Origin of the sequence: Streptomyces sp. SolWspMP-5a-2 (assembly GCF_900091845.1) — a bacterium.
In the GTDB taxonomy this organism is placed as follows: domain Bacteria; phylum Actinomycetota; class Actinomycetes; order Streptomycetales; family Streptomycetaceae; genus Streptomyces; species Streptomyces doudnae.
This window is the reverse complement of the sequence record NZ_FMCI01000233.1, coordinates 1-48,696: the sequence shown is the minus strand read 5'-3', so window position 1 is coordinate 48,696 and position 48,696 is coordinate 1. Positions and strand designations below refer to the sequence as shown.

Annotated in this window: 38 protein-coding genes and 2 pseudogenes; 16 read left to right on the top strand and 24 right to left on the bottom strand. The window is 75.0% G+C overall.

The features are described 5' to 3' along the window. The 8 genes and pseudogenes from GA0115242_RS23090 to GA0115242_RS23055 all read right to left on the bottom strand — a co-directional run. Positions 1 to 6,400 (bottom strand): annotated as a pseudogene (locus GA0115242_RS23090) (amino acid adenylation domain-containing protein); the annotation flags it as partial. Beyond that, positions 6,400 to 10,458, bottom strand: coding sequence for a non-ribosomal peptide synthetase (locus tag GA0115242_RS23085; protein ID WP_176729891.1), 4,059 nt, complete (start codon positions 10,456 to 10,458; stop codon positions 6,400 to 6,402). The gene GA0115242_RS23085 and the pseudogene GA0115242_RS23090, both read right to left, overlap by 1 nt. 437 nt (positions 10,459 to 10,895) lie before the next feature. Next, positions 10,896 to 11,771 carry a phosphogluconate dehydrogenase C-terminal domain-containing protein gene (locus GA0115242_RS23080; RefSeq protein WP_093831486.1) on the bottom strand — a complete coding sequence of 292 codons (876 nt, stop codon included), beginning with the start codon at positions 11,769 to 11,771 and terminating at the stop codon, positions 10,896 to 10,898. Further along, positions 11,771 to 12,577: a sugar phosphate isomerase/epimerase family protein gene (locus GA0115242_RS23075; RefSeq protein ID WP_093831484.1), complete on the bottom strand. Its 807-nt coding sequence runs from the start codon at positions 12,575 to 12,577 to the stop codon at positions 11,771 to 11,773. Before GA0115242_RS23075 ends, GA0115242_RS23080 begins: the two co-directional genes overlap by 1 nt. Continuing rightward, a complete protein-coding gene (locus GA0115242_RS23070) occupies positions 12,577 to 13,353 on the bottom strand; it encodes a triose-phosphate isomerase family protein (protein WP_093831482.1) in 777 nt (258 codons plus the stop codon). The genes GA0115242_RS23075 and GA0115242_RS23070 overlap by 1 nt, the downstream gene beginning before the upstream one ends. Then, positions 13,353 to 13,838 carry a ribose-5-phosphate isomerase gene (locus GA0115242_RS23065; RefSeq protein ID WP_093831480.1) on the bottom strand — a complete coding sequence of 162 codons (486 nt, stop codon included), beginning with the start codon at positions 13,836 to 13,838 and terminating at the stop codon, positions 13,353 to 13,355. Before GA0115242_RS23065 ends, GA0115242_RS23070 begins: the two co-directional genes overlap by 1 nt. Before the next feature lie 11 nt (positions 13,839 to 13,849). After that, entirely contained in the window at positions 13,850 to 15,583 is a 1,734-nt protein-coding gene (locus GA0115242_RS23060; RefSeq protein ID WP_093831478.1) for a dihydroxyacetone kinase family protein, read from the bottom strand. Continuing rightward, on the bottom strand, positions 15,580 to 16,947 hold the full coding sequence (locus GA0115242_RS23055; RefSeq protein WP_093831476.1) for an MFS transporter: 1,368 nt from the start codon (positions 16,945 to 16,947) through the stop codon (positions 15,580 to 15,582). The genes GA0115242_RS23060 and GA0115242_RS23055 overlap by 4 nt, the downstream gene beginning before the upstream one ends. A 238-nt stretch (positions 16,948 to 17,185) precedes the next feature. On the opposite strand from GA0115242_RS23055, the gene GA0115242_RS23050 reads away from it, so the two are divergent. Then, positions 17,186 to 17,947 (top strand): FadR/GntR family transcriptional regulator, encoded by a 762-nt coding sequence (locus tag GA0115242_RS23050; RefSeq protein WP_093831474.1) that lies wholly within the window; start codon positions 17,186 to 17,188, stop codon positions 17,945 to 17,947. Between the two features lie 434 nt (positions 17,948 to 18,381). After that, positions 18,382 to 19,212 carry an MHYT domain-containing protein gene (locus tag GA0115242_RS23045; RefSeq protein ID WP_093831472.1) on the top strand — a complete coding sequence of 277 codons (831 nt, stop codon included), beginning with the start codon at positions 18,382 to 18,384 and terminating at the stop codon, positions 19,210 to 19,212. Here GA0115242_RS23045 and GA0115242_RS23040 read toward each other — a convergent pair. From GA0115242_RS23040 to GA0115242_RS23020, 5 genes are read right to left on the bottom strand one after another with little or no spacing between them, the layout of a single operon-like run. Further along, positions 19,197 to 20,141, bottom strand: a complete 945-nt coding sequence (locus tag GA0115242_RS23040; RefSeq protein WP_093831470.1) for a YihY/virulence factor BrkB family protein — start codon at positions 20,139 to 20,141, stop codon at positions 19,197 to 19,199. The genes GA0115242_RS23045 and GA0115242_RS23040 overlap by 16 nt on opposite strands. Next, positions 20,131 to 20,712: a hypothetical protein gene (locus tag GA0115242_RS23035; RefSeq protein WP_093831468.1), complete on the bottom strand. Its 582-nt coding sequence runs from the start codon at positions 20,710 to 20,712 to the stop codon at positions 20,131 to 20,133. Before GA0115242_RS23035 ends, GA0115242_RS23040 begins: the two co-directional genes overlap by 11 nt. Next, a complete protein-coding gene (locus tag GA0115242_RS23030) occupies positions 20,712 to 21,986 on the bottom strand; it encodes a DUF6286 domain-containing Asp23/Gls24 family envelope stress response protein (RefSeq protein ID WP_093831466.1) in 1,275 nt (424 codons plus the stop codon). Before GA0115242_RS23030 ends, GA0115242_RS23035 begins: the two co-directional genes overlap by 1 nt. Continuing rightward, positions 21,983 to 22,168, bottom strand: coding sequence for a hypothetical protein (locus tag GA0115242_RS23025; RefSeq protein WP_093831464.1), 186 nt, complete (start codon positions 22,166 to 22,168; stop codon positions 21,983 to 21,985). Before GA0115242_RS23025 ends, GA0115242_RS23030 begins: the two co-directional genes overlap by 4 nt. Before the next feature lie 44 nt (positions 22,169 to 22,212). Further along, a complete protein-coding gene (locus GA0115242_RS23020) occupies positions 22,213 to 22,719 on the bottom strand; it encodes an Asp23/Gls24 family envelope stress response protein (protein WP_093831462.1) in 507 nt (168 codons plus the stop codon). A gap of 309 nt (positions 22,720 to 23,028) precedes the next feature. Here GA0115242_RS23020 and GA0115242_RS23015 point away from each other — a divergent pair, with 309 nt between their 5' ends. The 3 genes from GA0115242_RS23015 to GA0115242_RS23005 are packed head-to-tail and all read left to right on the top strand — an operon-like array spanning position 23,029 to position 24,583. Further along, positions 23,029 to 23,622, top strand: a complete 594-nt coding sequence (locus GA0115242_RS23015; protein WP_093831460.1) for an RNA polymerase sigma factor — start codon at positions 23,029 to 23,031, stop codon at positions 23,620 to 23,622. Continuing rightward, positions 23,619 to 24,239 (top strand): hypothetical protein, encoded by a 621-nt coding sequence (locus tag GA0115242_RS23010; RefSeq protein ID WP_093831458.1) that lies wholly within the window; start codon positions 23,619 to 23,621, stop codon positions 24,237 to 24,239. Before GA0115242_RS23015 ends, GA0115242_RS23010 begins: the two co-directional genes overlap by 4 nt. Next, positions 24,236 to 24,583: a hypothetical protein gene (locus tag GA0115242_RS23005; protein ID WP_093831456.1), complete on the top strand. Its 348-nt coding sequence runs from the start codon at positions 24,236 to 24,238 to the stop codon at positions 24,581 to 24,583. Before GA0115242_RS23010 ends, GA0115242_RS23005 begins: the two co-directional genes overlap by 4 nt. Before the next feature lie 17 nt (positions 24,584 to 24,600). Here GA0115242_RS23005 and GA0115242_RS42530 read toward each other — a convergent pair whose 3' ends face one another. Further along, complete coding sequence (locus GA0115242_RS42530; protein ID WP_176729890.1) at positions 24,601 to 25,251, bottom strand: helix-turn-helix domain-containing protein; 651 nt, start codon at positions 25,249 to 25,251, stop codon at positions 24,601 to 24,603. A gap of 214 nt (positions 25,252 to 25,465) precedes the next feature. Here GA0115242_RS42530 and GA0115242_RS22995 point away from each other — a divergent pair, with 214 nt between their 5' ends. The 5 genes from GA0115242_RS22995 to GA0115242_RS22975 are packed head-to-tail and all read left to right on the top strand — an operon-like array spanning position 25,466 to position 30,891. Continuing rightward, positions 25,466 to 26,752 (top strand): NAD(P)/FAD-dependent oxidoreductase, encoded by a 1,287-nt coding sequence (locus tag GA0115242_RS22995; RefSeq protein WP_093831454.1) that lies wholly within the window; start codon positions 25,466 to 25,468, stop codon positions 26,750 to 26,752. After that, positions 26,746 to 27,477, top strand: coding sequence for a DUF1365 domain-containing protein (locus tag GA0115242_RS22990; protein ID WP_093831496.1), 732 nt, complete (start codon positions 26,746 to 26,748; stop codon positions 27,475 to 27,477). The genes GA0115242_RS22995 and GA0115242_RS22990 overlap by 7 nt, the downstream gene beginning before the upstream one ends. Beyond that, the gene (locus tag GA0115242_RS22985; RefSeq protein WP_093831452.1) at positions 27,474 to 28,769 is read left to right on the top strand and encodes an SAM-dependent methyltransferase; all 1,296 of its coding nucleotides are present in this window, start codon (positions 27,474 to 27,476) and stop codon (positions 28,767 to 28,769) included. Before GA0115242_RS22990 ends, GA0115242_RS22985 begins: the two co-directional genes overlap by 4 nt. Further along, a complete protein-coding gene (locus tag GA0115242_RS22980) occupies positions 28,766 to 30,076 on the top strand; it encodes an SAM-dependent methyltransferase (protein ID WP_093831450.1) in 1,311 nt (436 codons plus the stop codon). The genes GA0115242_RS22985 and GA0115242_RS22980 overlap by 4 nt, the downstream gene beginning before the upstream one ends. Next, positions 30,073 to 30,891, top strand: a complete 819-nt coding sequence (locus GA0115242_RS22975) for a DUF1295 domain-containing protein (protein ID WP_093831448.1) — start codon at positions 30,073 to 30,075, stop codon at positions 30,889 to 30,891. The genes GA0115242_RS22980 and GA0115242_RS22975 overlap by 4 nt, the downstream gene beginning before the upstream one ends. 74 nt (positions 30,892 to 30,965) lie before the next feature. Here GA0115242_RS22975 and GA0115242_RS22970 read toward each other — a convergent pair whose 3' ends face one another. Next, the gene (locus GA0115242_RS22970) at positions 30,966 to 31,718 is read right to left on the bottom strand and encodes an anti-sigma factor (protein ID WP_093831446.1); all 753 of its coding nucleotides are present in this window, start codon (positions 31,716 to 31,718) and stop codon (positions 30,966 to 30,968) included. Beyond that, complete coding sequence (locus tag GA0115242_RS22965; RefSeq protein ID WP_093831444.1) at positions 31,715 to 32,299, bottom strand: sigma-70 family RNA polymerase sigma factor; 585 nt, start codon at positions 32,297 to 32,299, stop codon at positions 31,715 to 31,717. The genes GA0115242_RS22970 and GA0115242_RS22965 overlap by 4 nt, the downstream gene beginning before the upstream one ends. Before the next feature lie 134 nt (positions 32,300 to 32,433). Here GA0115242_RS22965 and GA0115242_RS22960 point away from each other — a divergent pair, with 134 nt between their 5' ends. After that, positions 32,434 to 33,069: an alpha/beta hydrolase gene (locus GA0115242_RS22960; protein ID WP_093831442.1), complete on the top strand. Its 636-nt coding sequence runs from the start codon at positions 32,434 to 32,436 to the stop codon at positions 33,067 to 33,069. Here the strand turns inward: GA0115242_RS22960 and GA0115242_RS22955 are convergent. The 6 genes and pseudogenes from GA0115242_RS22955 to GA0115242_RS22930 form a co-directional block, all read right to left on the bottom strand. After that, entirely contained in the window at positions 33,032 to 33,934 is a 903-nt protein-coding gene (locus GA0115242_RS22955) for an STM4011 family radical SAM protein (protein ID WP_093831440.1), read from the bottom strand. The genes GA0115242_RS22960 and GA0115242_RS22955 overlap by 38 nt on opposite strands. A gap of 10 nt (positions 33,935 to 33,944) precedes the next feature. Beyond that, the gene (locus tag GA0115242_RS22950) at positions 33,945 to 35,306 is read right to left on the bottom strand and encodes an STM4012 family radical SAM protein (protein WP_093831438.1); all 1,362 of its coding nucleotides are present in this window, start codon (positions 35,304 to 35,306) and stop codon (positions 33,945 to 33,947) included. After that, the gene (locus GA0115242_RS22945; RefSeq protein WP_176729892.1) at positions 35,303 to 36,118 is read right to left on the bottom strand and encodes an STM4013/SEN3800 family hydrolase; all 816 of its coding nucleotides are present in this window, start codon (positions 36,116 to 36,118) and stop codon (positions 35,303 to 35,305) included. Before GA0115242_RS22945 ends, GA0115242_RS22950 begins: the two co-directional genes overlap by 4 nt. 460 nt (positions 36,119 to 36,578) lie before the next feature. After that, positions 36,579 to 37,673, bottom strand: a pseudogene (locus GA0115242_RS22940) (STM4014 family protein); the annotation flags it as partial. Beyond that, entirely contained in the window at positions 37,654 to 38,604 is a 951-nt protein-coding gene (locus GA0115242_RS22935) for an STM4015 family protein (protein WP_093831436.1), read from the bottom strand. The pseudogene GA0115242_RS22940 and the gene GA0115242_RS22935, both read right to left, overlap by 20 nt. A 10-nt stretch (positions 38,605 to 38,614) precedes the next feature. Further along, complete coding sequence (locus GA0115242_RS22930) at positions 38,615 to 39,574, bottom strand: STM4015 family protein (protein ID WP_093831434.1); 960 nt, start codon at positions 39,572 to 39,574, stop codon at positions 38,615 to 38,617. A 187-nt stretch (positions 39,575 to 39,761) separates the two neighbouring features. On the opposite strand from GA0115242_RS22930, the gene GA0115242_RS22925 reads away from it, so the two are divergent. Both GA0115242_RS22925 and GA0115242_RS22920 read left to right on the top strand, forming a co-directional pair. After that, positions 39,762 to 40,088: a hypothetical protein gene (locus tag GA0115242_RS22925; RefSeq protein ID WP_093831432.1), complete on the top strand. Its 327-nt coding sequence runs from the start codon at positions 39,762 to 39,764 to the stop codon at positions 40,086 to 40,088. Positions 40,089 to 40,185: 97 nt separating this feature from the next. Further along, complete coding sequence (locus tag GA0115242_RS22920) at positions 40,186 to 41,454, top strand: DUF6745 domain-containing protein (protein ID WP_237549249.1); 1,269 nt, start codon at positions 40,186 to 40,188, stop codon at positions 41,452 to 41,454. Positions 41,455 to 41,464: 10 nt separating this feature from the next. Here GA0115242_RS22920 and GA0115242_RS22915 read toward each other — a convergent pair whose 3' ends face one another. Both GA0115242_RS22915 and GA0115242_RS22910 read right to left on the bottom strand, forming a co-directional pair. Next, the gene (locus tag GA0115242_RS22915) at positions 41,465 to 43,408 is read right to left on the bottom strand and encodes an ABC transporter ATP-binding protein (RefSeq protein ID WP_093831430.1); all 1,944 of its coding nucleotides are present in this window, start codon (positions 43,406 to 43,408) and stop codon (positions 41,465 to 41,467) included. Continuing rightward, positions 43,405 to 45,495 (bottom strand): ABC transporter transmembrane domain-containing protein, encoded by a 2,091-nt coding sequence (locus GA0115242_RS22910; protein ID WP_093831428.1) that lies wholly within the window; start codon positions 45,493 to 45,495, stop codon positions 43,405 to 43,407. Before GA0115242_RS22910 ends, GA0115242_RS22915 begins: the two co-directional genes overlap by 4 nt. A 123-nt stretch (positions 45,496 to 45,618) precedes the next feature. Between GA0115242_RS22910 and GA0115242_RS22905 the strand changes: the two genes are divergently transcribed. The 3 genes from GA0115242_RS22905 to GA0115242_RS22895 all read left to right on the top strand — a co-directional run bounded on the left by GA0115242_RS22905 (position 45,619) and on the right by GA0115242_RS22895 (position 48,657). After that, on the top strand, positions 45,619 to 46,374 hold the full coding sequence (locus GA0115242_RS22905; protein ID WP_237549248.1) for an AraC family transcriptional regulator: 756 nt from the start codon (positions 45,619 to 45,621) through the stop codon (positions 46,372 to 46,374). A gap of 151 nt (positions 46,375 to 46,525) precedes the next feature. Further along, the gene (locus tag GA0115242_RS22900; protein ID WP_093831426.1) at positions 46,526 to 47,596 is read left to right on the top strand and encodes a FecCD family ABC transporter permease; all 1,071 of its coding nucleotides are present in this window, start codon (positions 46,526 to 46,528) and stop codon (positions 47,594 to 47,596) included. Further along, on the top strand, positions 47,593 to 48,657 hold the full coding sequence (locus tag GA0115242_RS22895; RefSeq protein WP_093831424.1) for a FecCD family ABC transporter permease: 1,065 nt from the start codon (positions 47,593 to 47,595) through the stop codon (positions 48,655 to 48,657). Before GA0115242_RS22900 ends, GA0115242_RS22895 begins: the two co-directional genes overlap by 4 nt. Positions 48,658 to 48,696: the final 39 nt, after the last annotated feature.

Below are 48,696 nucleotides of genomic sequence, written 5' to 3'. Positions count from 1 at the left end.
CACGTCCGGGTAGGTGTCGGGGCGGGCCTGGAGGTAGTCGGCGATGCGGTGCGCGTCCGCGCGCAGGGCGGCCTCCGAGGCCGCGGACAGCATCAGGGGCGGCAACGGGTCGGCCGGTGCGGGCGCGGCGGCCGGGACGTCCCCGGGGTGTTCCAGGAGCAGATGGGCGTTGGTGCCGCCGATGCCGAAGCTGCTGACGGCGGCGACCCTGGGCCGGTCGGCGGGCCAGGGTTCGGCGGCGACCGGGATCCGGAACGGGCCGTCCTCGATCTCCGGGTTGAGGCGGTCGAAGTCCGCGGTGGGCGGGACGGTGCCGTGGTGGACGGCGAGCACGGCGCGCACCAGGCCGACGACCCCGGCCGCCGCGCCGAGGTGGCCGATCTGGCTCTTGACGGAGGAGAGCGCGACCCGGGCGTCGTCGGCGAGTCCGTACGCCTGGCGCAGCGCGGCGGCCTCGACCGGGTCGCCGAGCCGGGTGCCGGTGCCGTGCGCCTCGACGTACCCGAGGTCGGCGCCGCCGCGTCCGCTGCGGTCGAGGGCGGCGCGCAGCGCGGCGCGCTGCCCGGCGACGGCGGGGGCGCTGTAACTCATCTTGTCGGCGCCGTCGTTGTTGATCGCCGAGCCGGTGACGACGGCGTAGACGGTGTCGCCGTCGCGGCGGGCGGCGGAGAGCGGTTTGAGGACGACGACGCCGGTGCCGCTGGCGCCGACGGTGCCCTCGGCGTCGGCGCTGAAGGGGCGGCAGTGGCCGTCGGGGGAGAAGATGTGCTGCGGCCGGTAGGTGTAGCCGTCGGTCAGTTCGGGGTCGACGAGGACACCGCCGACGAGCATCACGTCGGCGTCGCCCTGGCGCAGCGCACCGGCGGCGAGGTGGATGCCGACCAGGGAGCTGGAGCAGGCGGACTGGACGGTGAACGCCGGTCCGGTGAGCCCGAGGTGGTAGGCGGCCTTGGTGGCGAGGAAGTCCTTCTCGTGGTGCAGGGCGAGCCGGAAGCCGTCGGGCAGGGCGGCCGGGTCGGCGTCGCGCAGCATGCGCTGGAAGTAGGTGTTCTCGCCGCAGGACGCGATCAGGCCGACGCGCTGTCCCTCGGGGTCGCCGAGACCGGCGTGGCTGAGGGCCTCGACGCAGTTCATCAGGAGCTGGCGCTGCTGCGGGTCCATCAGCCGTGCCTCGTGCGGGCTGAGGGTGAAGCGGGCCGGGTCGAAGGCGAGGGGGTCGTCGAGCTGGGCGCGGACGCCGACCCGTCCGCCGGTCGCGGTGAAGTGCTCCATGCCGCGGCGTCCGGTGGTGACGAGGTCCCAGAACGCGGCGAGGTCCGGGGCGCCGGGCAGCCGGACGGCCATGCCGATGACGGCGATGGGCTCGTCCGCCCGGTCCGCGCGCGGCGTTCCGGCCGGTGCGGGCGTCGCGGCCGGGGTGGTTGCCCCGCCGACGAGCCGGGCCAGCGCGCGCGGCGTGACGTGCTCGAACAGGTCGGGGACGGAGAAGGCGAGGTCGCCCTCGCCCGCGCAGCGGAGCTGGAAGCGCATCAGGTCGAGGCTGGTGGCCCCGGCGTCGAAGTAGCGCTGGTCGACGGCGACCGTCCGGCCGGTCACCGCTTCGAAGAGGTCCGTGAGGCGTCGTTCGAGCGGGGTCAGGGCGCCGTCCGCGGCGATGGCCGGGAGGAGTTCGCGGCCGGGGGCGGTGAGGGCCGCGCGCCGGTCCAGTTTGCCGCTCGGGGTGCGCGGCAGGTCGGTGAGCAGGCGGTAGCGGGCGATCCGCACGTAGGCGGGGAGCAGGCTCGCGAGGTGGTCGGCGAGGTCGGCGGGGTCGGGGTCCGCGCCCCGGCACTGGAGGGCGGCGACCAGGCGTCCGCCGGCGACCGCGGCGACCGCGTTGGCGATCCCGGGGAACTGGAGCAGCGCGGCCTCGATCTGGCCCAGCTCCAGGCGGTGGCCGCCCAGTTTGACCTGGCTGTCGTCGCGGCCCGCGTAGTGCAGCAGGCCCTGCAGGTCGAAGCGGGCCCGGTCGCCGGTGCGGTAGAGGGTGCCGAGTCCGGGGTCGTCGGTGAACCGGGCCTCGTGCGCGGCCGGGTCGCCGAGGTAGCAGCGTCCGGCCATCGGGCCGCCGATGAGGAGGTCGCCGGTGACGCCGGGCGGCACGGGCAGCCCCGCCTCGTCGACGACCCGCAGCACGGCGCCCGTGACCGGGTGCCCGATCGCCGGGCGCGCGGGCCAGCCGTCGGGGTCGCCCGTCAGGCGCAGGGCGCTGACCACGTGGGTCTCGGTCGGTCCGTAGTGGTTGAACAGGCGCGCGCCGGAGGGCAGTCCGGCGAACCAGCGCCGGATGGCGTCGGTGCACACCAACTGCTCGCCCGCCGTGACGACGTCACGCAGCCGGGAGGGGAACAGGCCGGTGCGCGCGCCGTGTTCGGCGAGCAGTTGCAGCGCCACGTACGGCAGGAAGACGCGTTCCGCGCCGCCGCGCTCCAACTCCGCGAGCAGCGTGGGCACGTCGTGCCGCCAGGCCGGTCTCACCAGGCGCAGTTCGCCGCCCGAGCAGAGGGTGGTGAGGATCTCCTGGAAGGAGACGTCGAAGGAGAGCATGGAGAACTGCTGGGTGACGGCGGGCCGTTCGAGGCCGCCTTCGGTCCGCTGCCAGGTCAGCAGGTTGCACAGGGTCAGGTCCGGGACCTGGACGCCCTTGGGGGTGCCGGTGGAGCCGGAGGTGAACAGCGTGTACAGCGGGCGCAGCGCCCGGTGGCCGGAGTGCGCGGGGGCGGGCTCCGGGGCGTCGGCGAGGGTCAGGGCGAGGCGGCGCAGCGCGGGCGGGGCGAGGGTGTCGAGGACGGCGAGGTCGTCGGGTGCGGCGAGCACGCACAACGGGTCGGCCTGGTCGAGGACATGGCGCAGCAGCGCCGGCGGGTAGGCCGGGTCGAGGGGGACGATCGTCAGGTTGAGGCGGGCCGCCGCGAGGACGGCCACCAGGTGCTCCACGGAGGGCTGGAGGTAGAGCGCGACGGCGGCGGGGGCCGCGGGGTCGGCGGGGGCCAGCGGGGCGAGCCGGACGGCCAGCGCGTGGGCCTGCGCGTCGAGTTCGGCGTAGGTGAGGGTGGTGTCGCCCAGGGAGACGGCGCGGGCGCCGGGGGTGCGGGCGGCCTGGCGGGCGAAGCCGTCGGCGACGGTGCGGAAGTCCGGGGCGGCGGGGGCGGCGCGGCCGGGCTCGGGCAGGGCGTGCCGGTAGGGGGCGACCAGGTCGCGCAGGGTGGCGCCGGAGTCGCCGGTGAGGTGGTCGAGGGCGTCGCGGAAGAGGCGGGCGGCGGCCTCGGCGCGCTCGGCGCCGATGTCGTCGCGGTACTCCCAGAGGCAGTCGAAGCCTGAGTCGTGCTCGACCACGGAGAGGGTCAGCGCGCACTTGGCGCCGAGGGGTTCGGGCCAGCGGGCGCCGATGGCGCAGCCGTCCAGCTCCAGGGTGGAGACGTCGGTGTTCTCCAGCACGAAGAGGTGGTCGAAGAGCGGGGTGCGGGCGCGGAACGCCTGCCCGGCGAGGACGTCGGCGAGGGCGACCTCCTGCCCGTCGAGGACGGTGCGGACGGTGTCGGCGTGCGCGGCGAGGAGGGCGGCGAGCGGGTCGTCCGGCCGGGCGGCGAGGTCCAGCAGGACGGTGTTGGCGAACATGCCGACGGCGTCGTCGAACGCGGGGAGCGATCGGCCTGCGACCGGGGTGGCGATCAGCGGGCGGGTCTGGCCGGTGATGCCGTAGAGGCTCGCGGTGAACGCCGAGACCAGGATCTGGAAGCGGGTGAGGCCGAGGTCGGCGGCGCGCCGGTCGAGGGCGCTGCGGCGGCCCAGGTCGAGGGAGGTGCGCAGCAGCCGGGCGGCGGGAGGGCCCTGCCCTTCGGGGGCGGGCAGCACGGGGGACGGTTCGGGGGCGTCGGCGTAGTGGGCGCGCAGCCGCTCGCCGCGGTCCCGGTAGCCGGGGGCGGCGTGCCACTCCCGCTGCCAGCGCGCGAAGTCGAGGGGGGTGGTGGTGGGCGCCGGGCGGTGGCCGGGGTCGGCGTAGGCGGCGCCGAGGTCGCGGTAGAGGAGGTTGAGGGACCAGCCGTCGACGGCGACGTGGTGCAGGTGCAGGAGCAGCAGCCCGCCGTCCGGGCGCGGGGCCCATCCGGCGCGCAGCATCCGGGGGTCGGCGAGGTCGAAGGGGGGTGCGAAGAAGCGGTCGGCGGTCTCCTGCCACCGCTCCCCCGCCCGGGTCCCGCACGGCTGCCAGGGGTCGTAGGGGTCCTCGGTGCGCTGGAGCAGGCCGTCCGGGGTGGGCACCAGGCGGGTGCGCAGCGCCGGGTGGGCGGCGACCAGGGTGCGCAGCGCGCGGCGCAGGGCGCTCTCGTCGACCGGGCCGGTGATCCGCAGGACGACGGGGACGTCGTAGGAGCGGTCGCCGGGGTCGCGCCGGTGCAGCAGCCAGAGGCGTTCCTGCTCGCTGGTGGCGGGCGCGACCGGTCCTTCGGGGCCGGGGGCGAGCGGCGGGTGGTCGCCCGCGCCCGCGCCGGGGGCGTGCACGGCCTCGGCGAGGGCGGCGAAGTCGGCGCGCAGCACGAGGTCCTGGGGGAGGTCGACGGCGAAGCGGCGCTGGATCGCGAACCGGAACCGCAGCGCCTTGAGGGAGTCACCGCCGCTGGGTATCCAGCGGTCGTCGGGGCGCAGGGCGCCGACGGCGAGGATCTCCTCGGCGATCTCCAGCACCGGCCGCTGCCGGTCGGTGACCGGGGCGGCGTCCTCGCGGGCACCGCGCCAGGGGGTGCGGGCGTCGCGCAGCAGGGCAGCCCGGTCGACCTTGCCGTTGGGGGTGAGCGGGAGGGCGGCGACCCGGTGGGTGCGGTGGGGGCGCATGTAGGCGGGAAGGGCGGCGGTGAGGTGGCGCTCCCAGTCGGCGTGCGCGAGGTCGTCGTCGGTGACCACGAAGGCGAGGAGTTCGTTGCGGTCGTCCGCGTCGCGCCGGGTGCACACGTACGCCTGGCGGACGGCGGCGAGGGTGAGGATCTGCCGTTCCACCTCGCCGGGTTCGATGCGGAAGCCGCGCACCTTGACCTGCCGGTCGGCGCGGCCGACGTAGCTGATCCGGCCCTCGGCGTCCTGGGTCACCAGGTCCCCGGTGCGGTACCAGCGGCGCGGGGTGCCGTCGGGGTCGGGGAGGTGGACGAAGCTGCGGGCGGTCTGCTCCGGGAGGTTGCGGTAGCCGCGGGCCAGCGCCGGTCCGCTGAGCAGGAGTTCGCCGACGTCGTCCACCGCGGCGGCGCGTCCGTCCTCGGTGCGCACCAGGACCCCCGGTGCCGTCGAGGGGGGTGCCGACCGGGACGGAGTCGCCGTCGAAGTCGGCCGGGATGGGGTGGCAGAGCGCGAACGTGGTCGCCTCGGTGGGTCCGTACGCGTTGTGCAGGACGGTGCCGGAGTGCGCGTTGGCCCGGTACCAGCGGCGGATCAGGCGGGAGTTGGGCTGTTCGCCGCCGACGAGGACCTGGCCGACCCCGGCGAAGCAGTCCGGCACCTGCTCGACGACGGTGTTGAAGAGGGCGACGGTGATGAAGAGGATCGAGACGCGGCGCTCGCGCAGGGCGGCGGCGAGCCGGGGCGGGCTGTGCACCTCGGTGTCGTCGAGCACGACGCAGGCGCCGCCGGTGAGCAGCGGCGTCCACACCTCGAAGCTGAGCGCGTCGAAGGCCGGGTTGGACAGGCAGGCGAAGCGGGCGCCGCCGCTCAGGTCGAGGTAGCCGGGCCGGGCGAGCCGCAGCACGCCCTCGTCGGTGACCTCGACGCCCTTGGGGCGGCCGGTCGACCCGGAGGTGTAGAAGACGAACGCGGTGGCGGGATCGCCGTGACCGGCGTCCGCCCCGGTGCGCGCAGCGGGGACGGCGGGTTCCGCCTCCCCCAGGAGCAGGTCGGCGCGCAGGCCCTCGGCGTCCGGCGCGGTGCCGTCGTGGACGACGGTGACGGCGCCGGAGTCGTCGAGGATGTGCCGCTGCCGGTCGGGCGGGCTGAGCCGGTCGAGCGGGACGACGGTGGCGCCGGCCCGGCGGATGCCGAGCATGACGCAGACCAGTTCCCAGGAGCGGGGCAGGCAGACGGCGACGGCCTGCCCCGGCCGGACACCGCGGGCCCGCAGCCGCGCGGCGACCCGGGCGCTGAGCACGTCGAGTCCGGCGTAGTCGAGGGTGCGGGCACCGTCCTGCACGGCGACGGCGCCGGGGGTGCGGCGGACCTGGTCGAGCACGGCGGCGGCGAGCGGGGACCCGGCGGGAGCGTCCGGGGTCACGGGGGTGTGCTCCACGGAGGGTGCGTCCGGGGCCGGGGCGGCTCCCGACGCGGCCGGGGTCTCCGGGGCTGCGGGAGTGTCCGGGGTCGAGGGGGTGTCCGGGGTGTGCATCAGGCGTCACCCTCCGGTGCGGTCGCCTGCGCCGCGGGGGCCGGCGGTGGTGCGTGGTGGGCCAGTTCGGCGGCGAGCAGCGCGCCGACCCGGGCGGTCTCGGCGCCCTCCAGGATCTCCCAGTGGTCGCACTCCATCGTCTCGACCAGGAACTCGCCCCGCGCGCGCCGCTGCCAGAAGGCGCGGACCTCGGCGTGCCCGGGGGTGTCGGCGCCGTCGGGCACGGCCTGGGCGAGGACCACCCGGGCCGGTGAGGCGGCCGGGACGTGCGCGCGGGCGGTGAGCCGGTTGTGGTTGTAGAGGCGGAAGTAGCGGTCCACCTGGGCGTCGTCGATGCCCGGGTACATGCCGTTGAACCGGACCAGCTTGTCGCGGAACTCGGCCGCGTCGACGGCCGTGATGGCCTCGCGCGCGGCGGGGTCGTCGGTGGCCTGGGTGTCGAGCAGGACGACGCTGACGTCGGTGCGCCCGGCGCGGTGCAGCAGGCGTCCCATCTCGTGGGCGACGAGGCCGCCGTAGGAGAGGCCGGTCAGCACCAGCGGCCCCGCGCCGAGGGGTTCGAGGAAACCGAGGTAGGCCTCGGCCATCGCCTCCACGGTGGGCAGGACCTCCTCGCCGGGGTTCACGCCCGGCGACTGGATGCCGTACAGGCCGGTGCCCTCGGGCAGGAAGGCGGCCAGCGGGAGGTAGCAGAAGGCGGTGCCGCCCGCCGGGTGGACGCAGATCACCCGGGGGCCGGTGCCGGGACGGAACTCGATGAGGCTGCCGGGGGCGCGGTCGGTGCCGTCCTCGCGCAGCAGCGCGCCGAGCGCCTCTATGGTCGGCCGCACCATGACCTCGGCGACGGGCAGGTGCCGTCCGAACGTCTCGCCGACGTCGTGGGCCATCCGGATCGCGGAGAGCGAGGTGCCGCCGATGTCGAAGAAGTTGTCGCTGACGCCGATGTCGGGGTGGAGCAGGATGCCCTGCCATATCCGGTACAGGGCGTGCTCGACGTGGTCGCGCGGGCTGGCCGTGTTGACCTGGTCGGAGGTCTGCTCGCGGACCATGCGCAGCAGGGCGGCGCGGTCGACCTTGCCGCTGCGGTTGAGCGGGAGGGTCTCCAGGTCGAGGACGACGGCCGGGATCATGTAGTCGGGCAGGGTGCGGGCGAGCGCGGCGCGCGGGTCGGCGAGGGCGGGTGCGGAGCCGCGGCCGACACCGGCCACCAGCCGGGGCTGCCCCGCGGTGTCGCGGTCGACGAGGACGACGGCCTCGCGCACCCCGTCCAGGCGGGTCAGCGCGGCCTCGACCTCGGCGGGCTCGATCCGGAAGCCGCGCAGCTTGACCTGGTCGTCGGCGCGGCCCGCGTAGTGGGCGGCGCCGTCCTCGTCCCAGCGGGCGAGGTCCCCGGTGCGGTAGACGCGGGCGCCGGGCACGAACGGGTCGGGCAGGAAGCGTTCCTCGGTGAGGTCGGGGCGCCCCAGGTAGCCGCGGGCCAGGGACGCGCCGCCGAGGTACACCTCCCCCACCACGCCGGGCGGCACCGGCTGCATGCGCGCGTCGAGCAGGTAGAGGCGGGTACCGGGCAGCGGACGGCCGATCGGGCAGGGGCGTTCCAGGGGGCGGAAGTCGTAGTGGGCGGTGCTGTAGAGGGTCGCCTCGGTGGGGCCGTAGCCGAAGGTGACGCGCAGGCCGGGCAGCAGGCGCGTCATCCGGTGCAGGGCCGCCTCGGTGAGGGACTCGACGCCGGTCAGCAGCTTGCGCAGCGGCAGGTCGCGCAGCCGCTCGGCGGGGTCCTCGTCGATCCAGCGGACGTAGGCGGGCGGCAGGAACGCCTGGGTGACGGCGTGTTCGCGCATCCAGGCCAGCAACTCCCGCGGGTCGCCGCGCAGTTCCTCGGGGACGATGTGCACGCTGCCGCCGGTGGTGAGCGGCAGCAGCAGTTCGTGCACGGAGGCGTCGAACCCGATGCTGGACCAGGCCGAGCCGACCTCGCCGGGGCCGGTGCCCATCCGGTCGTGCCAGACGCGGAAGAGGTTCAGGACGCTGCGGTGCTCGACGGCGACGCCCTTGGGCCGTCCGGTGGAGCCCGAGGTGAAGATCACGTAGGCGAGGTGTCCGGGGGCGCGCGGGAGGTCGGCGGGCGGCCGGTCCCCGGTGTCCCCCTCGGCGGTGACGGCGCCGAGGTCGAGCCAGTCGGCGGGGCGTTCACCGGCAGGGTGGTCGCTGAGGACGAGGGGGCAGCGGGCGTCCTCGACCATCGCGGCGAGCCGTTCGGCGGGCTGGCCGGGGTCGAGCGGGAGGTAGGCGGCGCCCGCCTTGAGGATGCCGAGGATGCCGACGGCGAGGTCGCGGGTGCGGCGCGCGTGCAGTCCGACGACGTCGCCGGGGCGGACCGCGCGGGCGGTCAGGGCGTGGGCGAGCCGGTTGGCGGCGCGGTCGAGGTCGCCGTACCCCAGGGGTCCCGCGCGGTCCACGACGGCGGTCCGGTCGGGGTGCGCGGACGCCCGCGCCTCGAACAGGTCGGTGAGGGAGGGCGCTTCACGCAGGGCGACGGCGGTCGGGTCGGCGGCCTCGGCCTCGGCCCCGCTCCCGGCCCCGGGTCCGGTCGCGGTCCAGCTCCCTGCCCCGGCCCCGGCCCCGGCTTCGGGCGCGGCCCCCGGTCCGGTCCCGGTCGCGTCGCCCGCGCCGATGAGCCGCAGGAGCGCCTCGGGCGCCATCATCTCCAGGGTGCGGATGTCGCGTTCGGGGTGGCGGACCATGTCGGTGAACAGGTGCCCCAGGTGGACGGCCCAGCGTTCGGCCGCGGCGGCGTCGAAGAGGGACGTCGCGTAGTCGAGCTGCCCGACGAGACGGCCCTCGGAGACGGCGGCCGCGAAGGCGAGGTCGAACTTGGCGGGCGCGTCCTCGATGGCCAGCGGCGCGATCTCCACACCGTCCAGCTTCATCAGGTCGTACCGGTCGGGCACCCAGGCCAGCATGGTCTGGAAGAGCGGGGAGTGGGAGGCGCTGCGCGGTGTCTTCGCGACCTCGACGATGCGCTCGAAGGGCAGGTCCTGGTGGGCCTGCGCGTCCCGCACGACGCGCTCGGTGCGGGCCAGCGCCTCGGCGACGGTGACCGGGCCGGAGAGGTCGACGCGCATCGGCAGCGTGTTGACGAGGAACCCGACGAGGTCGGCGGCCCCGGGGGCGCGGCGGGCGGCGACCGGGCAGCCGACAACGATGTCGTCCTGTCCGGAGAGCCGGGCCATGAGCACCGACCAACCGGTCAGGACGGTCACGAACAGAGTGGTGCCGTGCGCCCTGGCCAGGTCGAGCAGGTCGGCGGTGGTCGCGGTGTCCAGCGCGAACTCGACCCGCCCGCCCTCGTAGCGCTGTTCCGCCGGACGGGGTCCGCGCATCGGGAGTTCCAGTGCGGCGGGCGCGTCCCGCAGGACGTCTTTCCAGTGCTCCTCGTGGACGGCGAGTCCGCCGCCGAGAACCGCCTCGCGCTGGGCCTCGGCGAGATCCGCGCACTGCACCGCGAGTTCCGGCAGGACGGCCGTCGCGCCGCCCGTGAACTCCGCGTACAGCAGCTCGACTTCCCGCATCATCACGAACATCGAGGCACCGTCGAAAATGCAGTGGTGCAGGGTCAGCAGCAGGACGTGGCGCTCCGTGCCCAGGACGAGCAGGCGCCCGCGCGCGAGGGGGCCCGCAGCGAGGTCGAAGGGCCGCTCCGCCTCGTCGCGCTGGCGGTCGGCGACGGTCGCGTCGGCGCTGTCCGAGGCGGTCAGGTCCTCGACGTGGAGGGTGAACCCGGCGCCCGGCGGGTCGATGTGCTGGAGGACGGCACCGGTCCTGCCGACCAGCCGGGTCCGCAGGCTCTCGTGCCGGTCGGCGACCACGTCGAACGCTCTCACCAGGGCGTCTCGGTCGAGCGGGCCGGTGAGGGTGAAGGCCAGGGTCTCGTTGTACGCGGCGCCCGCGCCCGGCAGCTGGGCCAGGAACCAGAGGCGCTGCTGCGCGAAGGAGGCGGGCCTGACCCGGGTGGCCGGACCTGCGGGGGCGGGGTGGGGGGTGCTCTGCACCGGCAAGGCCTGGCCTTCCTGTCGGGGGGAACGAGGGCGCGGCGAAGGCGTGGTGCGCGGCGGCACCACGGGGCGTCGATCGGCGGTGGAATTGCCGAAACAGGGGGTGGGGGAAATGGTCCGGGAAATACGCGCGATTTAGCCGTTGTTCCTGTTGCGTGAGTTATGTGGAGTTTCTTGTGCGACTCCTTGACACCGCTGTGATCATCAGCCACGGGCTCAGGACATGTCAACACTTGACTTTCGCCGCCGACTTCACGTAGACGGCCCGGTGCCGAAATCCCCGCACAACGGCCGGAGTGGTAACGCGGACTACGACCCGAGGGGTAAAGAGAGATCCATGTTCGACAGACTGAACGGAATGCGGGTTTGAACTCCGTAAGGGCATTCAAAAGGGTCCGCGACCGCCTCGGCGGCGGCCACGGACCCGGGAGCGGCTCGGCTCAGCGCTTGATCTCCTTGATCTTCAGCATGCGCGTGATGACCTTGTCCAGCTCGTCGTCCTCGAAGACCTTCTTCCAGTCGTCGCGGACGATCGACTCGCGGCCGTAGTCCATCGCGATCAGGCAGGCGTCGGAGAACGGGTTGGAGCCCTTGAGGGTGTTCGCGAGCGCGACCTGGGTGTGCCCGAGGAGCATGGCGCGGGCCGCCTTCTCCGGGACGCCGACGGTGTGCACGGTCTCGTGCAGCGCCTCCGTCAGCAGGGCGCCGACCATGCAGGCGATGGTCTCGACGAGGGTCGGCTCCAGGACGGCGAGCTGCTTGACGGTGACCCAGTGGACGTCGACGACCGGCGCGTACATCACGCGGATGACGGAGTCGGCGAGCTTCTGCTTGGCCTCGTCGCCGCCCTCGTACGCGGCCACCACCTCCTGGGGGGCGGCGATGCCGCCGAAGGTGTCCTGCCACTCCTCCTTGGTGGTGCGCTCCAGGAACACCGACGGGTGACAGGGGTGGGCGCACGCGTAGTGGACGTCCTCGCGGGCGAAGAGGAGCCCGGCGTAGGCGGCGGCCGGGTCGAGGGTGAGGACGACCGCGCCGGTCTTCATCAGCGGCACCAGTTCCTCGGAGACCTTGCCGAGGACGATGTCCGGGACGGCGAGGATGACCACGTCCGCCTCGGCCGCGGCGGCGGCGGACTCGGTCAGCTCGCGGCCCAGGCCGCGGATCAGCTCCTGGCCCGCGGGCGAGGCCTCGCTGAACAGGACCCGGAAGTCGCTCTCGACCAGGTTGTTGGAGACTCGCTGGCCCATCTTGCCTGCGGCCCCGATGACGGCGACGGTCGTGACGTCGACCTGGGTCTGGATCTCGGTGGCCATTACGCGCTCCTCAGAAGGGTGTCGATGCTGTGCTGCGTCCACTGGTGTTCGAGCCGGGCTGTGGTGTCGAAGCCGTCGTCCTGCCATGGGAGCCAGTGCTCCACGATCTGGTTGACGCCGCGGTCGGGGCGGGCCTCGCGGACCGCGGCGATCATGCCGTCGCGGTCGAGCAGGCCCTCGCCGAGCGGGCAGCCCGCGTAGGTGAAGCCGACCCATCCGTCGCGGCGGGTGAAGGAGAAGTCCTTGACGTGGATGTTGACCACGTGGGGCGCGGTCGCGGCCACGACGTCCACCGGGCGTTCCAGGCGGGCGACGCTGTTGCCGGGGTCGAGGACGACCCCGAGGTGCTCGCTGCCGACCCCGCGCACGACGGCCAGCAGGTCGTCGGTGGAGACCTGCTCGTAGGTCTCCAGGCCGAGCGTCACCCCGGCGTCGGCGTAGGCGGGCACCGTCTCCTTCAGGAGCGCGGTGGCCTCGTCGGTGCCGGGCCGGTGGTCGGCGGTGTTGAGCATGGAGCGGACGAGGGTGACGTCCAGCTCCCGGGCCAGGTCGAGGTAGCGGCGCAGGTGCTCGGGCCGGACGCCCCGGGTGCCGAGCTCCAGGGCGAGCCCGAGGTCGCGGGCGGTGGCGCGCAGGTCGGCGAGCCGGGCCCGGTCGTAGCTCTCGATGTCCGGGTAGTCGCAGATCTGGAAGACCTGGCCGCCGAGGCTCGCGGTGTCGCGCAGCATGTCGGTCAGGGACATCGGGCGCGGGGCGCGCGCCGAGATCCGCCAGAAGTAGGCGTAGGTGCTGATGCCGTGGGCCATCACGCCACCGCCGCCGGGGTGCGGATCTCGTCGAGGATCGCCTCGACGTTGGCCGGGTCGTGGGCGAAGCGGCCGAGGAAGAGTCCGTCGGCGCGGCCCGCGAGCCGGGGCAGCAGACCGGGTCCCGCGCTGCCGCCGTAGATGACGGTGGAGTCGGGGTGGTCGGCGGCGCGGGCGTCGAGCCAGTCGCGCAGGGCTCCGCAGACGGTCGCGATGTGCTCGGCCGAGGCGGGCTCGGGCGCGCCGATGGCCCACTGCGGCTCGTAGGCGAGGACGACGGTGCCGGTCAGGCCCTGGAGCAGCCGGGCGGCCTCGGCGACGGTGCGCCGCGCCGCCTCCTGCGGGGTGCCGGGGTCGCGTTCGCCGACGCAGAGCACGGGGGTGAGCCCGTTGCGCAGGGCGGCCGCGGTCTTGGCGGCGACGACGGTGTCTCCCTCGCCGTACAGGCGGCGCCGTTCGGCGTGGCCGACCTCGGCGTAGTGGCAGCCGATCTCCTTGAGGAGCGGGCCGCCGACCTCGCCGGTGTAGGGGCCGGTGTCCTCGGTGGCGAGGTCCTGGGCGCCGACCGACACGCCGAACGGGGTGAGGATCCCGGCGGCCGGGACGAGCGCTGGGAACGCGGGCAGCACGAAGAGGCGGGCGGCCCCGGAGGTGACGGCCTGGTGGGTGCGCGCCAGGTCGGCGATCCTGCGGGCCCAGTTGAGCGTCTGGTGGTGGCCGAAGTACATCTTCAGGCTCACCCCCAGCAGCAGGGGGCGGGGTGACGGTGCCGGCATCAGGCGGCTTCCTCGCCGGTGTCGGCGGTGTTCTCGTACTCGCTCATCAGCCGCACCTTCTCGGCGGAGGCCGAGGTCTCGTCGAAGCGGTAGGTGAGCCACTCGGCGGCGAGCCTGCGGGCGAGTTCGAGGCCGACGACGCGCTGTCCGAACGTCAGGACCTGGGCGTTGTTGGAGAGGATGGCCCGCTCGACCGAGAAGGAGTCGTGGGCGGTGACGGCCCGGACGCCCTTGACCTTGTTGGCGGCGATGGCCACGCCGAGGCCGGTGCCGCAGACCAGCAGGGCGCGGTCGGCCTCGCCGCGGGCGACCATCTCGGCGGCGGCGATGGCGACCGTCGGGTAGGCGGTGTGCCCGTCGGCGTCGACGCCCACGTCGGTGACCTCGGCGACGAGGGCGCTGCCCTGGAGGTCGCGCTTGAGGGCTTCCTTGTACTGGTGGCCGGCGTCGTCGGATCCGACGACGATGCGGAGCTTGTCGGTCATATCGGCTTTCCTCAGTGGTGGTCGATCAGCACGCCGCGGACGGCGCGGGTGATGAGGGCGAGGGAGTGGGCGCCCGCGTCCGGGGTGCCCAGGGACTTCTCGGCGTGCGGGCGGGCGCGGCCCTTGCGGGGCAGCAGGTCGGCGGTGGCCGACGCGGCCGTCTCGGCGGCGTCGGCGGCCCGGTCCCAGGCGGCGGCGAGCGGGACGCCGTCGGCGGTGGCGGCGGCGAGGGTGTCGGCGAAGGGGACGAGGACGTCGACCATCGTCTTGTCGCCGACCTCGGCGCCGCCGAGCCTGCGGACCGCGGCGGACGCCTCGGTGACGCCGTCGGCGACCCGGGCGGCGGTGGGCTTCTCGTCGTCGCCGAGGGCGCCGCCGAGGGCGCGGAGCATGCTGCCCCACAGGGCTCCGCTGGTGCCGCCCGCCCTGTCGGACCAGGCGTCGGCGGCCCTGACCAGCACGGTGCCCGCTCCGGCGCCCCGGGCGTGCGCGTCGGCGGCGGCCAGGCGGGCGGCGGTGGAGCCGCGCTGCATGCCGATGCCGTGGTCGCCGTCCCCGGCGACGGCGTCGATGCGACCGAGTTCCTCGGCGTGGTCGTCGACCGTGGCGGCCAGCGCGTCCAGGGCGGCGAGGACGACGGCGGCGGCCCGCCGGGAGGCGTCGGACGCCTCGGGCACGGTCTGCTCGTCGCTCTCCTCGGCGGTGACGGCCGCCGCCGCGGCGTGCTCGGGGGCGGCCGGCGCGCCCTTGCGGAAGGCGGGGGTGTCGGCGGGCGCGCGCCACAGCGCGCTCAGGCCGTCGTCGAGCCAGGTGAGGGTGAGCGAGATGCCCGCCATGTCGAAGCTGGTGACGAGTTCGCCGACCTCCGGGTCGACGATCTCCACCCCGGCGTCGCCGAGGAGTTCGGCGACCTTGCGGTAGACGACGAACAGCTCCTCGTACTTGACCGAGCCGAGCCCGTTGAGGATCACCGCGGCGCGCGCTCCGGCCGGGCCCCCGACCCCGTCGGGCACCTCCTTGAGCAGGGAGGTGACCAGCAGTCGGGCCGCCTCGTCGGCGGTGGGCAGGGACTCCTCGCCGATGCCGGGCTCGCCGTGGATGCCGAGGCCGACGGCCATCCGCGCCTCGGGCACGGTGAACAGGGGGTGGTCGGCGCCGGGCAGGGTGCAGCCGGAGAAGGCGATGCCGAAGGAGCGGGTGCGGGCGTTGGCGTGCTCGGCGACGGCCAGCACCTCGTCCAGCGGCAGCCCCTGCTCGGCCGCGGCGGCGGCCGCCTTGAAGACCGGGAGGTCACCGGCTATCCCGCGGCGCTTGGCGGTCTCCTCGGGTCCGGCGCTGGAGATGTCGTCGGTGACGGCGAAGGTGCGCGCCCGGACGCCCTCGCCGGTGAGGCGTTCGGCGGCCTGTCCGAAGTGCAGGACGTCACCGGCGTAGTTGCCGTACATCAGCAGCACCCCGGCCCCGCCGTGCGCGGCGCGGGCCACGGACCGGATCTGCTGGGCGGACGGGGACGCGAAGACGTTGCCGACCGCCGCGCCGTGCGCGAGGCCGCGGCCGACCAGGCCGGAGAAGGCCGGGTAGTGGCCGGAGCCGCCGCCGATCACCACGGCGACCTGCCCCTCGGGGGTGCCCCCGGCCCGCACCACTCCCCCGGTGACCGGGCGGACCCAGCGCCGGTGGGCGGCGGCGAATCCCTCCAGGGCCTCGTCGGCGAAGGCGGCGGGGTCGTTGAACAGGCGGGTCATCGAAGGGCCTCCATGGGCTCCTGCTCGGTTCCGGAGGCCGGGTCGGCGGTGCGGTTGCGGGCGGAGAGCCAGATCATCAGGACGGCCGACAGCAGCATGAAGAAGCCGACCAGGTAGAGCGGTACGTAGTAGGCGCCGGTCCAGTCCTTCAGCCAGCCGGTGACGTAGCTGGCCGCGAACCCGGCGATGTTGCCCGCGGTGTTGATGAGGGCGATGCCGGCCGCGGCGGCGGCCCCGGTGAGGAACCGGGAGGGCACCGACCAGAAGACGGGCAGCGCGGCGAAGATCGCGCAGGCGGTGACGGTGATGACGGCGACGGTCGCGGCAGGCGACCCCATGTACAGGGCGAGCGGGATGCTCAGACCGCCGACCACCGCGGGGCCCGCGACGTGCCAGGTGCGGGTGCCGTGCCGGGTGGCGTGCCGGGTCCAGAAGAAGAGGACGACGGCCGCGGGCAGGTACGGGATGGCGGTGATCCACGCCTTGTCCATGACGCTGAACGTGGTGTCGTACTGGTCCTGGAAGCCGTTGATGATCGTCGGCAGGAAGAACGCGAGCGCGTAGAGGCCGTAGACGAAGCCGAAGTAGACGAGGGCCAGGACCCAGACCCGGCCGCTGGCGAACGCGGCCCTCAGGTCGCCCTTGGCGTGCTTGTCCTGGTGCCCGGTCTTGCGCGCGTTCTCGGCGGCGAGTTCGTCCGTCAGCCAGTCGCGCTCCTCGGGGGTGAGCCAGGTGGCGTCGGCGGGCTTGTCGATCAGGTAGAACCAGGCGATGACGCCCAGCAGGATCGCGGGGATCGACACGAAGAGGAACATCACCCGCCAGCCCTCGAGGCCGAACAGCCCGTGGTGGCCGATCAGCCACCCGGCCAGCGGGGCGCCGAGCACGGTGGTGAGGGGCTGGGCCAGGTAGAAGAGGCCCAGGATCTTGGTGCGGTGGCGGGAGGGCACCCACTGGCTCAGGAAGAGGATGGCACCGGGGAAGAACCCGGCCTCGGCCACACCGAGCAGGAAGCGCAGGGTGTAGAGCTGGCCGCTGCTGTCCACCCAGGTGAACAGGAGCGAGACGATGCCCCAGGTCACCATGATCCGGGCGAGCCAGCGGCGGGCCCCGAACCGGTGCAGTGCCATGTTGCTGGGCACTTCGAGCACGATGTAACCGAGGAAGAAGATCCCGGACGCGAAGCCGAACTGTGCGGCGGTGAGCGCGAGATCCGAACCCATTCCGTTCGGTTCCGCGAACGAGACCGCCGTGCGGTCCAGGTAGTTCACGAAGAACATCAGCGCCACGAACGGAACGAGGCGGACTGAGACCTTCTTGATGGCAGTTCTCTCGACTGCCGCGACAGGCGCGTCGGCACCCATGGGCGACTCCTCGGCTCGCCCGGACAGCTCCGTCCGGGGTGGGTCACTCACCGGCGGCCCGCCAGGAAGCGCGGCCGACCGGATCTCTTTCACGCTATGCCTCCACCTCAAATTGGTCACCAATTTACCAGTGTGGCGACGATCATAGATCGCGACGCGTCCCGACTCTTGACAAACGGGACCTCCGGGACTGATGAACTGCCTGGCCAGTCGGTTGCTCGGGGTATCTGGTTGACTGGTGACCGTGACCAGTCAGCCTGATCAGCACTCCGACGCCGCCGCCCCCGACCTGGCGCGGCTCCTGCGCCCCGTGGTGCGCGAGTCCAACGTCAGCGAGGTCGCGAAGCGGCTGCTCGACCATCTGTCGGCGGGCGACATCCGCCCCGGCACCCGGCTGCCGGCCGAGCGGCAGCTCGCCGAGGCGCTCGGCGTGGCGCGCTCCAGCGTGCGCGGCGCGCTCTCCGCCCTGGACGTCCTCGGCATCATCGAGATCCGCCCCGGCTCGGGCTCGTACGTGCGCGAGGGCACCTCGGAGTTCCTGCCCCGGGCCATCAACTGGGGGCTGATGCTCGGCCAGCGCCGCACCCAGGACCTGGTCGAGGTACGCACCTACATGGAGGGCGTGTCGGCACGCCTGGCCGCGGAACGGGCCACCGACGCGGACGTGACGCTCCTGGAGGGCCACCTGCGCCACATGCGCGACGCGGGCGGCGACGTCGGCGCGTTCATCGACGCGGACATCGCCTTCCACCTGGAGTGCGCGCGCATCGCCCGCAACTCCGTGCTCAGCGACATCCTGCACAGCATCCGCGCGCTGCTCCAGGTGTGGATGGAGCGGGTCAGCGACATCGAGGGCACCGTGAGCGGCACCCTCTGCGAACACGACGCGGTCCTGCGGGCGATCCGCGACCGCGACCCGGAGGCGGCGGACCGGGCCATGGCCGAGCACATGCGCATGGCGAGCGCCCGCCTGCGCGCGTCGGTGGACGGCGGCCGCTAGCCCGCCGAGCACCACCCTCCTCCTCCCGCCCGCTCCGGACGGCATCTCGCTGACGTGACGTCAGTTCGGGTGCCCGGGGCGGGATTTGCCGTTTCCGGACGCTTCCCCGCGGACGGGCGGTGCCGCACCCCGCGCCGGACCGGGCAACCGGGTCCACCCTCCCCGACCGGCACGGGCCCGGCTCGCGCGTGCCCGGGAAGGTCTCGATTCCGAGAATGGGTGATCAGATGGGGAGATAACGTGAAGCAAATATGTTTAGATTGCGCTCAACTCAGCCAAGTGGCCTGAACCCGCCTTCTGTTCCCCTGTCTTGACCACACTCGGGACCCTCGAACGCCCCGGCACGTCCCCCGGGCCGACCCCGGCCCGTCGCTCGCGCACCCTCCAGGTGTCCCTGCTCCGTCTGCCGTCCCCGCTCCAGAAGGGCCCCGCCCATGACCGCCACCGTCTCGAACTTCTATTACGGGGCCGTGACCCCCGTCGCCGCCTACCTCATGGCCTGCATGGGCGCCGCGCTGGGACTCAGATGCACGGTCAGGTCGCTGCGCAACACCCGGCGAAGAAGCGGCTGGCTTGCGCTCGGCGCCATCTCGATCGGCTGCGGCATCTGGACCATGCACTTCATCGCCATGATCGGTTTCAGCGTCGAGGGCGCGCTGGTCAGCTACGACCCGCTGATCACCGTGGCCAGCCTGCTCGTCGCCATCGCCGTGGTCGCCGTCGGCGTCTTCCTGGTCGGCTACCGCGGGACCTCCCCGGTCAACCTCGGTGTCGCGGGCACCGTCACCGGGCTCGGCGTGGCCGCCATGCACTACCTCGGCATGTCCGCAATGGACGCGCACGGCACCCTCAGCTACGACGCGGTCTCCGTGGGCCTGTCCATCCTGATCGCCGTGGTCGCGGCGACGGCGGCGCTCTGGGCGGCCGTGTCGGTGCGCGGGCTCGGGGCGAGCCTCGTCGCCAGCCTCGTCATGGGCATCGCGGTGACCGGCATGCACTACACCGGCATGACCGCCGTCTCCGTGCACCTCACCGGCAACGTCGGCGGCACCCAGTCGTCCACCAGCCTGATGGCGTTCCTGCTGGTGATGCTGGCGGGCCCGCTCGCGGTGCTGCTGGTCGCCGCCGTCATCGTGATGTTCGACCCCGACATGATGCTCGGCACCGAGGACCCCGACCGGGCCGGTGCCCAGGACGCGGGCGCCTCTTCCGGCCTCCCGGCGCAGCAGTCCGGCGGGACGCCGAGGTCCTACACCTCCTGGTGAGCCACCCGCTCCGCGGCGCCCTTCCTCACGGCCGACTCCTTGTTGAGTTCGGCCGTGAACTGCGCCCCGGCCAGCAGCGCGAGGTTGGAGAGCCACAGCCAGATCAGGAAGACGACCACGCCCGCGAGCGAGCCGTAGAGCCTGCTGTAGGTGCTCAGGGCCGACGCGTACACCGCGAACCCGGCGGAGACGGTCAGCCAGAGACCGGCCGCGAGCGCCCCGCCGGGCAGGCTGTGACTGCGCCGCCTGGCGGACGGCGGGCCGGTGTGGAAGAGCACCACCACCAGGAGCGCCACCAGGCACATCAGCAGCGGCCACCGCAGCAGGTTCCAGCCCCAGGCGGCGATCGCGTCCAGGCCGACGAACCGTCCCACGGTCTCCGCGACCGGCCCCGTCAGCAGCAGCACCAGCGCGCTGACGAACAGCAGCCCCAGCAGGGCGACCGCGGTGAGCACGATGCGGTGCGCCTTGCGCCAGGGCGAGCGCCGGTCGGCCACGTCGTGCATCCGGTGCAGGGCGCGGCGGAAGACGGCGAGATAGCTGGAGGCGGACCACAGGGCGCTCGCGGTGCCGACGCACAGCAGGGTCCAGGCGGCGCCGTTGTCCCGCAGGGTGCGGGCCAGCACGTCGTGCAGCTCCGTCCCGGACTGGCCGGGCGAGTAGGCGCTGACGTGGGTGATGAAGTTCTCCGCCGTGTCCGGGCTGATCAGGCTGAACGCGATGACCGTGACCAGCAGCGCGGGCAGCACCGCGAGGATCGAGTAGTAGGTGAGGGCGGCGGCGTAGTCGGAGACGTCGTCGCGCCACATCGACACCGGGGTGCGGCGGAGGGCCTGGCCCCATGTGGTGGGTGTCCACCAGGGCGTCCGGCCCCGCGCGAAGGCGCGGGTGCCGGTGCGGACGGGGGCCGAGGGCTGTTCAGCGGACATGTGTCCTTCGGTGCGGGACGGTGGAGAAGCGGACGTGGGTGCGGACGTCGTACGGGGTGACCGCCCGCTCGGTCTGGGCGCCGAGCGCGGTGAGGGCGGGCAGGACGGCGGCGGGGGTGACGTCGGGCCGCAGCCAGACCCGCATCCTGACCCGCAGCCGCCTGCGCCCCCCGAGGACGCGGGTGCGGCAGCGGGCGACGCCCTCGATGGTGACGGCCCGCTGGGTGACGGCGTCCTCCAGGGCGCGGGTCCGCAGCGTGCTGCCCGCCGCCGCCAGCGGCACCAGCGGGCGGAAACCGCCGTGCAGCTGCCGGGCCGACCAGAGCGCGAGCAGGACGGTGGCGGCGACCGCGGCCATCAGCACCGTGGGCGTCCACCAGCCCTCGTACCGCAGGTCGGCGAGGCTCCGGCGGTCCACGAAGACGGAGTCGGGGGCGGGCACCGGCCACCAGGACGGCAGGTGCGCGGCCCCGGTGACGCGGGGCGCCGTCGCCCAGAGGGCGCCGAGCAGACAGCCGAGACCGGCGACGGCGAGCACGGTCCGGTTGAGGACGGAGCGCATCGGGAACATCAGCGGGTCGCTCCTTCCTGGGCCGGGCCTTCGGTGTCGGGGGCGGTGTGCGGGCGGTCGGGTGGCGTCGGGGAGAGGCCGGCCTGGTGCGGCCGGTCGGGTTCGGTGGCGGAACGGTCGGGGACGGGCAACCGGTCGGCGGGGAGCCGCTCGGTGGGGGCCGGGCGGTGGCCCGGGACGGTGGGCGGTCGGCCGGTGGTGGCCGTTCGCGCCGTCGCGGGATCGATTCCCCGGTTTCCGGATTCGATGTCCGTCTCCATGGAACCCGTGCTTCCCTCCCCCCTCTCGACCTGACCGGTGGCGCGCTCCCCGCCGCCGGTGTCACCGGGCGCGGGGACCGCTCCCCTCTTGGTGAGGTCGACCGCGGGCGGTGCCGCCGGGGCCGGAGCGCCGTCCCAGATCGGCTCGGGACGGACCGTGACCCGCAGGCGCGGGGTGCGGCGCAGGGCACATCCTTCCAGCACCCGCCGGGCCGCGTCCCGCACGGCCTCCCGGGCGCGGTCGCGGTCGCCGAAGGCGAGACCGGCGCGGACGGTGACCCGGCGCCGCCCGACCCTGACCCGCACCTGGCCGACGCCGTCGGTGTCGCGCACCGCGTCCCCGACGAGCGAGGAGAGCGCCGACCGGTCCACAGCCGTGACCAGGCGCGGGGCGCCGGACGTGACGGTGAGCAGGCCGCGCCGTCCGGGGGTGACGGCCAGCGTGATCAGCACCACCCCGAGCACGCCCAGCGCGGCGGCGCCGACGGTGCTCGCGGTGGCCGAGGGCCCGTGGGTGGAGAGCCAGTCGAGGGCGGCCGTGCGCCAGGGGGCGGGCGGCTGGTGCCCGGTGTGGACGAGGACCAGGTCGAAGGCGAGGGCTCCGCAGGCGACCGCCGCGGGCAGCGTGAGCAGGGCGATCGGCAGCCGCCGCTGCGACCACCACCGCAGCGGGGTGCGCCCGGCGGCCTCCACCGCGGCGCCCTCGACCGGGAGTTCCGCGCGGGCCGGGGTGAGGGAGGTGACGCCGACGCGCGGCGCCCGCAGGTCGAGGCCGGTCAAGTGCGCGGTGCGGTGGGCGACGTGGTCCTGGACCCGGCGGGCCGTGTCGGCGAGCGGCGCCGGATAGGGCAGGGGGACCTCGACGGCGACCTCGGCCCGGCGCCCGCGCACCGTCGCCGAGCCCCTCGTCGCCCCCGCGGTGCCCGGCAGGACCTCTGTCGCGGCGCGCTCGGCGATCCGGCGGACGGCCCTGTCGGAGACGGTGGTGGTGCCCCGCCGGGCCGCCGTGGTCATCGACGGCTCCGGTCGTACGCGTCCCGCAGGTCCTGGACCCGGCCGCCGCCGTCCAGCCAGTGCCCGGCGGCGTAACCGAGGCCGCCCAGCGCGGCCACCAGCAGGAAGGCGCCGAACCCCCCGAAGAAACCGGCGAAGGCCAACGCCATCCCGGCGACCATCCCGACGAACGACCTGCTCACTGCGTGCTCCTCCGATACGGCTGACGGTCTGGACGACGGACGCTCTACTCCACGCGCGACTCGGCCGAGGACGGCTGGTCGTCCTCCTCGGGCAGGTGCACGTCGTTCACGGTGACGTTGACCTCGACGACCTCCAGGCCGGTGACCCGCTCCACCGCCGAGATCACGTTCTCCCGGACGTCACGGGCGACGTCGGTGATCGGCACGCCGTACTCGACGACCAGGTCCAGGTCGATGGCGGTCTGGCGCTCGCCGACCTCGACCTTCACCCCGCGGCCCACGTTCGGGCGCCCGCCGGGGACGCGGTCGCGGACGGCGCCGATGGTGCGCGAGAGGCCGCCGCCCATGTCGTACACGCCGGGGATCTCGCGGGCTGCGATGCCCGCCACCTTCACCACGACGACGTCGGCGATGGACGTCCTGCCCCGGTTGGCGGCCGGCTGGTCCGAGCCCGCGACGCCGCTGGAGACGGCCGTGGTGCTCTGCGTTCCCCTGGCGCCCGTCTGCGGGAGGGAGGAGTTCTTGGCCGCGGGCACCGTCTGCGTGGTCATGGCACGTCCTTCTTTCTGCCTTGCCGGTGATGTGGTCTCACAACGTCAGACCCGCGCCGCGGGTTTCTGTGACGCGCTTACCCGAAAAAATTTCGCCCAGCGCCGCGGACCCCTCGTGATCTGCGCCTTCGCGCGGAAATCCGTCGGCGGGGACCCCGGACGGGGATGCCGGGGACCCCGGACGGGAATGCGGCGGGGCCGCCCGGCAGGTCGCCGCGTCCGTCCGGGGCAGGTGCGCCGAAGGTGGTGCGTAACAAGCGCGGCGCCGCCGTGTCCAACAGACAGAGACCGGACGAGAGGAGCCACCCAGTGGCGGGGGCCCGCAGAGATACCGCACCACCGCGGACGCGGAGCGACGTCGGCGAGAGCGACGACGCGCTGCTCGCGGTCCGGGCGGCTGAAGGGGACGAGGACGCGTTCGCCGTCCTGGTGCAGCGGCACGCCCCGGCGTTGATCCGGCTCGCCACCCGGCTGCTCGACACCCGGAGCGAAGCGGAGGACGCCGTGCAGGACGCGTTCATCAGTGCCTGGCGGCGGCTGCCCGAGTTCCACGGCCGCTCCGCCTTCGGCACCTGGATGTACCGGATCGTGACCAATCGCTGCCTGAACATACTGCGGGCCCGCAGACCCGTCTCGCCGCTGGAGGCCGCGGGCGACGTCCCGGCACCCGACCACGCGGCCTCGCCCGCCCGGATCACCGAGGCGCGCGGCGCGGTGCGGGAGCTGCGTGCCGCGCTCGACGACCTCTCCCCCGAGCAGCGCGCCTGCTGGGTGCTCAGAGAATGGGACGGACAGTCCTACGAATTCATCGCGGACGCGGTCGGCATCAGCCAGGAGGCTGTCCGAGCCCGTGTCTTCCGTGCACGACGCAGCCTGACTCAAGCACTGGGGGCCTGGCGATGACCGCTCACACCGATCCGCCCCACCACGCGGTGGACGGCGACGACGAACAGCTCGCCTGCGGGCGGCTGCTCTCCGGGGTCTGGGACGCCTGGGAGCGCGGGCACGAGGACCCGCACCAGCGCACCTGCCCGCACTGCCGCGCGGCCGTGGCCGAGCTGGAGGAGCTGGAGTCGGTCGTGCGCGCCCTCCCCGAGGAGCCGGTGGAGCGGTACAAGGACGAGCTGACGTCGCTGACCCGGCGGGTCATGGACGTCGTCCGGCTCGAACTGCGCCCCGGCCGCCCGATGCCGCTGGGCGAACCCGCCGAAGATCTGTGGATCATGGAGTCGGTGGCCGCCAGGTCGCTGCGGGCGGCGGCGGAGGGCGAGCCCGGGGTGCGTGCCGGTTCGTGCCGTCTGCTCCCCCACTTCGACGCGGGCGGCACCGGGCCGCTCGACGTCCGGCTCGACGTCCACGCGCCCGCCGACGCCTCGCTGCCCGAACTCGCGGAGCGGGTGCGGCTGCGGGTGCTGGAGGTCGCCGACCGCCAGCTCGGCATGGACATAGCGGCGGTGGACATCCGGGTCACCGACCTCCTCGACCCGGCGGTCGACGACCAGGAAGGCCGTGACCGATGACCCGGTACACCGCGCACGCCACGCTCACCGAGGAGATTGCCCGCGCCGTGGCCGAGGTGCCGGGCGTGGCCTTCCTCAAGCCGGGCCTCGGCGGCCTCGTCCGGACGACGCTGACGCCGGACGGCCGGTGGGCCGGTTCCGCCGCCCAGGCCGGGGTCCGGCTGACCCGGTCCGGGGACGGCGGGCCGTGGCGGGTGGAGATCCACCTCGTCGCGCTGCGCCACACCCGGACGGTGGACGTGGCGCGGGCCGCCCGGCGCGCGGTCGAGGAGCGCATGGGCGACCTGTTCCCGGCGGAGGCGTCGGGGGCGCGGGTCAGCGTGACCGTCACCGGCCTCGTCTGACCCCGCGCCCCCTGTCCTCACCCGTGCGGCGGCGGCGCGCTGGCCATGAGGTGCAGGACGACGGTCCAGACGCCCGCCGCCGCGGCCATCACCCGCAGTCTGCGGCGCCGCGCGGGCGAGACCGGATCGGGCCCCGGGGTCACCGACCGTCCGGCGGTCCCCGGGAACCGGCCGCGCAGCACGACGGCCGGCCGGTGGACCGTCACCGCCTTTGGCGCGGACGGCACCCGGGGAGCCGGGCACTCCCGGCGCGCGCCCTCCCCGTCCCGCGCCCGGGGAAGCTCCGACGCCGCCGTCCCGCCGGTGACCCCACGCTCCGTCCGGGCCTTCCGGGCACCGCCGCCGCGGCGGATCCTGCCGGTTCCCGCTCCGGTCCGCGCCCCGCCCGGGTCGCGGGGTGGCGCCTCGGCGGGCGACAGGCCCTGGGCCAGGCCGCTCAGGAACGCCGCGTAGGCCGCTCTGCGCAGTCCGGTCGGGGTGGTGCGGCCCGTCTCCCAGGAGCGCACGGTCGCCGCCGTCACCCCGAACGCCTCGGCGACCTGCTGTTCGGTCAGGTGCCAGGCGCGGCGCAGACGGCCCCGCTCGGCAGGGCCGGGCAGGGGGGCGCGGGTGTCGCGGCGGCGCGGATGGGACGGCATGGGCTGCTGCGGCAGCGCGTCGATCGTCATGACCGTATGACAACCGGCGGGCACGCGTTGTGATCATCGCCCGCCGGATTCACCCGGACGGCGTCCCGCGCGGGTGCTCCGCGCACCTGTCCCCGTGCCTACGGGACGCGCCTGCCGGTCGAGTGGTTTCAGGAAGATCGGACTTAGGCCAATCCGCTGAGGTACCGGCTTCGGATTACGGGCGAGTCAGGGGTCGGCGACAGAAGGAGAAGCGATGTCGGACACGCCACGCGGTGGGGCGGAGCGGCGGCGAACGGCCGTCGTGGGCAGCGGGGTGGCGGGACTGACGGCCGCGTACGTCCTCTCCCGCACCTCGCACGTCACGCTGTACGAGGCCGACGACCGGCTCGGCGGCCACGCCCACACGCACACGCTCACCTCGCGCGACGGCACCGCCCACCGGGTCGACTCCGGCTTCATCGTGCACAACCGCCGCACCTATCCGCATCTGCTGCGCCTCTTCGAGGAACTCGGCGTCCCGACGCAGGAGTCGGAGATGAGCATGTCGGTGCGGTGCGAGGGGTGCGGTCTGGAGTACGCGGGCGCGCACGGGCTCTCGGGCCTCTTCGCCCGCCCCCGCAACGCGCTGCGCGGACCGTACCTGCGGATGCTCGTCGAGGTGCCCGCGTTCCACCGGGCGGCCCGCAGGCTGCTCGCCCGGGAGCCCGGATCGGGCCGCACCCTGGGCGAGTTCCTCGACCGGGAGCGCTTCTCGCCCTACTTCCGCGCGCACTTCATGACCCCGCTGGTGTCGGCGGTCTGGTCCTGCGACGCGCAGACCGCGCTGCGCTACCCGGCCGCGTACCTGTTCCGCTTCCTCGACCACCACGGCATGCTCTCCGTCACCGGCGCCCCCACCTGGCGCACCGTGACCGGCGGTTCGCACGCGTACGTCGACCGGGTCGCCGAGCGGATCGACTCGGTTCGCCTGTCCGCTCCGGTACGGGCGCTGCGGCGGCACCCCGACGGCGTCGAGATCACCGGGCGGGACGGCACCACGGACGCGTACGACTCCGTCGTCGTCGCCGTCCACCCGGACCAGGCGCTGGCGCTGCTGGCCGACGCGACGCCCGCGGAGAAGGACGTCCTGGGGGCGTTCCGGTACTCCCGCAACGCGACCCTGCTGCACACCGACACCACGCTGCTGCCGCGCTCCCGGGGGGCCCGCGCGTCCTGGAACTACCTGATGCCGTCGTGCTCGACCGGCGCCGAGCGGGTGCGGGTCAGCTACGACATGAACCGGCTCCAGCGGCTCGACGCGCCGGAGACGTTCGTCGTCACGCTGGGCGGGGAGGACCGGGTCGATCCGGAGCGGGTGCTGGCCCGGATGGTGTACGAACACCCCGTCTACACGCCGGAGTCGGTCGCCGCGCAGGCCAGGCTCCCGGAGCTGAACACCGCCGTGACCGCCTACGCGGGCGCCTACCACGGCTGGGGCTTCCACGAGGACGGCTGCCGGTCGGGGGCGCAGGCCGCCGCGGCGCTGGGGGTGCGCTGGTGAGCGCGCCCGCCCTCTACCGCTGCGCGATCAGCCATGTGCGCACCGCGCCGGTGCGGCACGCGCTGCGCCACCGGACGTACATGTGGCTCGTCGACCCCGACCGGCCGCCCGAACTCCCGCGCGGGCTCGGGGTCCTGGCCCGGTTCGACCCGCGCGACCACTTCTGCGGGGACGCCCCGACGGTCCGCGCCGGGCTCGACGCGTTCCTCGCCGGACACGGCGTCGACCTGGAGGGCGGCCCCGTGGTGATGCTCACCCACGCGCGGGTCCTCGGGTACGTCTTCAACCCCCTCACCCTCTACTGGTGCCACGGCCCCGACGGCGTCCAGCGCTGCGTGGTCGCCGAGGTCCACAACACCTACGGCGGACGCCACTCCTACCTGCTGCGTCCCGACGCCTCCGGACGGGCTTCGGTGGACAAGGAGTTCTACGTCTCGCCGTTCTTCCCGGTCGACGGCCGCTACCGGATGCGCCTGCCCGAGCCGGGCGAGCGCCTGGACCTCACGGTGCACCTGGAACGGGACGGCGGCCGTCCGTTCACCGCGACCGTGCGGGGCGCCCGCAGCGCCGCCTCCCCCGGCACCCTGCTGCGGCTGGCCCTGCGCCACCCCCTGTCGACCCTCGCCGTGTCCGCCGCCATCCGGCTGCACGGCATCCGCCTGTTCCTGCGCCGGCTGCCCGTCCAGCCCCGGCCCGCCCACCAGAACCCGGAGAAAGTGTCATGACGACCGCCCAACCCCGCTCCGCCGTCCGGCCGTCGGTGCCGGCCCCCCGCACCTCGCCGGTGGACGGGGACCGCTGGCCGGACGTGGCCGCGCCGCCGAAGTCGTCGTCGGCGCGCACCGCCGTCACCACCGCGATCCTGCGCCGGACCCTGGACCGGCTGCCGCTGCGGGTGCGGTTCGCCGACGGCAGCACCGCCGGGCTCGGCGGACCCGTCCTCGACATCCGCGACCCCAAGGCGTTCCACGCCCGGATCGGCAGCCAGGGCCTGGTCGGCTTCGGCGAGTCGTACATGGCGGGCGAGTGGGACGCGCCCGACCTGGTGGGCGTCCTGACCGTGCTGGCGGGGAACGCGGCACGGCTGATCCCGGCGCCGCTGCAGCGGCTGCGCGGGCTGTGGGCGCTGCGCAGGCCCGGCGTCCAGCTCAACACGCCGGACGGCGCGCGCGACAACATCAGCCGTCACTACGACCTGTCGAACGACCTGTTCGCCCTCTTCCTCGACGACACGCTCAGCTACTCGTCGGCGGTCTTCCGCGGCTTCCCGGCCGACTGGAGCCTGCTGGCCGCCGCGCAGCAGCGCAAGATCGACCGGCTGCTGGACCTCGCGCAGGTCGGTGAGGGCAGCGAGGTCCTGGAGATCGGCACCGGCTGGGGCGAACTCGCGCTCCGCGCCGCCGCCCGCGGTGCCCGCGTCACCTCGCTCACCCTCTCCCGCGAGCAGCGCGAACTGGCCCTGGAGCGGATCGCCGAGGCCGGTCTCGCCGACCGGGTCAGCGTCGAACTGCGCGACTACCGCGAGTCCACGGGCCGCTACGACGCCGTCGTCAGCGTGGAGATGATCGAGGCGGTCGGCGCCGAGTTCTGGGCGGAGTACTTCCGCACCATCGACGCGCGGCTCGCGCCCGGCGGGCGGGCCGTGCTCCAGGCCATCACGATGCCGCACGACCGGATGGTGGCCAGCCGGGACACCTTCACCTGGATCTCCAAGTACATCTTCCCCGGCGGGCTGCTGCCGTCCGTGGAGGCGATCGACGAGACCGTCCGGGAGCACACCACGCTGCGCACCGCCCGCCGGGACGGCTACGGCGGGCACTACGCCGAGACGCTGCGGCTGTGGCGCGAACGTTTCACCGAGCGCGCCGGGGAGGTGGACGCGCTCGGCTTCGACGAGACGTTCCGCCGGATGTGGACCTTCTACCTCGCCTACTCCGAGGCCGGGTTCCGCTCCGGATACCTCGATGTCCAGCAGTACCTGTTCACCCGTGAGGACGAGGAGCACCCCGCACGATGAGCCCCACCCGAACCGCGAAGTCCGGTGCAGCCCAGCGCCTCGCCGCGCTCGTCGAGACCGCGCTCGGCGGCCCCCTGCCGGTGCGGCTGCGCGCCTGGGACGGCAGCGAGGCGGGGCCGCCCACCGGCCCCGTGATCGTGGTGCGCTCCCGGCGCGCGCTGCGCAGGCTGCTGTGGCAGCCGGGCGAACTGGGCCTGGCGCAGGCGTACGTCACCGGTGAGGTCGACGTCGAGGGCAGCCTCGCCGAGGGGCTGCGCACGATGTGGTCGGCGGCCCGCGAGCAGCGGCTGCACGCCCCCTCCCCCGGCGTGGCGGAGCTGGCGCGGGCGGCCGGGACCGCGCTGCTGCTCGGGGCGGCCGGACCGCGGCCCCCGGCGCCCGCCTCCCAGGCGCGGCTGCGTGGCGGTCTGCACAGCAGGGCCCGCGACCGGGCCGCCGTCCGCCATCACTACGACCTGTCGAACGCCTTCTACCGACTGCTGCTGGACGAGACGATGGCGTACTCGTGCGGCTACTGGGTCAGTGACGACCCGTCGTTCGGGGCGGTCGACGCGCAGCGCGCCAAGCTGGAGCTGATCTGCCGCAAGCTGGCGCTCGTCCCCGGGGCCCGGCTGCTCGACATCGGGTGCGGCTGGGGGTCGCTGACGCTGTACGCGGCGGAGCGGCACCAGGCGCGGGTGACGGCCGTGACGCTGGCCGCCGAGCAGGCGGCGCACGTGCGCGAGCAGGTCGCCGCGCGCGGTCTGGGAGACCGGGTCGAGGTGGTGTGCCAGGACTACCGGGACATCTCGGGCGGCGGCTACGACGCGGTGTCCACCGTCGAGATGGGCGAGCACGTCGGGGACGCCGAGTACCCGGCGTTCGCGTCGGCGCTGCACCGGATGGTGCGGCCGCTGGGGCGGGTGCTGGTGCAGCAGATGGCGCGCGGCACCAACGCGCCGGGCGGCGGGGCGTTCATCGAGGCGTACATCGCGCCCGACATGCACATGCGGCCGGTCGGCGAGACGGTGGGGCTGCTGGAGGACGCGGGTCTCGAGGTGCGGGCGGTGGAGTCGATGCGCGAGCACTACGTGCGGACGGTCGAGGCGTGGCACCGCACGCTGGAGGAGCGCTGGGACGACGTCGTCGCGCTCGTCGGCACCGAGACCGCGCGGGTGTGGCGGCTGTATCTGGTGGGCGGGGCACTGGCGTTCGAGGAGCGGCGGATGGGGGTCGACCAGATCCTGTCCGTGCGGCCCGCGCCCGGTGGCGGCAGCGGCATGCCGTCGACACCACGGGACTGGTACGAGGGGCTGGAGCGGCTGTGAACGGATTCGGATGGGGGTCGTTCGCGGCCGGTCTCGGCTGGGCGGCGCTCGCCGCGCTCGCCGTCATGCTGGTGACGTTCGCGATCGCCGTGCGGCGCGGTGTGCACCGGATCGTGGACGTGGCGTGGGGGGTCGCCTTCGCGGTGGTCGCGGTGGTGGCCTGCGCCGCGTCGACCGGTTCGGGCGATCCGGTGCGGCGGGGGCTGGTGACGGGGCTCACCGTGCTGTGGGGGCTGCGGCTGGCCGCGCACATCGCCCGGCGCGGCGCCGGGCACGGTGAGGACCCGCGCTACGAGCGGATGCTGGCGAAGGCGCCCGGCAACCGGTCCCTGTACGCGCTGCGGATGGTCTATCTCCTCCAGGGCGCCCTGGTCTGGCTGGTGTCGCTGCCCGTGCAGGCCGCGATGTACGTCTCCGGTCCGGTCAGCGGCTTCGCGTGGGCGGGTACCGCGCTGGTCCTGTTCGGCGTGGGCTTCGAGGCGGTCGGGGACGCGCAGCTCGCGCGCTTCAAGTCCGATCCGGCCCACCGGGGGCGGATCATGGACCGCGGGCTGTGGAGCTGGACGCGGCACCCGAACTACTTCGGTGACTTCTGTGTCTGGTGGGGTCTGTTCCTGTTCGTCTGCGACGCCTGGCCCGCCGCCGCGACGACGGTCGTGTCGCCGCTGGTGATGAGCTATCTGCTGATCTGGGGCAGCGGGAAGCGGCTGCTCGAGCGGCACATGGCCGAGCGTCCGGGGTTCGCCGCGTACGCGGCCCGCACCAGCGGCTTCTTCCCGCGCCCGCCGAAGCGGCAGGCGCCGCGGGAGGTGTGAGGCCGGCGGGGGCGCGGCTTCGGGGGAGCCGCGCCCTTCGTCACGCGGGAAGGTGCGTCAGGGCGCTCGGCCCGTCAGGCGGGGAGTTCCATCAGGGCGATCGGCGCGCCGGAGGGCCGGTCCGATCCGCCCGCGGGCTCCACGGTGATGCCCATCCCGGACGCGCCGTCGACGGCCCCCTTGAGGAGCACCGTCTGGTCGCCCGAGCCCGGCGCCATCAGTCCGGCCGACCGCATCGTCCCGGCGTCGTCGAACCAGAGCTGGTAGACCTTCCCGGACGGCGGGCTCGCCATCCCGGAGACCGCGAACACGGCCCGGTCGCGGCTGTGCGAGACGACGACGGTGCCGGTGGCGCCGTCCGCGAGGCGGGCGACCCTGGTCCTGGCGTCGGGCGCGGCGAGCACCGCGGTGACGCCGTCGGTGGCCTGTTCGGCGCGGTCGGCCCGGTTGATCGCGTCCTCGGCGCGCTGGTGCTGCCAGATCGTGGTGCCGCCGAAGGTGGCGGCCGCGGCGACACAGGCGGCCAGCGCCCACCGGGAGAGGGCCCGGTTGCGGGCGGCGGCGCCGGAGGCGCGGGGGACGGCCGGGCCGCCGGGGGCGTCCTGCCGGACGGTGGTGATGCTGCGCAGCACCTGTTCGCGCAGGGCGGGGCGCGGGGTCTCGGTGACGGCGAGGCCGAGCCGGGCGGCCGCGGCGGTCAGCTCGGCGGTCTCCTGGGCGCACGCCTCGCAGTCCAGGAGGTGGCGCTCGAAGACGGCGCGTTCGTCGTCGGACAGCGCGTCCACGGCGTAGGCGCCGGTCAGCAGGTGCAGGTCGGCGGTGATCACGCGGTCACCCCCAGGCAGTCGCGCAGGCGGATGAGCCCGTCCCGCAGTCGGGTCTTGACGGTTCCGAGCGGCAGCGCCAGCGCCTCGGCGACCTGCCGGTAGGTCAGCCCCCGGTAGTAGGCGAGGGTGACGGCCTGGCGCTGGATCTCGGTGAGGGTGCGCAGGCAGCGGCGCACCTGTTCGCGTTCGAGGCGTGCCTCGACCTGCTCGGTGACCTCGTCGAACTCGGGGGTCCTGGCGAGCAGGGCGGCCTTGTGGTCGCGGGCGGCCGCGGCCTCGACGGACCGCACCCGGTCGACCGCGCGGCGGTGGCCGAGGGTGAGGATCCAGTTCATCGCCGTCCCCCGGTCGGCGCGGAAGCGCGGCGCGGTGCGCCACACCTCGACGAGCACCTCCTGGGCGACTTCCTCGGACTGCGCCCGGTCGCGCAGGACGGCGCGGACGACGCCGAGGACGGGTCCGGCGACGATGTCGTACACCGAGGCGAACGCCTTCTCGTCGCCGAGGGCGACCAGGCCCACCAATTCCTCCAGGTCCGGTTCCGTCGCGGGGTTGGCGCCGATGTGAACGGCTTCTTTCACGGGGTCCTCCGTGGTCGGGACAGCTCCGGACGTAATCCGATCCTGATCAGTGTTCGGATTGGTCGTCCGGCGCAGTGATCCGGGCGACACTCGACAGCGGGTCCGGAACCGGACGCGGTACCGAAGGAGCGGGGATGACGGGACAGAGCGCACTGGTCACACGCCGGGCGGCGGATCCGGTCGGGGCGGCCGTGCTGTTCCTGCACGGGGGCATGGAGAACGGCACGGGACCGGCCGGGCGCTGGCAGCCGGCGGCGCTGCGGATGAGGCCCTTCGTGCGCGCCGCCGCCGCGGCGGTGGGCGAGGGCGTCCTCGTCGGCGAGGTCCGCTACCGGGTGCGGGGCTGGAACGGCGCGGCGGCCGACCCGCTGAAGGACGCCCTGGCCGCGCTCGACGTCCTCGCCGGGGTCGCGGGGGACGTGCCGGTCGTGCTGGTGGGGCACTCGATGGGCGGGCGCGCGGCCCTGCGCGCCGCCTGCGCGCCCCAGGTGCGCGGGGTGCTGGCGCTGGCCCCGTGGTGCCCGGACGGTGAGCCGGTGGAGCAGTTGCGGGGCAAGGACGTGGTGGTGTTCCACGGCGACCGGGACCGGATCACCGACCCGCGCGCGTCGCAGGCGCTGGTGGAGCGGGCCGCCGCGGCGGGCGCGCGGGCCTCGGTCACCCTGGTGCCGGGCGGTGACCACGCGATGCTGCGGCACGCCGGGTGGTGGCACCGGACGGCGGCGCGGGCGGTCACCGGGCTGCTGTCGTCGGGGGCGGGAGCCAGGTGACGGTGGGCGCGGCGTCCGCGGCGCGGGGAGCCGGGACGCGTTCCAGGACGCCGCCCGCGAACACGTCGTACAGGGGCAGGGTCTCCAGGTGGACGTACCCGATGTGGCAGTCGCAGGTGGTGAGCGGGCAGCCGCGCGGGCCGAGGGCGGACCGGTAGGAGCCGTCGTAGAGGTTGCCCAGCGGGGCGGGCACGAAGTGGCAGCGGCGCACCGTGCCCTCGCCGTCCACGGAGACCACCGACTCGCCGGTGCGGCAGGGCAGTCCGGCGCTGGCGTGCGGGTGGCGGCTGTAGGGGAACAGCGGGTCGATGCCGGTCCAGGTGTCGGCCTCGGGGTCGGTGTAGGTGCGGCCCTCGGCGGCGTTGATCCACAGGTAGACGTGGTCGGGCAGGTCGGCGCGGAGCGCGCGGGCGGCGGCCAGGTGCTCGGGCAGTCCGACGACGCCGACGCTGAACCGGACGCCGCGGGCGCTCAGTTCGCGGCACTTGGCGAGGAACCTGTCGTAGGGGGTCTGGCCCGGGTGGTAGGTGCACCAGAGGGCGACGGTGCCGGGGTCGGCGTCGGCCAGCCAGTCGGTGCGGCAGCTCAGGTTGGTCTGGATCGCGACCCGGCGGACGTGCGGGAGGTGGGAGAGCTCCACGAGGGCGCGCCGGTACCAGGAACGCACCAGGCCCTCGCCCCAGGGGGTGAAGAGGATCGACAGGCGGTCGTCGGTGGGCGCGGCGGCCCAGGCGGTGAAGCGCTCCAGGGCGGCGCGGTCGGCGCGCAGTTGGTCGCCGGTGTCGCGGCGCTTCGCGAACGGGCAGTAGGGGCAGTCGTAGTCGCAGGAGGCGAGCGGGCCCCGGTAGAGGAGGGTCAGGTCCATGGCGGTCCGGTCACTTCCGCTCGTAGGCGGCCATGGCGGAGCGCACGGCCGGTGAGAACAGGTCGGGGCCGATCGCGTCGGAGTGGGCGAGGCCCTCGGGGGTCAGGCGCAGCACGGTGCCGTCGTCGGTGAGCCAGCCCCGGTCGGCGAAGCGGGCCAGTTCGGGGCCGAAGTGGTCGGCGGGGGCGGCGTCGAAGCGCTCGCGGTAGGCGGCGTGCGGCAGGCCCTCGGCCTGGAGCAGCGACTGGAGCAGATGGCGGCGGCGCGCTTCGTCGGTGTCGATGCGGCGGCCGATCTCGGCGTGCGCGAAGTCGCCGGCGGGGCGGGAGACGTAGTCGTCGATGATCCCGCGTATCTCGTGCATGTCGACGGCGTAGTCGAACGAGTAGTGCAGCCCCGAGGTGTAGGAGCGGGCGCCGCAGCCGAGGCCGATCATGCCGTCGGTCTGGCAGGCGTAGTCGTCGGCCGTCTGCGGCGGGGCGTCCGCGCGCCGGAACATCCGCATGGACTGCTGGACGTAGCCGTGCGCGAGGAGGTGGTCGCGTCCGGCGCGGTACAGGCGCAGCCGCTGCTCGTCCCAGGCCGGGTCGCTGCCGGTGCCGGTGCGGCGGCCGAGGCCGGTGCGGCGGCCGAGGCCGGTGAGGGGGCGGACGTAGAGCGGGTAGAGGTACAGCTCCTCGGGCCGCCAGGCGAGGGCCGCGTCCAGGGAGTGGCGCCAGGTCCGCTCGGTCTGGCCGTCGATGCCGTAGATGAGGTCGATGTTGAGGACGGGGAAGCGGGCGTCGCGGATGCGGCCGAGGGCGCTCTCCACGTCGGCGCGGCGCTGCGGCCTGACGGCGGAGCGGGCCTCGGCGTCGACGAAGCTCTGGATGCCGAGGCTGAGGCGGGTGGCGCCGCGTTCGGCGAGGACCCGCAGACGGTCGGCGGTGGCGGTGGCCGGGGACGCCTCGACGGAGAGCGGGACGGCGCGCAGGTCGGCGCCCATCCGGTCCTCGGCGATGTCGCAGAGCCGGGTCAGTTCGGCCGCGGTGAGGAAGGTGGGGGTGCCGCCGCCGAAGGCCGCGGTGGCGAACCGGCCGCCGTCGCCGAGCGCGTCCCGGACGGCGCCCGCCTGCCGGTCGAGGGCGTCGAGGTAGGCGGTGGTCAGCTCGCCGGGCGCGCCGATGCGGGTGAAGAGGTTGCAGAAGCCGCAGCGCACCTCGCAGAACGGGATGTGCAGGTAGAGGGAGAGCGCGTCCTTCGGCTGGTCGGCCCAGAGGGCGCGCAGCGCGGGCCGGTCGGGCAGCCGCCGGTAGGCGGTCTTGTGCGGGTAGGCGTAGACGTAGCTCTGGTAGGGGCTCGCGGTGGTGCGGGCCTGGGGTGCGACGGTCATCGGGCGGCCTCCGCCGGGTCCAGGAAGAAGTGCGCGTACGGGACGGTCCACACCGCGGGGTGGCCGATGCGGTGACCGGTGTAGCCGTCGTCGCCGTAGGCGGTGCCGTGGTCGGAGCAGACGATCGCGAAGCAGGGCCTGCGGCTGCTCGCGGCGGCGAAGAGGCGTCCGATGTGCCGGTCGACGTACTCGAGGGCGGCGGCGTGGGTGGCGCGGCTGTCTCCCGCCTCGCGGGTGGCGCCGGGCAGGTGGAACCAGTTGGGCTGGTGCAGCGCCGAGACGTTGACGAAGAGGAACAGCTTCTGTTCGGCGGGGAGTTCACGCACGATCCGCTCGGCGCGGGCGACCTGGTTCTCGAAGGACGCGGGTGAGGTGACGCCGAACTCCGGTTCCCAGTGCGCCTCGTGGAAGAGGCCGGGCAGGACCGAGCCGAGCGGGCCGCGCCGGTTGAAGAAGCCCACTCCCCCGACGCAGACGGTCCGGTAACCGGCCTCGGCCAGGCCGGAGACGAGGTCGGGGGTGTCGTAGACGAAGGTGCCGTCCGCGGTGCTCTCGCTGCCCGCGAAGCTCGCGGCGAAGAGTCGCGGGTGGGGGCCCGGGGCGGCCGGGGTGGGCAGGAATCCGGCGAAGATCGCCTGGTGGGAGGCGTAGGTGAAGCTGCCGGGGGCGTGCCGTTCCTCCCAGCGGCCGTCCGGGAGGTGGCGGGCGAGGTTCGGCAGCCGCCCCGCGGCGGCGAGTTCGACGGCGACGTCGTGGCGGAGGGTGTCCAGGGTGACGAGCAGCAGGTCGTGGCTGCCGACGATCCGGTTCATGTCCGGCTGGGCCATCGGTGCGGGCGGCGGCATGCGGGGTCCTTTTCCGAGCGGGTGGTACGGGTGGCGCGGGTCGTCGGGGGCGGGCCGAACCAGGTTCGGGGTGACGGGAGTTGGGGTGCGGTGCGGGTGGGCGGCGGGAGTTGGGGTGCGGTGACGGTGGGCGGCGCGATCAGGGGGACGGGACGGGGGTGCCGGGGGCGGGGGGTCTCGGGCCGGGGTCTGCGGCGACGCCGCTTCCCTGGCCGGGGGCTCCGGGAGCACGGGATCCCGGGCCGGAATCTCCAGGGACCCGGCTTCCCGGGCTGGGGGCCTCGGGGGCGGGGGTTCCCTGGCCGGGGTCGCCGGGAACACAGGATCGACGGCCGAGTGCCCCCGTGGCACCGGACCCCGGGCCGGGGTCCGCGGCGACACGGGATCGGCGGGCGGGGTTTCCGGAGGTGGGCGGTGGTGCGTGGTGACGCAGGGCCGCGGCCACCTGGGTCGCGTAGGTGTCCAGGCCCTCCGCGCCGCTGCCGGGCAGGCCGGTGAGGCGGGGCAGCAGGTCGCCGAAGGCGTTCACCTCGCCGACGGCGGCCCGGCGCCAGCCGACGGCGGGCAGCAGGTCGACCCCGACGCAGAGGGTGCGCGGGAAGCAGGCGGCGGCGCGCTCGCAGACCCCGAGCACGTCGGACCAGCGGGCCCCGGCGGCCTCCACCGAGCGGCGGACGGCGTCGAGGTCGCCCCGGCGGCCGCCCAGATGGAGGTTGGTCAGCGGGGTGCGGCTGGTGCGGACCACCGCGTGGGTGGCCCGTCCGGCGACCACCACGACCCGCAGATCGGCGGCCCGCCCGTCCTGCGACGCCTTCGGCAGCCAGCGTTCCAGGTGCAGCCCGTCCGGGGCGAGCGCGTCGACGATCGCCGCGATGTCCGCCTCGCGCTCGTAGCGGCGCACCGTCAGGGAGTTGTGCAGACTCCCGTCGGGGGCGCGCTCCACGGAGGTGGTCGCCCGGATCCGCCCGGCGCCGCCCGACTCCACCGCCAGCACGCCCGACGCCGAGGAGCCGTGCGCCGGTTTCACGAACAGCCGGGGCATCCGGTGCTCGCGCATGAGCGCCCGCACGTCGTCCCAGCCCGCCACCGGCGCGGCCGAGGGGCCCGAGGTGGGTGAGGCGGGCACCGGTACCCCGGCCGCGTCGAGGACGGCGTGGCAGCGCCGCTTGTCGAAGAGGACGGCGAGGTCGTCCGGGTCGTCGAGCCTGAGCCCGCCGCGCAGCCCGGCCAGCGCTCCGGTCAGCCCGGCGTACCAGCGGGCCGAGCCCTCCACCCGGGTGGGACCGAGCCCGCCCCGCAGCAGACGGTCGACCTCCTCGTCCTCCCCCGGCGAGTCGACGCGGACGATCTCCGCGGGCCCGAAGTCGGCGCCGCCGTCGCGCAGGACGTCGATCCAGGGGACGACCCGCGGGGCGGGCAGCCCGGCCGCGCGGACGGCGTCCGTGAAGAGCGCGACGCGGCGGTTGTCCGGGTTGCCGACGACCGCGAAGCGCCGCGGCGGTTCACTCGCCGACGGCGACATAGCGCCTCCCCTGGCGGTACGGACGGGCGTCGGCGGGGGTGAGGTCGACGGCGACCCCGTGCGGTTCGAGGCCCGCGCGCAGCCGCTCCGCCGTCTCCTCGCCCATGAAGTGGTGGCGCAGACCGAGGTGGCGCAGATGGGTCAGGGGCTGCCCGGACAGCAGCGCGCCACCGCCCGCGTCCCCGAGGGTGCCCATGCCGAGGTCGAGGGAGGTGAGGCCCGCGACCACCGGCGCCTCGGCGACCGCCGCGGCGACGGCGTCCTGCATCTCGCTGTTCTTCAGACCCAGGTGACGCAGTCCCGGACAGCGGCCCACCGCGTCGAGCAGCGCCTTGACGTCGGCGACGGTGCTGGACGCCCCGTACGCGCTGGTGCCCAGCCACAGCTCCAGGCTGTTCAGCGCCGGGAAGGGGCAGGAGGCGAGGGCGCGGACGGGCTCGGCGGGCAGGCCGCCCGACTCGACGCGCAACGTGCGCAGCCGGTCGTGGCGCAGCGGTTCGAGCCGCAGCTCCGTGCCGCCGCGCACGCCCAGTTCCACCAGCCCCGGCCAGGCGCGCAGGACGACGGAGAGGTCGCCCTGGCGGATCCAGGAGATCTCCGACTCCTCGGACTCGACGTCGGCGAGGAACAGGGCGCGCAGCCGCGGGAAGCGGTCCACGGCCGCGAGCAGCAGGTCGAGGACCGGGGTGATGCCGTGCTCGTCCCACTCCTCCCACCAGAGTCCGATCACGAGGGCGGTGACGTCCTCGGAGCGGACCTCGTCCAGGAAGCTCCGCCAGAGCGGTTCGAACGGCTGCTCCCAGGAGGCGCCCACCCGCCAGGCGACGGTGTCCGGTTCGGGCAGGGGGCGTCGGCGGCCGTCCCCGCCCGGCTCGTAGTCGTGGACCGGCAGGTCGTGGAACCGTTTCAGGTGGGAGGGGTGGTAGCGCATGGGGGCGTCGTCACTCCCCCACGGAGACGTAGCGCCAGACGGTGCCGTCGTCTTCCTCGTCCTCGTCCGCGTCGGCGCGGTCGAGGTCGACCTCGACGCCCGCGGTCGCCAGGGTCTGGCGGATCCGCTCCTGGACGGGCTCGCTCAGGTAGTGGTGGTGCAGGTCGAGCTTCCTGAGGTGGGTGAGCGGCTGCCCGGCGAGGAGAGCCGTTGCACCGTCGTCGGTCAGGACGCCCATGGACAGGTCGAGGACCTCCAGGCGGGCGACGACCGGCGCGGCGGCCACGGCGACGGCGACGGCGTCCTGCATCTCGCTGTTGCGCAGCGCCAGTTCGCGCAGGCGGGGCAGGCGGGCGCCGGAGAGGATGCCCTCCAGGTCGGACACCTCGCTGTCGCCGCCGTAGTCCGGGGTGCCGAGCCACAGGTCGAGGTGCTCCAGCGCGGGCAGGTCGCTGGCGCCGACCCCGCGCACCACCTCGGCGGGCAGGCCGCCGGTCTCCAGGGTGAGACGGCGCAGCGAGGAGTGGTCGAGCGCGGGGAAGGCGAGTTCGGTGCCGCCGCGCGCGCCGAACTCCTCCAGCCGCGGGAAGGCGGCGAGGAGCGGGGTGAGGTCGGTCTGGCGGATCCAGGAGATCTCGCACTCCTCCATCACCATGTCCCCGATGAACAGGGCGCGCAGCGCCGGGAACCGGTCCTTGGCGGCGACCAGCGCCTCGACGACGGCGGTCGGGGCGCTGTCGTACGCGTCCGACCAGGCGCCGACGATCAGGGCACGGACCCGGGTGGTGTCGACGTCCGCGCAGAACCGGGCGAAGGCGGACTCCCACGGCTCGTCCGAGTCGTAGACGTCGCTGGCGATCCGCCAGGCGTGCCCGTCCGGCTCGGGCAGCCCGTCCTTGGGGGCCTTGGCGTGCGGGAACGGGTACGCGGGCAGCCCGTACAGGGAGTCGAGGTGGTCACCGATGGTCATGCGGCTGCTCCTGGAAGAAGTGGATGCGTTCCGTGGTGTCGCAGTTCTACCAATCGGCACTGACAACGCGGCGCTGAGGGTGGACGAACGGCTCGTCCGGCGCCGGGCACGGGCCGTTGTCAGTGGTGGCTCCTACTGTCGTTGGCACGAGGTCGGCGCACGGTGCGCCGCCGGACGGAGGTGTGCCGTGTACCGGCAGGGAGATGTGCTGATCGTGCCCGTGGCCGAGGAGGCGGTGCCGTCGCACGTGGCGGCGGCCCCGAGGGAGCCGCGGGACACGCGGGGGCGGCTGGTGCTGGCGCTGGGCGAGGTCACCGGCCACGCCCACGCGGTGGTGGGCCCGGGGGAACTGGTGCGGGAGCCGGGGCCGTTCGGCCGGTTCCTGCTCCATCTGCCGCAGGGCGGGCGGGTGGTGCACGAGGAGCACGGTCCGATCGCGCTGCCGAAGGGGTGGTTCCGGGTGATCAGGCAGCGGGAGTACGTGCCGGGCTCGGTGCGGATCGTCGCGGACTGAGCGGGGCACGGGCGCGTCGCAGGCACGGCGCGCGGGGTGGGGCCGAGGGCGGGTCCCGGGACAGGCACGGCTGTGAGGAAAGGCGAGGGACAGGGCGATGAACGCGATCGGCGGGGTGGACGGGACGATGCGGACGACGGCGGGACACACGGCGGCCGAGGGGCGGACCGGGCCGGACGGCCACGGCGCGCCGGACCTGCGGGGGACGGACGGGCACCCCGGGACAGGGCCGGACGGGCAGAGCGCGCCCGCAGAGCGGGGGACGGACGAGCCGGGGGCGGGTCACGGGCGGGCGGAGGCCGCCGGGTCCGGGGACGCGACCGCGGTGTGGCGCGCCCGCGCCGCCGACGCGTCGCCCGCCGACCGGGCCGCGGCCGAGGAGGGGGTCGCGCTGGCCTACCGGCGGGCCGGTCTGGTGGCGCCGGAGCGGATCGTGTGGGCGGGGTCGCCCCGTGAGGCGGTCACCCTGATCCGCGCCATGACGGACACCGGGCCGAGCGTCAGGGACGCGGTGCGCACCGCCCCGTGGGCGGCGGAACGGGCGCGGCTGCACCAGGAGTTGGGGGCGGCGGGGTGGTCGGCGCACTGGGGGTCGACCGGCGGCAGGCTCTGGGAGACGACCCACTCGCTGGTCGACCGGATCCGGCAGGGGGTGCTGGACGACCTGCTGGGCGAGGCGCCGGTCCTCGAACCGGGGTCGGAGGCCCAGGCACCCGAGCGGCTGCGCCGCTCCCGGGCCGAGGCGGAGATCCGGCTGATCCTGCTGGACGCCGTCCTCGGCCAGCACGACGCGCCGTGGCTCGCGGCCTTCCCCACCGACCGGGCTCCGCTCGACGGGCTCGGCGCGGTGTGCGGCAGCGCCGGCTGGTGGTGGCCGTTCGCGAGGGTCGCGGTGGTCTGCGAACGCCCGGTCGCGCTGCGCCGGGACGAGGCCGGACGCCTCGACAACGGGGACGGACCGGCGCTCGCCTACCCGGACGGCTTCGCGCTGTACGCGTGGCGTGGCATGCCGGTACCGGCCGCGTTCCTGGCCGAGCTGGCCACCCTGACACCTGAGCGGATCAGGGCCGAGGAGAACGCCGAGCTGCGCCGGGTGATGCTGGAGTACTACGGCTACGACCGCTACCTCACGGACTCGGGCGCCCGCCCGATCGACCGCGACGAGACCGGCACGCTCTGGCGGATCGCCCTGGAGGGGGACGAGGCGGTGGTGATGGTGGAGGTCCTCAACTCCACGCCCGAGCCGGACGGGACGGTCCGCACGTACTGGCTGCGGGTGCCGCCGACCACGCGCACCGCCCGGGAGGGCGTGGCCTGGACGTTCGGGGTGTCCGAGGCGGAGTACCGCCCGATGCGGGAGACGTGACCGCCGCCCCTCAGCCGACCGGTCCGGCCCCCGCCGGACCCGGCCCCGGTCCCGTCCGCCCCGCCGGTCCCGGCGCGGTCGGCTCCGCCGGTCTTGGCGCGGTCGGCTCCGCCGCACGGCCTCCGTCCTTGCCGCCGTCGGCACCACCGCCGCCAGAGCCGTCGCCGTCGCCCGACCAGGCCGCCCACAGGTCCGCGTACACGCCTCCGGCCGCCCGGAGCCGGTCGCCGTCCCCGTGTTCCACCACCCGTCCGCGGTCCATCACCAGGACGGTGTCGGCGGTCGCGGCCTGGGAGAGCCGGTGGGCGACGACGACGGCGGTGCGGCCCTCGGTGACGGTGCGGGCGGCCCGGTCGAGGGTGCGGGCCGCGTCGCTGCCGCCCTCGGCGGTCGCCTCGTCCAGGACGACGACCTCGGGGTCGAGCAACAGGACGCGGGCGAGGGCGAGTTGCTGGACCTGGCTCGCGGTCAGCTCGGTGGCGCCGGTGCCGACGACCGTGTCGGCGCCTTCGGGCAGCGCGGCGACCCAGTCGGCGCCGACGGCGGTGAGCGCGGACGCGATGTCCCGGTCGGCGGCGTCCCGGCGGGCCAGCCGGAGGTTGTCGGTGAGCGTCCCCCGGAACAGGTGGTGCTCCTGGGTCACCAGCGCGATCCGGCGGCGGCCGTCCGGCGCGGGGACGGCCAGGTCGGCGGTGGGGACGCCGCCGAGGGTGACCTCCCCGGTGTGCGGCGGACGCAGCCCGGCGATCAGTGTCGCGAGCGTCGACTTGCCAGAACCGGTCGCGCCGACCACCGCGAGGTGCCGTCCGGCGGGGAGGTCGAGGTCGATGCCGTGCAGCACGTCGGGTCCGTTCCGGTACCGGTGGTGGACACCGCGGACGGCGACCGCCGCACCGGTCGGCGCGGACGGGGCGGCGGGCCGGGCGGGGACAGCGGGTGCGGTCCCGCCCGTGCCGGGGGCGGCGAGGGTGGCGACCCCGACGATCCTGGCGAGCCCGGCGCCCGCCTGCTGCACGCTGTCGAAGGTGCCGAGCATCGTGTTGACGGGGTCGAAGAGGCCCACGAAGAAGAGGGCGGCGGTGGTGGCGGCGCCGATGTCGGCGGTGCCCGAGCGCACCAGCGCGAACGCCACCAGCAGGATGGCGGCGAGCCCGGTGAACTCGGCGGCGTTGAGGCGCCCGTAGAACCGGGTGGCCGCCCTGGTCGCCCGGAACTCGTAGGTCATGGCCTGCTCGGACGCCTCCTCCACCCGGGCGGCACGGCTCGCGCCCAGCCGCAGCGCGCGCAGGGTCGGCAGCGCGGTGAAGGCGCTGAGCAGGGCGGAGGCGCGGCGTCCGTCGGCGGCCCTGCCCTCGGCGTAGACGGGCCGCGAGACACGCAGGTACCAGCGCAGGGTGTGCGCCTGGATCGGCACGGCGAGGAGTCCGGCGAGGGCGAAACGCCAGTCGAGGGCGGCGAGTCCGACGAGGGTGGCGGCGATGGCGAGGGCGGCGGAGACGAAGTCGCCCAGGGCGCCGGAGGCGGCGGTGGTGACGCGGTCGGCGTCGCCGGAGACACGGGAGACGAGGTCGCCGGTGCCGCCGGCCTCGACGACGTCGACGGGCAGGGCGAGGGCCGCGGTGACGGCGTCCTCGCGCAGCCGTCCGGTCACCGGCAGGACGAGCCGGGCGAGCAGGACGGCGGCGGCCCAGCCGGTGAGGGCGGCGGCGACGGCGGCCCCGGCCAGCAGCAGGACCGGGCCGACGAGGGCGCTCGGGGCGCGCCCGTCGGCGATGGCCTGGGTGATGCGCCCGGTGGCGACGGGACCGGCGAGGCCCAGCGCGCTGTCGGCGACGAGGGCGGCGCCGACGGCCGACAGCGACGGTCCCCGGCCGCGCAGCACCCGGCGCAGCCTGGCCCTGGTCTGGCGTCCGGTGGCGACGGGGAGCAGGGTCGGGGCGGCGGGGGTCGTCATCGGGTCACCGTCCGTCGGTAGGCGGGGCTTTCGGCCAGGAGGCTCGCGTGGGTGCCGGTGTCGCGGCGCTCGGCGCCGGGGGCGCCGTGCAGGTGCACGACGTGCGTGCACCGGGCGAGCCAGGCCGGGCTGTTGGTGACGACGAGCGTGGTGCGGCCCGCCCTGGCACGGCGGACCCGGTCGGCGACGGTGTGTTCGGTGGCCGCGTCGACCGCCGTGGTCGGGTCGTGCAGGACGAGGACGGGGGCGCGGGCCGCGAGCGCGCGGGCGAGCGCGACGCGTTGGCGCTGGCCGCCGGAGAGGGTCTCGCCCCGGTCGCCCACGGAGGTGTCCGCGCCGTGCGGTGCCGCGTCCACGACCTGGTCGGCGAGGGCGGCGCGGGCGGCCTCGGCGGTGGCCGCCGGGTCGTCGGAGAGGGCGCCGAGGTTGTCGCCGAGGGTGCCGGGCAGCAGGGCGGGTTCGTGCGGGCAGACCAGGGCGGTGGCGCGCAGCGTGTCCAGCGGGAGCGCGGTGAGGTCGGTGCCGCCGAGGAGCACCGTTCCCCCGGCCGGGTCGGACTCCCGGGCGAGCAGCGCGGCGACGGCCTCGGCGACGGCGGGCGCGTCGCAGACCAGCCCGGTCAGCGAGCCGCCGGGCACCCGCGCGTCCAGCACGAACCCGTCCGCCAACCGGACCCCCCGGAACTCCACCCCCCACCCGTCACCGACCGGGCCACCGGCACCGGCACCAGCACCAGCACCGACCGCACGCCCGGCACCGACGCCGATCCCGGCACCGCGACCGCCACCGTCACGAAGAACCCCGAACCCGTCTTCACCCCCATCACCCACCCCGAACCCGGCGCCGTCGCCGTCATCGGCCCCGGAGCGAGCGTCACCTCCAGCCTTGGTCCCAACCGAGGCCACACGCCCAGCTCCGCCACCGGTCCCGGTCCCGGCCGAGCCCAAACGCCCAACTCCACCCCCAGCTCCGGTCCTGGCCAAGGCCACACGCCCTGCTCCACCCCCGCCCCCGGCCAGGGCCTCGTCCCCCGAGCCGACCCCGGTCACTCCCCCGAGGTCGGTCACCGCCGGAGGCGTGGTCAGCACCTCGTGGACGCGGCCCGCCGAGGCGATCGCGCGGGCGTACCCGGCGCGGGCCGCGGCCACCACCCGCATCGGGCCGATCACGAACCGCGCGAGCCCCAGCGCGGCGATGAACTCGCCCAGCCCGAGGCGTCCGTCGAGGGCGAGGCTGCCCCCCGCGGCGGCGACGGCGGTGAGGTAGAGGCCGGTGAAGACCGTGCCGAGGGAGAGCAGCGCGGCCTCGGCGGACGCGGCGCGCCGGGCGGCCAGGACCGCGTCCCGGCTGACCCGGGCGTAGTCGGCGGCGACGGTCCGCTCGGCGCCGATGCCCTTGAGGACGCGCAGGCCGCGGACCAGGTCCTCGGCGAGCGCGGCGGCGTCGGCCTGCCGGGCCTGCTCGGCGGCGCTGGTGCGGCGCAGGGTCCCGGAGAGACGGTTCTGCGCGGCGAGCAGCGCGGCGGTGCCGACCACGACGAGCGCGCCGAGCAGCGGTGATATCCGCACCAGGAGCAGCGTGGCGGCGAGCAGCACGACCACCGCGGCGACGGTCGAGGCGAGGGTGCGGGCGCAGGCCCCGACGCGGGACGCGTCCCCGGCGGCGCGGCTCAGCAGGTCGCCGGGGAGCAGGCGGACCCCGCCGGTCGGCCGCAGGACCGCCGACGTCAGTCGGCCGCGTGCCAGGTGTTCGGCGTGCTGGGCGGCGCGTTGGGCGGCGCGGGCGCCGAACCGGTAGGAGAGCGACAGCAGCAGGAAGTCGGCGGCCAGCAGGCCGAGCCATCCGGCCAGTTCACCGGGGGTGCCGTCCTGGACCGCGTCGCCGACGGCCGCGCCGACGACGACCGGGACCAGCGCCTCGCCGAGCTGGTGGGTGCTGAAGAAGAGTGCGGCGAGGGCCAGATCGCGGCGCCGGGCGCGCAGGGCCCACCACAGCAGCGCGCGGGGCGAGGCGTCCGGCGGGTCGTGCGGCGGGGCGGCGGGTGCCGGGGCGGCGGTCGGGCGGGCGGTCGGGGCGGGTGCGGTCACCTCGTCACGTTAGGGTTGCCTCACAAGTGGCGTAAACAGCGCGGTACGCCACCGTATGTCGCACATCAGCCAAGGGCCCGCGGGTATCGGGAGCACCTGGCCCGAGGACCGGGAACCGCTCGTATGACGCAGGACAACTCCATCGACTTCGCCCGGTTCGAGATGTTCCGCGGGCAGTCCTTCGGCCGGCACACGCACGACGAGCACCAGCTCGCCTGGGCCAGTTCCGGGGTGGTGATGGTGGGCATCGAGGACCGCTGCTGGGTCCTGCCGCCGCATCTGGCCCTGTGGATCCCCGGCGGTGTCGGGCACACCACCGCCGCGCTGCGCGAGACGGTGCTCCAGGGGGTGTATCTGGACCCGGCGGGCTGCCCGTTCACCTGGACGGCGCCGACGGTGCTCGCCGTGTCGCCGCTGGCCCGGCATCTCATCGGGTACCTGGCGGACGAGCCGTCCGGCGCGGCCCGCGCGCACGCCGAGGCGGTCCTGGTGGAGGTGCTGCGTCCGACCGACGGCGCGGTGTTCGAGCTGCCGCTGCCCTCGGACGCGCGGGCCCGCGAGGTGGCGGGGCTGCTCCTGGACGACCCGGCCGACCCGCGCGGCCTGGAGGGGTTCGCGCACGCCATCGGCTCCAGCGCGCGGACGCTGCTGCGGCTGTTCCTCGCCGAGACGGGGATGACGTTCAACCAGTGGCGGGTGCACGCGCGACTGCAGGCGGCCCTGGTCCACCTCGCGGAGGGCGAGCCGGTCGGGCGGGTGGCGGAGCGGGTGGGGTACGCGACGCCGAGCGCGTTCGTGGCCGCGTTCCGACGTGTCACCGGTCACACTCCGGCCGCCTACTTCGCCGGTTCGCGGGACGGTTCCGGCGCCGCTTCTTGATCCGCGGGCCCCGGTTGGCGTTTTGGCGACATGACATGGCGTCTGCGCGGCTTGCCGCCCGTTCACCGGCCTTCGTAGCCTGGTTAGGCAAGGCTAAGCTTATTGATCATTGATTCCTTGCGTCGATATCCGTTCGTCGTCGAGGAGCACGATGACCACCCCCCGCGTGAGCGCGCCCGAGGTGAGGACCGGGCCCGCCGCACCGGCCGCCGCCCCGGGTCGCGGCGCGACGGCCCTCCGGCTGGCCGGACTGCTGGCCGCCTGCGCCCTGTTGCTGCTGATCGCCGTCCTGAGCGTCGCGGTCGGCGCCAAGCCCATCCCGCCCGGTGACGTGGTGCGTGCGCTGCTGCACGGCAGCGACTCCGTCGACGCCTCGGTCGTCCTGGACCTGCGGGTGCCGCGGACGCTGCTCGGCATCTCCGTCGGCGCCGCGCTGGCCCTGGCCGGGGTGCTGATGCAGGCGCTGACCCGCAATCCGCTCGCCGACCCCGGCCTGCTCGGCGTCAACATGGGCGCCTCGGCGGCCGTCGTCGCCACCCTCGCCCTGTGGCGCGCGGCCGGGACCCCGGTGTACGTGTGGTCGGCGCTCGCGGGCGCCGGGGCCGCCGCCACCGCCGTCCACCTGCTGGGGGCGCGTGGCCGGTCCGGGCCCGCGCCGGTCAGGCTCGCGCTCGCCGGGACCGCCGTCAGCGCCGTGCTGAGCGCGCTGATCTCGGTGCTGACGCTGCTGCGGCCCGACGTCTTCGACCAGTTCAGGTTCTGGGGCGTGGGGTCCCTCGCCGGGGTCCCGGTCTCGGTGTTCTGGCAGGTGCTGCCGTTCCTCGCGGTGGGCGCGCTGCTCTCGCTCGGCCTGGCCGGGTCCCTCAACGCGCTCGCCCTCGGCGACGACACCGCGCGCGCCCTCGGCAGCAAGGTCACCCGCACCCGGCTGCTCGGCGCGGTCGCGGTCACCCTGCTCTGCGGGGCGGCGACGGCGGCGGTGGGCCCGATCGCCTTCGTCGGCCTGGCCGTCCCGCATCTGGCGCGGGCCTTCACCGGACCCGACCACCGCTGGCTGCTGCCGTACGCGATGCTGCTCGGCCCGGCCCTGCTGCTCGGCTCGGACATCATCGGCCGGGTCGTCGGGCGGCCGGGGGAGATCCAGGCGGGCATCGTGACGGCCTTCGCGGGCGCGCCGGTCTTCATCGCCCTGGTCCGCCGGCGCAGGATCGCGGCGCTGTGACCGCCCCGCACCCCGTCTCGGTGCCGGGACGCGTCCTGCGGCTGCGCGGCGAACGGCTCTCGCTGCGCTGGCGGCCCCGGACCCTGACCGTCTGCCTGCTGCTCGCCCTGTGCTGCCTCGCGCTCGGCGCGCTCGGTCTGACCACGGGCGCCTTCCGGCTGCCGCTGCCCCGGGTGCTGGCGACCCTGCTGGGCTCCGGGACGGGCGCCGAGGACTTCATCGTCCTCGACCTGCGGCTGCCCCGGCTGCTGTGCGCGGTGCTCGCCGGGGGCGCGCTCGGCATGAGCGGGGCGGTGTTCCAGAGCCTGTCGCGCAATCCGCTGGGCAGCCCGGACGTCATCGGATTCACCAGCGGCGCGGCGACCGGGGCCGTGGTGCAGATCGTGGTCCTGCACGGCGGCGCGTACGCCACCGCCGTCGCGGCGGTCGCGGGCGGCCTGCTCACCGCGCTCGTCGTGGGGGCCGTCGCGGCCGGTCGCGGACCGTCCCTCGGCTACCGGGTGGTCCTGGTCGGCATCGGGGTCAGCGCGATGCTGACGTCGCTGACCGCGTACCTGCTGACCCGGGCGAGCCTGTACGAGGCGCAGGACGCGCAGTTGTGGCTGATCGGCAGTCTCAACTCGACGACCTGGGCGGTCGTCGGGCCGCTCGCGCTGGCGCTGGCCGTGCTCACCCCGGTCACGGTGTGGGCGGCGCGGGCGCTGGGCTGGCTCGAACTGGGCGAGGACACGGCGCGCGGGCTGGGGGTGCCGGTGGGCGGGACCCGCCTGGTCCTGGCGCTCGCGGCGACCGCCCTGGCCGCCGCCGCCACGGCCGCGGTGGGTCCGATCACGTTCGTCGCGCTGGCCGCGCCGCAACTGTGCCGACGGCTGGTCCGCTCCCCCGGCGCGCTGGTCGTGCCCGCCGCCTTCATGGGCGCCCTGCTGCTCTCGGCGAGCGACTTCGCCGCGCAACGGGTGCTGCCCTCGACGGAGTTGCCCGTCGGCGCGATGACAGGGGTCCTCGGCGGCCTCTACCTGTGCCGCCTGCTGGTCGCCCGCCGCCGCACGCCCGCGACCTGACCGGCGTTCTCCCTCACCTCTCTTGCACCCCGCTCTCCC

Excerpts from the sequence above, each read along its gene's own strand:
- GA0115242_RS23080 (WP_093831486.1), bottom strand. The coding sequence starts at position 11,771 with ATGGCCACCGAGATCCAGACCCAGGTCGACGTCACGACCGTCGCCGTC.
- GA0115242_RS23075 (WP_093831484.1), bottom strand. The coding sequence starts at position 12,577 with ATGGCCCACGGCATCAGCACCTACGCCTACTTCTGGCGGATCTCGGCG.
- GA0115242_RS23070 (WP_093831482.1), bottom strand. The coding sequence starts at position 13,353 with ATGCCGGCACCGTCACCCCGCCCCCTGCTGCTGGGGGTGAGCCTGAAG.
- GA0115242_RS23065 (WP_093831480.1), bottom strand. The coding sequence starts at position 13,838 with ATGACCGACAAGCTCCGCATCGTCGTCGGATCCGACGACGCCGGCCAC.
- GA0115242_RS23060 (WP_093831478.1), bottom strand. The coding sequence starts at position 15,583 with ATGACCCGCCTGTTCAACGACCCCGCCGCCTTCGCCGACGAGGCCCTG.
- GA0115242_RS23055 (WP_093831476.1), bottom strand. The coding sequence starts at position 16,947 with ATGGGTGCCGACGCGCCTGTCGCGGCAGTCGAGAGAACTGCCATCAAG.
- GA0115242_RS23045 (WP_093831472.1), top strand. The coding sequence starts at position 18,382 with ATGACCGCCACCGTCTCGAACTTCTATTACGGGGCCGTGACCCCCGTC.
- GA0115242_RS23040 (WP_093831470.1), bottom strand. The coding sequence starts at position 20,141 with ATGTCCGCTGAACAGCCCTCGGCCCCCGTCCGCACCGGCACCCGCGCC.
- GA0115242_RS23035 (WP_093831468.1), bottom strand. The coding sequence starts at position 20,712 with ATGTTCCCGATGCGCTCCGTCCTCAACCGGACCGTGCTCGCCGTCGCC.
- GA0115242_RS23030 (WP_093831466.1), bottom strand. The coding sequence starts at position 21,986 with ATGACCACGGCGGCCCGGCGGGGCACCACCACCGTCTCCGACAGGGCC.
- GA0115242_RS23020 (WP_093831462.1), bottom strand. The coding sequence starts at position 22,719 with ATGACCACGCAGACGGTGCCCGCGGCCAAGAACTCCTCCCTCCCGCAG.
- GA0115242_RS23010 (WP_093831458.1), top strand. The coding sequence starts at position 23,619 with ATGACCGCTCACACCGATCCGCCCCACCACGCGGTGGACGGCGACGAC.
- GA0115242_RS23005 (WP_093831456.1), top strand. The coding sequence starts at position 24,236 with ATGACCCGGTACACCGCGCACGCCACGCTCACCGAGGAGATTGCCCGC.
- GA0115242_RS42530 (WP_176729890.1), bottom strand. The coding sequence starts at position 25,251 with ATGACGATCGACGCGCTGCCGCAGCAGCCCATGCCGTCCCATCCGCGC.
- GA0115242_RS22995 (WP_093831454.1), top strand. The coding sequence starts at position 25,466 with ATGTCGGACACGCCACGCGGTGGGGCGGAGCGGCGGCGAACGGCCGTC.
- GA0115242_RS22985 (WP_093831452.1), top strand. The coding sequence starts at position 27,474 with ATGACGACCGCCCAACCCCGCTCCGCCGTCCGGCCGTCGGTGCCGGCC.
- GA0115242_RS22980 (WP_093831450.1), top strand. The coding sequence starts at position 28,766 with ATGAGCCCCACCCGAACCGCGAAGTCCGGTGCAGCCCAGCGCCTCGCC.
- GA0115242_RS22960 (WP_093831442.1), top strand. The coding sequence starts at position 32,434 with ATGACGGGACAGAGCGCACTGGTCACACGCCGGGCGGCGGATCCGGTC.
- GA0115242_RS22955 (WP_093831440.1), bottom strand. The coding sequence starts at position 33,934 with ATGGACCTGACCCTCCTCTACCGGGGCCCGCTCGCCTCCTGCGACTAC.
- GA0115242_RS22950 (WP_093831438.1), bottom strand. The coding sequence starts at position 35,306 with ATGACCGTCGCACCCCAGGCCCGCACCACCGCGAGCCCCTACCAGAGC.
- GA0115242_RS22945 (WP_176729892.1), bottom strand. The coding sequence starts at position 36,118 with ATGAACCGGATCGTCGGCAGCCACGACCTGCTGCTCGTCACCCTGGAC.
- GA0115242_RS22935 (WP_093831436.1), bottom strand. The coding sequence starts at position 38,604 with ATGCGCTACCACCCCTCCCACCTGAAACGGTTCCACGACCTGCCGGTC.
- GA0115242_RS22930 (WP_093831434.1), bottom strand. The coding sequence starts at position 39,574 with ATGACCATCGGTGACCACCTCGACTCCCTGTACGGGCTGCCCGCGTAC.
- GA0115242_RS22920 (WP_237549249.1), top strand. The coding sequence starts at position 40,186 with ATGAACGCGATCGGCGGGGTGGACGGGACGATGCGGACGACGGCGGGA.
- GA0115242_RS22915 (WP_093831430.1), bottom strand. The coding sequence starts at position 43,408 with ATGACGACCCCCGCCGCCCCGACCCTGCTCCCCGTCGCCACCGGACGC.
- GA0115242_RS22905 (WP_237549248.1), top strand. The coding sequence starts at position 45,619 with ATGACGCAGGACAACTCCATCGACTTCGCCCGGTTCGAGATGTTCCGC.
- GA0115242_RS22900 (WP_093831426.1), top strand. The coding sequence starts at position 46,526 with ATGACCACCCCCCGCGTGAGCGCGCCCGAGGTGAGGACCGGGCCCGCC.